Here is a 54,260-nt window from a genome sequence, read left to right as displayed (position 1 = left end):
TCTTCAAGAGCTACCGGTACGGCGAGGTCGTCGCCGTCGACGACCCGTGGGGTTACGGCAACTCGCTCGAGTGGGCCACCACCTGCCCGCCGCCGCGGCACAACTTCATCGAGATTCCGCGGGTGCGCTCCGAGCGTCCCGCGTTCGAGCTGCACTACCCGCGCATGGTCGAGACGATGCGGGCCGAAGCGCACATCGGCCCGGGTGGCCACAAGCAGACGGCAGTCGACGTCGAAGACACCGCCCAGCGTTCGGAGGAGCCGGGCGGACCGGCAGGGGACCGGTGAGGCTCCCCGGTGTCGAGGGCGAGGGACGGCGATCAGATGGTCACGGTCTCGCCGCGGTCCACCCGGGCGCGTGGCGGCCGGGCAGGGACGTCACCGTCACCTGCACGTCGTCCTTCGAGTGGGACAGGACGATCACATCGAGGGTGGTAGCTCGTCGATCCGCAGGGCCGGATCCTTCAGGCGCCGTGACACCAGGCCGTACCCGAGGGAACGGTTGCGTTCCCCACGAAGGTCAGCAAGACAGTCATCACTGATCGGTCGTCATACGTGCCCGCGAGCATCTATCCAGTCGAGAGCCTTGCGTACGGAGTCGCAGGTGGGGATCATCGTGTCGAGTCCGGTGGCCTGAATGGGACGCAGCACCGCCCGGTTGCCGGCAAGCGCCCAGGTCATGTGCCGCTGCCGCGCGGACTCGGCGAACGTCGAGAGCACCGACAGCGCTGAGGTTCCGACGAAGTCGACACCGGTCATGTCGATGACGAGCGCGGCGTCGTCCTGCGCGAGGTCGGCCAGCGCCAACGCGAACGACGGTGCGGCAAGCACGTCGATGTCACCTGAGATACGGCCTATCGTGGCGCCCCCGGGCGCGGCCGCTTCGACCGCGACACCGATTTCGTGGTCGTGCGCAAGGCGCGATCCCCGGTCGCAGTGCGGTGCGGCCACGGCGCTGACGCTGCGTGAAGATTTCATGACCCTCCGATCGCATGCAATCTGTGGGCGTCCGTGCGCGTCGGTTCATTCCGCGGCGCGGACACACCAACCGCAAGCGTCGGTGGCCCGATGCCACGTACAGGGCGCACAACCTCCGTCCATTGCGCGTCCTGCGGCGTCCGGACTGCGTGCGGCTGTGTTCTCAACCACGCGCGATCAACCCTACGTCCCCGCACGGCACGCTTTCAACCGATTGGCGGTTCCGATCGCTGGGTACGCTGCGCGAAGATCCACGCACCTGCGACCGAAATGTGGAGTGCAGATGGCCGAGATCGGCGAATTCGGGAAGCTTCGAGCGGAGCCGGGTTCACCTGTCGAATTACGGGTGACGGCCGAGTTCGATCAGCTTCCGGTGATCAGGGCGGTAGCCGAAACCCTCGCTGCCCTCGCTGATTTCGGTGCCGACGAGGTAGCGGACATCAAGCTCGCAGTCGATGAGATCGCCTCCGAGCTGATCGGCGCCGTGATCTCCGACGTGGATCTGACGTGTTCGTTCGTGACCTCGGATGCCGCGCTGGCCGTCACGGTGGCGGCCAGAATTCCGGCGGGCAACGTGCCGGACCGCGGGGCCTTCGGGTGGCGCGTCGTGGAGACGGTCACCGACGGCGTGACGGTCACCGAGGGTGAGCTCGATTCGGCGGCACCGGAACGGCAAGTGGCCGTCGAATTCGTCAAACATCGGGGACCGCAATGAGTGCCGGGGGGTTCTGTCCTCGTGTGGACGGTGCGCGGGCGGGTACTCGGCGAGGGTACGCGCGGCTCGTGCTCGCGAAATGTCGACTCAGGACAGGGAGGATCGTCGCCATGACCGCTCAACCCCCGGATCCGGACCCGGCCGAGACCCCCGATCTCGAACCCGGGGGTGGTGTCAGCCCCGGTTCGACCCCACCTGATGCGGCGCAGACCTCGGGGACGTCGTTCTCCGAGCCCCGAACCGGTAGACATTTTCCGCCTACGGGCATCGCGACGATGGTGGCAGTCGGTGCGATCGCCGCTGTGTTCCTGGCAATTGCCGTTCTGCTGATTCTCGACCTCGCCGGCGTGTTCGACTGAGCAGGAACGAGACCCGCGTCAGGTCGGGTCGTCGTCCTCACCCTCGGCCTGATCCGGTTGATGTGTGCCGGACAGCAGATTCTCCGGGTCCGAATCCGGGTCTTCCGCCGGGTCGTAGGGCTTCTCGGACTCACTGCCCGTGCCTGGCGTTCCCGCGTCTTTCGTCATGGCAACTACCCAGTCCTTTCCTTGTCACTCGCGCAGGCGTCGTCACTCGCGCACGGCGTCGCGATGTCCATGGTCATGGCCGCTGACCGATTCCGGTCGCGAATTCCCGGAGCCGACCACCTACCGTGTCCCCGTGCAGGGGTGGCGTGGGCAACCCGGCACCATCGCGCAACCCGCCCAGAAATTCCTCGAGGGTTTCCCGGGGCGTGTAGCGCGGCTGCCACCCCAACTCCGTCCGAGCTCGGGTCGTGTCCATGATCGGCAGCTGCAGAACGGTGTCGAGGAGTCCGGGTGAGGCGGGTACCGCGTGCGTGTGCCACGCCGCCCACAGGGCACCGCGGACCGCGGGCCGCGGAATGGGAATCTGACGGGCCCCGAAAAGTTCGGCGAGGTAGGCGCCGTCCACGGGCGGGTCCGCCGCAAGGTTGAAGGCACCGCGCACCGGCCTGAGTACCGCCTGGACGTATGCCGCAGCCACATCGGTGGTGTGCAGAATCTGCGCACGCAGATCCTCGACGAGGGGAACGGCCGGGATGAGCCCGCTCCGGACCAGCCGGCCGGCCAGCAGGGGCCCGACGAACAACCGACGCTGCGCGGTGGCCGACTCCCGCTTGAAGATGAAGCCTGGACGCATCCGCACCACCCGCATGTCCGGGTTGCTCAGCTCGTACGCGTCCAGCCACCGCTCCAGATACGCCTTCTCACGCGGGTAGGCGGCGCCGGGCCAACCGTGGGTGGGCCAGTCCTCGGTGACGCCGGTGTCGGACGGCCCCGGCGAATACGTCGCCACCGAAGAGGCGTACACGAGGGCCGGTACCCGTTCCTCGGCCACGGCCTCGAACACGCGGATGGCACCGAGGACGTTGTTTTCGAAGGTGACCTCCGGCTTGTGGGTGGGCTGGAACAACCAGGCGAGGTGGATGACGGCGTCGGCGCCCCGCACGATCGGCCGGAAGTCGTCGACGCTGGCATCGGCGAATATCCACCGTGTCTTCGAGCAGGTCCAATCGGTGTGCCTGCGCGCTACGCCGACGATCTCTCCGACCGACGGCTCCTCGCTCAACGCCTCGACGATGCTCGTTCCGACATTGCCGGTGGCACCGACGACGACGACCTTCAGCCGCTGCTGCTCGCTCATGGCAGCCGAATACCCACCGAACGCACTCGTAATCGACAGGGGTCACCGGGTCCCGTCGAACGGCGATCGGCGGCGCAGCACAGGACTGTCTCCGGCATCGCCGCCGATGACGCCGCGTACCGCCGCGTCGAGCGTGTCCTGCGCCGAATACCGGGGTTCCCACTGAAGTTCGCGGCGGGCCCTGGCCGAATCGAGCAGGGGAACCGAATAGGCCAGATCGATCCACCCGCGGTGGACAGGTTGCAGGTGGGCTCGCCACGTCACGTCGACGAGAAGCGTCAGCAGCGAGCGCGGCACGTGCACGGGGCGGGCGTGGAGCGCAGCACCGAAGTTGTCCGTGCCCAGCGGGGGATCGACCGACAGATTGAACGCCCCGGTGGCCCGCTCGAACACCATTCGGGCCAGCGCGTCGGCAACATCGTCGGCGTGGACGGCCGGGATCGCCAGCGCGCGGTCCAACGGGAGCAGCGGAAGATACTTCAGAACGCCCGCCGGAATGCCCCGCGGCAGGGTGTAACGGCCGAGTTCGCTGCCCGCTGCCCGCTGGCCGATGAATCCCGGCCGTACGCGGGTGACGGCCACCGAGGAATTCTTTTCGAAGTCGTCGAGTCCCGCCTCGGCGGCGGCCTTGTCGACGCTGTACACCGAGCCCGGCACACCGCCGCGGGGTGCGGACTCGTCGACCGTCCGTCCGGGGGCCGGTGAGTACACCGCCCCGGACGACATATGGATCAGATGCGCTACACCGGCGGCCTCGGCTGCGGCCGCCACCGCCAGGGTGCCGTCCACGCCGACGCGTCGGAGATAGTTACGGTCGTGGGTGGGCTGGAACGCCCACACGAGGTGGATCACCGCGTCGGCGCCCTCGAAGATGGGCCGCAACAGGTCGATCGCATCGGGGTGCGCCACGTCGATCGCGTGCCACTGCAGCCCGTCGTACGGCGGGACCTGCGCGGGAGGTCGTCGTGCGAGCCCCACCAGCTCGAGGTCCTGGTCGAGGTGCTCGGATCCGCCTCGGAGCCGGTGAAGCAGGGAGGTGCCGACGTTACCGGTCGCCCCTGTGATGATCAGCCGCATCGCTGTGCCTCACCGTCCCCGAGTCCGTTCGACACGAGCTGAAAGCCGGAATCTCTCAACACGGCGGGGTCCAGGAGGTTTCGCGTGTCGACGATCGCCTTACGCTGGGCGAGTGTGCCGACGAGGTCCCAGTCGAGGGTTCGGAAGTCACTCCATTCGGTCAGAAGCACCAGCACCGCCGCGTCTTTCGCTACCAAGTAGGGGTCGTCGACCACCTGCACACCCGGGATCGTCGGGGAGGCCGGCGACACTCCGGGATCGTAGGCGGTGAGCACGGCTCCTTCTTCGGACAGTGCGGCCGCGACGGTGAGCGCCGGGGAGTCGCGGACGTCGCAGGTGTCGGCTTTGAACGCCAGGCCCAGCAGCCCGATGCGTACCCCTTCGAGGGAGCCGCCTGCTTCGATCCCGGCGGCCTGCCGCGCTTTGGCGACCACCCGGTGCGCCTGCGCGGCATTCGTCTCGAGCGCCGCACGCAGCAAGGGAAACGACACGCCCCCGCGTTCCGCGGTCGCCAGCAAGGCGTGGGTGTCCTTGGGAAGGCACGATCCTCCCCAGCCGGGCCCGGGGTTCAGGAAGCTGGCCCCGATACGGTGGTCGGCGCCCATGGCCCGTCCGACGTCGCGGATGTCGGCGGCGAAGTGATCACACAGGTCGGCGAGGGTGTTCGCGTAGGACAACTTGAGTGCGAGGAACGCGTTACTCGCATACTTGGCGAGTTCGGCACTGGCCGGATCCATCCGCAGAACCGGCGCCTCGACGCCGGCGTAGAGGTCGACGACGCGTTGCCCGGCGTCCGCGTCCGAGGCGCCGACGACGATGCGGTCGGGGTTCAGGAAGTCGTGTACCGCATGGCTTTCCCGCAGAAATTCCGGGTTGCTCACCACGGTGATCCCATGGGGTTCGAGGCGTTCGCCGATGCGGATGGTGGTTCCCACCGGCACAGTCGATTTGGTCACCACAATACTGCCGGGTGCGAGCAGTGCCGCCAGTTCGGTAACCACGGCGTCGACGGAAGAGAGATCTGCGGCGCCGTCCTCACCCATGGGGGTGGGCACGCACACGAATACGGTGTCACACAACGCGAGTGCGGTCCGGTCGGTGGTGATGTGCAGGCGTTCCGATGCCACACCCTGCGTGACGAGCCGTTCGAGTTCCGGCTCGAGGAAGGGCAGCTCACCACTGCGCAGGGCCTCGACGCGTTGCGCGTCGATGTCCACCAGGGTGACTCGGTGTCCCAGATGGTAAAAGCCTGCGCCGCTGGTCAATCCCACGTAGCCGGCGCCCACGACGCCGACGTGCCGGTCAGACATCCAGCCCTCCTTCCATCACGTGCTTGTCTGCACATACCTCGCCCACGGCGCCCAGCACGTCCTCGACGGTGATCGCCGCGAGCCCGGGGTCGAGACTGTTCCCGTGCGGGTCACCGCGCCGTCCGGACCACAGGCACGCGTGCTGCGGGCGGCGAGGCGGTCCCCAGTGTGCGGGTGAGACCGGACCGAACAGGATCACCGACGGAGTGCGAAACGCGGTGGCCAGGTGCGCGATCCCGGTGTCGCCGCACAGGACCAGTCGCGCATCGGCGACCACTGCCGCGGTCCCGCGCAGCGACGTCTCGCCCGCCAGGACGGCGCCCGGCGGCAGTCCGGCGGAATCGGCAACCGCTTCCGCGAGGGGCCGCTCACCTGCACTGCCCGTGACGACGACGCGATGCCCCTGGTCGGCGAGGACGCGGGCCACCGCTCCGAAACGGTCCACCGGCCAGCGGCGGGCAGGGGACGCCGCCCCGGGATGTATGACGACCGCGCCGGGGGCGGCGGACGCCTCCGGTGGCGGGGTGAGATCGAGATCTGCTGCATTACAGGGGATTCCGAACCAGTCGAGGAGGGAACACCACCGCTGCGCCTCGTGCTGGTCCGCCACCCATTCCGGCCCCGGGAGGTCCGGGTAGTCGGCGTGCCGATAGGTCAGGGTGCGGCGCGGATTCTGGCGCAGCAGATCCGCGATGCTCTCCGGGCCGCGCCCGTGGAGATTGACCGCCAGGTCGAGCTCTCCGCCGCGGAAGTCGAGGGCGCCGAGACCGGCGGTCGGAACGAGTTCGTCGACTGCGCCGATCAACTCCACGAGTGGCGCCAATTCCGCGGGGGCTGCGAGCGCAAGCCGCCGGTCCGGACAGGACCGGCGGAGCCCGCGCAGAGCGGGCACCGCGGTCAGGAGGTCGCCGATGCCGAGCGCGCGCAGGACGAGGACGGTCGGCGTCAGGGCCATGAGCTCTCGGTCGACGAGCACACGACCATCTCTCGAACCTCACATCCGGGGGGCTGGCTCAGGGCGAACAGCACCGTGTTCGCGACGTGCGCCGGATCGTTCAGCTTGGCATCCGCCGGCGGCTTGTACTGCTCGTCGCGTCCGTCGAAGAAGGGAGTGGTCATTCCGCCGGGAATCAGCAGCGTGACGCCTACCTCGCCCGCGGTCTCGGCGGCGAGAGCCCGGGTGAATCCCACGACACCGAATTTGGCCGCGCAGTAGGCGGTGGCATCGCTGACCGCTTTGATCCCCAACGTGGATGCACAGGTCACCACCGTTCCGCGGGATTCCTTCAGGTGCGGCAGCGCCGCACGAACCACCGCCACCGTGCCCAGGAGATTGACGTGCACCACGCGCTCCCAGTCCTTGGTGGGGACGGTGTCGAGCCGGCCGCAACTGTCGATACCAGCGGCCGTGAACACGCCGTCCAGCCGCCCGCCCGCCCTCTCGACGAGGTCGTGCACGGCCTGTTCCGCCGCACCGGAGTCGGCGAGGTCGGCGATGATGTACTCGACCTCACCCTCCGGCGCCACCCGGTCGATCACGAGCGGCCTACCGCCGCGCTCCCGCACGGCGCGGACCGTCGCCGCGCCGAGACCGGACGCACCACCGGTGACGAGTACGGTACCGATCCGATCGTTGCTGGCTGTTGTCATCAGGGCTCCCTTCGAAAGTTGAGGGCCGTCACCGCGGCCCGGGGTAGTTGCGGCCGTCACGGGATTCGGCTCGAGTTGCCGCCCGGGCGGTCGCGAGCATCCGGGTCGTCGAGTAGCCGTCGACGACCCGCACGAACACCACGTCACCGCCGTGCCGCCGCACCACCTCCGCTTCCGGAATTTCCTTGTCTGCGTAGTCGTCGCCCTTCACCCACACATCCGGGCGTAGGCGTTCCAGAATTTCGGCGGGCGAGGACTCGTCGAAAATCACCACGGAGTCGACCGAACCGAGTTCGGACAACACCCGCGCGCGGTCCTCGGCGCGTACGAGGGGACGGTCGGCGCCTTTCATGCGGCGCACCGAGTCGTCCGAATTGAGGCAGACGATCAACGCGTCACCGAGCATGCGTGCCTGCTGAAGAAGGCTCACGTGCCCGCGGTGCAGCAGGTCGAAACAGCCGCCGGTCGCCACCAGCCGTCCACCGTTCCGGCGCACGCGGTCGGCGAACGCGTACGGGTCGGTGTGAGCGTCGCCGCCGCCGAGGGCTGGCGCCTGCGTGGAGGAACACACCGAGACCGCGGAGGCCCCGCCGAGGCCGACGAAGCGGGCGGCCGATTCGACCGCCGCGGTCACCGCCTGCTCGACCGAAGACCCGTCCAGAAGTGCGGTGGCCGCCGCACTGGCGAAGCGATCTCCGGCGCCGCACGTGTCGGGCCTGCTCGCCGCCGCGAGACGGGCCGATTCGGGGACGGCGATCATTCCGCTCGTGCCGGGTGACCGGGTGGCGAGGGCTGCCCCGGCGGCTCCGACCGTGACCGCCACTGCGTCGCTGTCCCACCGCACGGTCAGCCCAGCGGCTCGGTCGAGCGGTCCACGCGCCTCGGGTTCGGCTCGGGTGGCCTCCGCGTCGTTGGGTGTGATCAGCCGGGCGCCCGGCACCGGTTCCGGGCCGCGGGGATGGGGATCCCACACCACCGGAACGTGCGCGGCGCGTTCGGCGACGAGCGCCCGGATCTCGGGGTGGTTCGCCATTCCACGTCCGTAATCCGACACGAGGATGGCACCCGCACCGGTGATCGCCGCCCGCACCTGCGCTCCCAACGGCTGGGTTGTCGCGATCCCGCCGCCGGAATCGAGGCGGACCAGGGACTGACCTCCCGCGCGGACCCGGGTCTTGCAGACCGTGGTGCCGACGAGGGGCACCGCGACGACCTCGACGCCGGAGCCGAGCAGATTCGTGAGCCGGTCGGCGTCGGCATCGGTACCGAGAGCGGTGACGAGCACGACCTGCCCGGTGGATCTGGCTGCGAGGAGTGCGGCGAGGCCGGCGCCGCCGGGCCGTTCCCACCGCCGCTCCACGTCGACGACGGGCACCGGCGCTTCCGGGCACAACCTGTCCGCGCTACCTTCGATGTCGACGTCGAGCAGGGTGTCGCCGATCACCACGAGCGGTGTCACGAGGTGACTCCCAGTTCGGCGTCGAGGGCGGCGCACAGCACATGCACCAGCGCAAGATGCATCTCCTGCACCGTCGCCACCGAGGGCGCTTCCACCGCGATGGCGTCATCGCACAGTGCGGCAAGGGGATTCGGTGCCGGACCCGTCAGAGCCCAGGTGGTCACGCCGATGTCGTGGGCGGCCTTGGCGGCGGCCACCACGTTGGGGCTGGTTCCGCTGGTGGACAGAAGCACGAGGACGTCGCCGCGGCGTCCGTGCGCCCGGACCTGCCGGGCGAACAGCTCTTCGACGCCGTAGTCGTTGAGAATGGCGGTGGCGGCCGAGGTTTCGGCGTGCAGGGCGATGGCCGACAACGGTCGGCGTTCGTCGCGGAAACGGCCGACCAGTTCACCCGTCAGATGCTGCGCCTCAGCGGCGCTGCCTCCGTTCCCGCACGCCAGTAGCCGCCCATCGGCCGCGAAGATCTCGGCGAGGCGGCGGCCCCAGCGGGCGATCGTCGGTGCGCACGGTCGGTTACGTGCCAGCGCATCACTGAGTTCCGCGAAATGCTCGACCGTGAACGTCCGGTCGTCTTCCGCTCTGTGGTCGTCGATCACGGCGTACCTCCTCCGTCGGTGCGGACATCCGGGTGCGCGGTCAACTGCTCGATGGCCGCGAGAACCTCCTCGGTGGTGACAGCGTCGAGACAGGGATGACCGGGCACGGGGCACTCGCGGGCCCGCGTCCCGGCGCAGGGTGCGTTCGCGCGCCCCAGAAGCCGGTGCGGAACCCCGTAGGGTGCCCACCTGTCGGCGGGCACCACCGGTGCGAAGAGGGACACCACCGGCGTGCCCACGGCCGCGGCGAGGTGCGCCGGCCCCGTATTCGGGGCCACCAGCACCCGTGCGCCGGCGAGGATCGCGGCCATCTCGAACATGTCGGTCGCGCCGCCCAGGTCGGTGGCCCAGTCCCCGGCGACGTCGCGGGTGAGATCCCGTTCCCCCGGAGTCCCGGTGACCAGTACGCGAAGACCCGCCGCCACCAGCCCGCGGACCAGGTCGCGGCTCCGATCCACCGACATCCGGCGGGCGGGGACCGCCGCCCCGGGGTGGACGACGATGTACGGGATGTCCCCGGTGACGGTGGATACGTCGGGCAGGGGTCGCCGAACCTCGAGCCGGCCGCGGTCACCGGCCGGCAGCGCGTACCCCGCGGCGGTGGCCAGCGACAGCGCGCGCTCGGCCTCGGGCGGGTCACCGCCGACATGGTGGCGCAGGTCGAGCAGTGCCCCGGGGTAGTCCTCACTGATTGCCCCGATCCAGGGCACCGCGGCCATCCGGAGTACGAGGGCGAGGGGGAGCGGTGACTGGTGGAACGAGGTGAGGATCAGCGCGCGGTCGAGTTCGAGTGTCTCGACCTGTTTGATCAGTTGGTGCACCGATTCGGCGGTGACGGGGGAGTGCTCGAAGTCGACCCACGGCGCCTGCCACTCGATGATGTCGTCGACGCCGGGCAGCAGTTCCGCCGCCGCACGGCCGCGGGGGCCGACCAGCATGGTGACGCGGGCGCTCGACTGCGCCACGGCCCGAACCGCCGGACCGGCGAGCAGGACGTCGCCTGCGCTGTCCAACCGGGCCACCAACGCGTTCCCCGTCAACGCCGATCTCCCATCGCCAGAGCGACCGCGGCCACGAGAGTCGGTGCCACTGCCGCTTTGCGGTGCGCGGCCGCCACCTCCTCGGGCAGTGTCCGCGTCGTCGGGACGAGGACTGCACGCGCTCCGGCGGTCAGGGCGGCGTCGACGTCCGCTCCGGTGTCGCCGATCAGCACGCAGCGGCGTACATCCACCCCCAGTTCCTCCGCTGCCTGCCGGACCATCGCGGGATGGGGTTTGCGGCACTCGCAGCCGTCGGCGGCGTCGTGCGGGCACACCTGCCAGGTGTCGAACGGCCCGAGAACCTCCTCGACCCGCGAATTGACCGCGGCCAGCCGCTCCGGGGAGATCAGGCCTTTCGCGACGCCCGACTGGTTGCTGATCACCCCGATCGGAACGCCGTGTGCGCGCAACCGCCCGAGAAGTTCGACCGCACCGGGAACGGGCCGCACGAGGTCGGGGTCCGAAAGATAGGGCACGTCGACGATGATCGTGTCGTCTCGATCGAACAGGACGGCGGCCGGACGTTCCCGCTCGGCCCGGCGCACCTGAAACTCCCCGCGTAGCCGCCACCCGCACGCGACGGGGGGAATCAGGACGCTGGTGAGAGCCATCCGGAACACCTCGCGGGGAGTACGCGGTCCGGGAAGGATCCGGCGCACCGCGAAGTCGACGGTGCTGCCGGCCCAGAGTGCACCGGCGACCACCGCCGTCCGCCGCTTGCCGGCCAGGCCCAGCGCCAGGGCCAGGCCGCCGGCCGCGGTCGCGAGGACGTGTCCCCGCATGCGTCCGGGACCCTCGCCGATCTCGTGTCGCCAGTGCGGGCCGAACTTGCGGCGCATCAGGGCGTTGTCCGTATTGCCGGCCTGCGCACGCACACTCGTCAATATGGTCCCGCGTCCTGGCGGATGCGTGGTGACGCGGGCGCCGTCGACGATGCGGTACCCGGCGCGAATCACGCGCAGCGCCAGGTCGGCGTCTTCCCGGAAGGCGCGGGGAAACCGCTCGTCGAAGCCTCCGACGGCCTGGAGTGCGGACCGGCGATACGCCATGTCGGCGGTGATCCAGCGGGCACCGGCCAGGGCTGCGGTCCTGCGTTCGTCGTCATCGGGCGGGCGGGACGTCGGGAGCGGCACCACGATGCGTGCCTGCGACGCTCCGACCGGGTCGTCCGCCGCGGCGGCCTCGGCCTCCTTCAGGTCGGCGGCGAGGTCGTCGAACCAGGTGGGCGCCACCATCACGTCGTCGTCGAGGAACGCGATCCAGGGGGTCGACGCCGCCCGCCAGCCGAGGTTGCGGGCGGCCGCCGGACCCCGGCCTCCCGAGGTGAGGAGCCGCACGGGCGGATCGCCGGTACGCACCCGGAGTGGGGCGTGGTCGCCGGGACGGTCGTCGACCACCACGATCTCGTGCGGCCGCGGACCCGTGGCGGAGGCGAGCGCCCCGAGGAGACGTTCGAGACTCGGCCTGCCCACCGTCGGGATCACGACCGAGTAGGCGACTGCACTGTCCCCAGGTCCAGTGTCTCCAGGTGCGCTGTCTCCGACTGCGCTGGGTTCGGGCCGATCGTCCTCGCTCATGACCGGGTTCACCGTTCGGTCACCGATGGCCGCGTCACCACGAAAGGCCCGATCGCCAGGAGGTCGACGGGGGCCGAACCGAAACATTCGAGCGCGTCGCGGGGGCTGTCGACCATCGGCCGGCCTGCGGTGTTGAGGCTGGTGTTCACGACGACGGGAAGGCCCGTGAGCTTCTCGAACTCGGTCAGCATGCGCGCGACCAGTGGCTCGGCCCCCTTGTCCACGGTCTGGATGCGCGCGGTGCCGTCCACGTGGGTGACCGCCGGGATCCGGTCCCGCCACGCGGGGTGCACGTCGTGCACGAACAGCATGTAGGGGCTCGGTATCGGTCCGCGGCTGAAGATGTCGGCGGCGCGATCCGCCGCGACCATCGGCGCCACCGGGCGGAACTGTTCCCGGCCCTTGACGTCGTTGAGTCGTTCGAGGTTCTCGGCGCGGCCGGGGTGGGCCAGGAGAGAACGGTGCCCGAGGGCGCGGGGACCGAATTCGGCGCGTCCCTGAAACCAGGCGACGATCTTGTCGTCGGCCAGCGCCTCGGCCACCACGGCTGCGACATCGTCCGGTTCCGTGAACGGGACCTTCGCCGCGACGAGGGCTCCCCGGATCTCCTCGTCGGAGAATCCGCGGCCGAGGGCGGTGCCCGTCCACCGGGGCGGCGGTTCACTAGCCTCGGCGGCGATGCCGAGCGCGGCGCCGAGTGCGGTCCCGGAATCGCCTGCGGCGGGCTGTATCCACACCTGTTCGAACGGACTGTCGGTGTGGATGCGGGTGTTGGCAACACAATTGAGGGCGATACCGCCGGCCAGGGTCAGTTCGGTGGCATTGGTGCGCCGGTGCAGCCACGAACACAACTCCAGCAGGACCTCTTCGAGCCGGGTCTGGATGGAGCACGCGAGATCAGCGTGCTCGGGGGCGAATTCGCCGTCCGGTGCGCGGCGGGGAGCAAGCGTGTCCCAGGCGATCGGCAGGGTCCGGAATCCGCCGTCGTCGGTGGTGAAGACCCGTTCGCGAAGGTACTCGAGATGGCGGGGTTTGCCGTACGACGCGAGCGCCATCACTTTGTACTCGTCGCTCGAGCGCGCGAACCCGAGGTGCTCCGTCAGGTCCTCGTACATCAATCCGAGTGAGTGCGGAAGCAATTGCGTGGCAAGGATGTCCAACTTCCGGTCGCGGTACTCACCGGCAAGCATCGAGGTACTCTCACCGCGGCCGTCGAGGGTGAGGACGGCCCCGTCGCCGAAGGGGGCGACGAGCCCGGCGGACGCCGCGTGCGCGACATGGTGCCGCACGAACTGCACCTTGTCGGAGTCGAGACCGGGCAATGCGGTGGCGAGAAAGCGTGGCGCGCGACGCGCATACGTGGTGCGCAGCTCTTCCCACCCGGGATCGAGGCCGTCGAGGCTGTGATCGACGAGTTCGGGGTCGTACGAGTAACCCACGGCGTCGAGGTCCTGCGGACGCAGGCCACCGACCTCGAGACACCACCTGGCTGCCTGCTCGGGTAATTCCCAGGTGGAGAAGGGTACCGGCCGCTTCCCGTGCTTCCGTCGGGAGAATCGTTCCTCCTCAGCGGCGGCCACGATCTGCCCGTCGACGACGAGCGCGGCCGCGGGATCGTGGAAGACGGCATTGATGCCCAGAATCCGCATAGCGCCTCTCTCGTTGTGCTCGATTCGGATGGCCAACGTGGCACGGAACGGTGTCGCTCGATCTGGGTGGCGGTTACCCTCGGAACGGGACCATAAACACCTATAGGTGATTTACCCGTTCACGCCGCGGCGGAGCGCTCCGTGACCCATCGGACCGTGCGACGCAGCCCCTCGTCGGCGCCGACGCGCGGTGCCCAGCCGAGCGCGCTCCGGGCGCGGGTGATATCCGGACATCGCTGCTGGGGATCGTCCTGAGCAGCAGGTATGTACACGATCGGCGATCTGCTGCCGGTGAGATCGAGGATGCGTTCCGCCACGGACAGGACCGTCATCTCGTCCGCATTCCCGATGTTGACCGGACCCCGCTCCTTCGATTCGGCAAGCGCGCACAGGCCGGCGACGGTGTCGGTGACGAAACAGATCGACCGCGTCTGCCGTCCCGTCCCCGCCACGGTGATCGGTTCGCCGCGCAAGGCTTGACCGAGGAACGTGGGGATCATGCGCCCGTCGGCGTCGCGCATCCTCGGCCCGTAGGTGTTGAAGATTCGCGCGATGGCGATATCGCAGAGCCCCGCACGGCCGTACGCCGCGCACAGCGCCTCCGCGTACCGCTTGGCCTCGTCGTACACACTGCGCGGACCCACCGGGTTGACATTTCCCCAATAGCTCTCGCGCTGAGGATGTTCCAGCGGATCGCCATACACCTCACTCGTCGAGGCGAGGAGGAACCGGGCCTCCTGCGCCACCGCCAGATCGAGTCCGTTCTTCGTACCGTGCGACCCGGCCAGCAGGGTTTGCACCGGCAGTCGTTGATAGTCGACCGGTGACGCCGGCGACGCGAGGTGAAAGACGACGTCGACCGAACCGACATCGGGAAACGGTTCGCTCACGTCGTGGTCGACGTACTCGAACAGGGGGGAGTCGCGCAGTGCCTGCACGTTGGCCGGAGTGCCGGTCGACCCGTTGTCCATGCAGCACACCGCTGTACCCGACCGGACCAGTTCCTCACACAGGTGAGAACCGACGAAGCCGGCGCCACCGGTGACCAATGCGCGTTCGAATCGTGTCATGAGCGTGTGGCCCCGGGTTCCGGTTACCGCGCGACGACGGAACCGGCGCTCTGCTCGGACGGGTTGATGCGCTGATAGGCCCGCACCGTGTCCGAGGCGATCCGATCCCAGGAGTACCGGGAGCGGGCCCGGTCGTGACCGGAGGCACCGAAGGCGCCGCGCGCCGCGTCGTCGGCCAGTAGGCGTCGTAGCGCCGCTGCCAGCGCATCGGGATCCCGTGGGGGCACCAGCCGACCCGTTCCGCCGTCGACCACCGTGTCCAGCATGCCGCCCACCGCGGCGGCCACCACGGGAACGCCGCACGCCATGGCCTCGACGGGAACGATGCCGAACGGCTCGTACCACGGCGTGCACACCACGGCGTCCGCCGAGCGCAGCAGGGCGGGCATCCGTTCCCGGCTGATCTGGCCGGGCATCAGGACGCGATCCCGCACCCCGAGCTCGTCGGCGAGGTGGAGCAGCCGGGCGGCCTCGGGGTCCTCGGCGAGGCAGCCGTGCGCGGGACCGCCTGCGATCACCAGCTCCACGTCGGGCAGCTGCGGGAGGGCGGAGATGGCGATGTCGAACCCTTTCCTGGGCACCAGCCGCCCCACGGTGACGAGCCGGTGACGCGCCCGCGTCGGTTCCACCGGGCCGGTGGGGGTGAACAAGTCGAGGTCCACTCCGCACGGCACAACGGAAACACTCGAACGCCGAAGACCCATCCGCACCAGTTCGAACACCTCGTCCGAGCAGGTGGCCACGATGCGGTCGGCGGCTTTCGCGAGATCGAGCTCGAGCCGAATCCTGGCGTGCGGGCTGGTGTCGGCATCACCCTGATAGCGACGTTTCACCACGCCCAGCGCATGAAACGTCTGCACCGTGGGCACGCCGAGGGGGCGGGCAGCGGACTGGGTGGCCAGACCGGACATCCAGAAGTGGGCGTGGGCGACATCCGGTCGGTCCGCGGCCCAGGCGCCGCGCAGGTAGACCCCGAAATCGTCCATCCACGGCAGCAGGTCGTCCTTCGGGAGAACCCGGGGCGGACCCGCCGGCACATGAACCACCCGATAACCGGCGGGAGTCGGGACCTCGTCGGGCAGCGTGGTCGAATCGCGACGGGTGTACACGGTCACTTCGTGTCCCATCCTGACCAGGCCGGCCGACAGTTCGGAGACATGCACGTTCTGTCCGCCGGCGTCGACGCCACCGAGAGCGGCAAGGGGACTGGCGTGTTCGGACACCATCGCGATTTTCATCATCCTCCGTCCCGGCTCGCGCCGTTTATGTTGTGCGGGTGTTCTATTCGGAAGTCTCGGCCAAGAGTTCGTCCCACCGATCGAGGAAGGTGCCCAACCCGAAGTTCTGGAGGGCGAAGTTGCGCGCCGCCTTCCCGTGCAACTCGGCCCGGTCCGGTTCGTGCACGAAATCGGCGACGGCGCGTGCGAGTACGGAGACATCGGCGGCGATGACTCCGGCCTCCGGCGGAACCGAAGTCGGCACCTCCGTCGATGCCACCGCCACCACAGGCATTCCGAGGTGCATCGCCTCGACGAGCGACAGCCCGAGCGAAGTCCAGCGCGCCGTGTGCACGAACACGCGCCGCCGGGCGACCTCACGGTGCAGTTCGGCGGTGAGCAGATCACCACATCCACGCACGCGACCTTCCGATCCGGGCGGTGTCCAGGTGTCCGTTCCGATTCCGAACACGTCTACCGGCGCCGCGGCCGCGAGGGTCGGCAGCAGATCGCTGCCGGTCACCCGCCACCGTCGCTGCGGTTCGTTGATCATCGTCGCGGCCCTGGGTAGTTCACCCGTGTAGAGGTGTCCCGGGTCGACGATTCCGTGGGAGATCACGTGCGTGCGCGCAGAACCGTTGTCCCACATCAGATTATTGAAATGGGTAACGTGAACGATCGGTATGTCGGACTGGCCGGCGAGTGGATGCGGGGTGGTGGCGGCCCCGGCGGCGGGGGTGTTGTGTTCGAGATACAGTGCGGGAACGTCGCGTCCGGGCTGCCGCCCGAGCCATTCCTGCGCGAGTTCGAGTTCGTGTGGGCGCTGCAGGACCACGACGTCCACATTCGATCGGCGCAGCTCCTCGGGAGAGACCTCGCGGGCCGATTCCGGCCAGGGGCGACCGCAGCGGCCACGTCCCCAGTCCCCACCCTCCGGCAGGGTCGGGATCAGGTACCGGTGGCGGCCCTGAACGAACGCAGTGGTCCACGCACCGTGTACGTGCCACAGCACGATGTCGAGTTCGCGCTTCGGCATGCGTACAGAGTGTCCCGAAGAAGGAGAAGTAAACCGACCACCCCGGGAATGGGCGCCGCGAGGGGAGGTCCCGGCGCACGACTGCAGGCCCCGTGGCTCCTCGGCCCGGGGCCTGCAGTCGTACTGCTCGTCCTATTTACCCTGCTCGTCCTATTTACCCTGTTCGGCGCGCTGCCGGGCTTCTTCGGCCGCCGCCTCGCCGCGTGCCTTCTCGGCTGCTGCTTCCTTCTCCGCGACTTCGCGCTGAGCCTCGGCCTTGTCCTGCTGCGCCTGTCCTTCGCGAGTCATGCCGTCGTTGCCGGTCACAGCTCCCGCTGCTTCCTTCGCTTTGCCCTTGACGTCTTCGACGACACCCTTGACACCCTCGGCCGGACCTGACTTGTCGTCTGCCACTGAGATGCACCTCCTGGTCGGTGGACGCGCGCACGGACAATCCCGCACACACGCTCCGACTACCCGAGCGCCGTAGCGGCCAAACGACACCGATCCCTTCGGCGTGTGCTGCGTATTCGGCTCCCACTGAGGGGGACACCGCGCGTCCGGGGCCCGTTCCGCTTCCTATTCTCGGGCCGAGAGTAGAACCGCCCACCTCCTGTTAGGGGATTCACCGTGACAGATCCGGACATGCGCAAAAACTCGGTGGCGGTCGTCACGGGTGCGGGGAGTGGGATCGGAGCAGGACTCGCCAGGGCGGCAAGGCGGCGCGGTATGAGGCTGGTACTCGCCGACCTCGACGCCGCGGCCGTGCACGACCTTGCCGCAGAACTGGGCGGCGACACCATCGCCGTTGCCACCGACGTCGCGGATCCGGCGGACGTGGACGCGCTCGCCGATGCCGCCTTCGACACTTTCGGCCGAGTCGATCTGCTGTTCAACAATGCGGGCATCATGCGGACCGGGTTCATCTGGCAACTCGGTGAATCCGACTGGGACACCGTGCTGGGCGTCAACGTGAGAGGTGTCGTCAACGGAATCCGAGCGTTCGTCCCCAGAATGATCGACCAGGACGGCACCAATCGTGTGGTGAACACCGCCTCGGTCGGCGGATTCGCACCCGGACCGATGATGTCGCCGTACAGCGCGTCGAAGTTCGCTGTGGTTGCCCTGACCGAATGCCTGCAGATGGAACTGGCGATGGTCGAAGCCCCGGTGTCCGCGAGCGTCCTCGCACCCGGACCGGTGAACACCTCCGTGTTCGAGCATCCCTTCGGCCGGGTGTCGCACCCTGCAGTCGAGCGGATGGTCACGCAGATGCGGGACCTGCTCACCACGCACGGCCTCGACGCGGACACCTTTGCCGATCGGGTTTTCGACGGCATCGATCGCGGCGACTTCTGGCTCGCACCGCAGGGCGACCACCTCGACGAGATGGTCAGAGAACACACCGCCGCTATCCTCGAACGGCGAGAACCCGTCATACGGAGTTCCTTTCGCTGACCGCGCCCCCGTCTCCCGCCGGCCGGGACGGTCACCGCCGCAATTCCGCCACCTTGTCCAGCCATCCCAGCTTGTGCGGGTTGCGGATGGCGTAGATCCGGGTGATCCGGCCGTCCTCGACCACGACACTCACCACGGTGGAAGCGCCACCGATGTCGATCCGGGTGCCGAGCATCTCGTACGCGACGGTGAAGAGCAGGCTGCGGTGGGTGACGAACGGGTCGTCGGTCATGTCGTCGAACGGACTGCGAGCGGCTTCAGATCACACGCCGCCGCGAGCCCCTGTGATTCGATGCCGAATGCGACGTTGGTGCGGGTCATGAAATTCGCCAGCGCGATGAACGCGGTGAGCTCCACGAGCGCGGGTGCGCCGAGCTGCTCGAGCAGGCGCGCCGACATGTCATCGGTCACCGTCGGCGGCGTCTGGCTCATTGCTTCGGCGTACTCCAGAACTTCCCGCTCGAGCGGGGTGAACACGTCCGACTCGCGCCACCGCGGCACTTCCCGCGCCTTGGTCAGGTCGAGCCCGTCGTTGTGGGCCTGGAAGTATCCGTAGTCCAGGCAGAAGCTGCAGCCGATCAGGCTGGCCACCGCCATGTGGGCGAACGACTTCAGGTTCCTGTCACACCGATTCCACTTCTGTGCCTGACGACCGACGCTGAAGCTGAAGTTCAGCACCTTCTTGTTGTGCCACGCCACCTCGACCGGCTCGGCCACGTCGCCGAGCATCTTGCGGGACATTCGTTTGACCACCGCGCCGTAGACGCCGGTCAGCTCGGCCTTGGGGATTCTGGTATTTCCGGCCATGACTCCTCCTCCGACTTGTGTGCTGTCGGCATGAAGACACCGGCCACCCGTCGAATGTGACACCCGAGCCGAAAATACTTGCCGATCGGGGGAGGGGGAATTCTCCGGTCAGCCGAGAGGGGATGCAGCCGGATCAATGACCTTCCTGGTCGGTGAGCGATTCTCCGTCGAGGGCCTTGACTCGCTTGCGCTCGAGGAGCACGAGTGTGGCGCCGCCGATGAGGCACACCACACAGATGATGGCGCCGATCACGGCCCAGCCCTCGAAACCGTAACCTGCTCCGACCAGTGTCGCCCCGAGCGCAGCGATTCCGGCGGCGATCAGGAAATACCCCGGCCAGTTGCGACTGTCGGTGATCGCTTCCCCCGCGTGCCCGCGGATGGTCCGCGCGTCGTCCTGGGGACGCTCGTTCTCGGAGGGGCCCTTCCCGGCCCCGGTGTCCGGCTGATACGTCACTGCCGACCTCCTGTGCTCATGCGACTGCGTCTATACGGACGATCCGGTGACGCACCCGGCTCATTCGTCGGGGTCATCGGATCCCGCCGATTCCTCGGCCAACTCGGGCGCGTTCTCCCGGGTAGCCATGCCACCGTCCTTGCCCTGATCTGCAGGACCGGGCCGGCCACCCTTGGGAGTGTCCCGGTCGTCGTTCGTGTCCTTCTGCATCTGAAATACGCTCCTCGGGTGGAGATCTCAGTGGGCGTTCCGTCGCCGCCGCCGCACCACCAGCAGCACGAGGAGGAGGGAAGCGACGACGCCGACCGCCGCCGCGCGTTGCGGTTGCTGCTTCAGCGTCTCGATGTCGTGGCGCGCGTGCGCCTTGGCCCGCGAGCCGATATCGATCTTCTTGTGCAAAGCATCGACGGTGGCCGCCAGGTCCGCCCGCTGCTGCTCGACCGGGGGGCTCGGCGTGGTGACCTCGCCGTTCGGCTGCTGCGCCTCGGTCATCGGAAGCCCTCCTTGACGGTGTCGACATCCGCCCGGACGCTGCGGGTGGTCTGCTCCGGAACGGGAGGCAACGCGTTCTTGGCGCGACGACCGCCGATGGCTGCGGTGATCGAACCCGCGATGATCAGCACGGCGGCCACGATCAGGGCTGCGAGCCACGGTTCGAAGGCTGTGGAGAGCCCGAGCACTGCTGTGGCAACGAGCGTCGCCAAGCCGAACAGCAGCAGCAGAAGGCCCGCTCCCGACACTCCGACGCCGATACCGATACGCGTGCCTTTCTCCTTGACCTCCGTCAGGGCGTGACTCACTTCGGTGCGAACGAGTTGCGACACCTGCTCGGTGAGCCGCTCGACGAGCTGCACGGTCGACAGATCGTCGACGTTGTCCGAACGGCCCGCCGGGGTGGAACCGGGCGGCCCGGTCCGATGCGCATCACTGCGATGAATGTCCGTCATGTCACTGCTCCTTTCGTACTCGAACGCCTACCCGGCTGCCGACAGCACGAAACGCCGAGGCCAGCGCGCGTCAGCGGTCTCACGTGTCCGAGGAGTCCTCGCCGCGGGCGCCTCGCCCCGATCGTCGCTGCATGTCGTCGATCAGTTTCGATGCGGTGACCTTGGTCAGGTCGTCGGGAACGGTCTCACCCAACTCCTGGGCGAGAGTGTGCAGGTAGGACCGTTGTGGCCCGGTCATCGGTTCGTCTCCGGTGATCCAATCGTCCGGATCCTTCTCGGGGGTCGGCGACGGATCCGGTCCGGAGGATTGAGAGTCGGCCATGCCATTCCTGTCTGCTCGTTCGTTTCGGGATTCGTGACCCGAGGATGTGGCATCCGAACGATTGCCCGCCGGCCCACATTCCGAAACGGCCGTATCTGCCGGAGGGGTGAATTAGGTACGCGGTCGACGTGGGCTGAGGGAGCCCGGGCGCCGCGCTCACTTGCGGTGTCGTCCCTGCAGTATGCGGGCGAACAACCACAGTCCGAGAAACAGGGCCACGGCCACGGCGGCGGCGGCGACTCCGACGACGGGTGAGACGACGAAGCTGAAGATGAGCAACACCACACCGATGAGCGCCATCGCCAGCGTGGTGATCCCGCAGATCGCCAGCCGGTGCGCCACGGCAACCAGGTCGTACAGGGCGTGCAGGCGGAACAGCATCCGATGAATACCTACCGGGGCGACCAGCAGCATGGTCGACGTCACCGAGAGGGCGACGGTGACGAGGTAGATGAGAACCTCGGCGTCCGTGAGCTGCTCGAACCTCTCCTGGAAGGGCAGCGTGAGAAGAAACCCGGTGAGCAGTTGGACCCCGGTCTGTACGACGCGTAGCTCCTGGAGCAGACCGTTCCAGTTCCGGTCCAGTCGTTGCGTCTCGGTCTCATGGCGGGCGCGGAAATTCCAGTCCGCGTCATCGTGCTCCAATCGGCCACTGTCCATCCGTCATCACTACTCTCTCGGCGTACCGAATTCGTTCATTCCGTGTGAATTCCGTACACCGCGTAAGCGGAGTGAATCACGGGTTGCGCAACATTGCGCACGCGAACGCCGCCAGGGGTGGTGCCGCGTTCGCGTCCCGCGTGAGCATGGCCGTGCACGGCGAGGTCGACACCGAACTCGTCGATCGGTTCGCCGAGGAGATACGACCCGAGGAAGGGATAGATCTCGGGGGGCTCACCGTGCAAGGTGTCGGAGATCGGCGAGTAGTGGGTGAGGGCAACCCGGATGTCGGTCTCGAGGGTCGACAGGGCACGGCGCAGCTCCGCCGCGACCTCCACGGTATGACCGGCGAAGTCCTTCATTTGCCGCTCCCCGAAGGCGCTCGCGCATTTGCCCGCGAACCCGCCACCGAACCCCTTGATTCCCGCTACGCCGAGGGTCTGACCATCCACCGCAACGGTGGCAGTGGTTCCTTCGAGAACGGTGATGTCCCGGCTTTCGAGGAGTGCGGTGATCTCATCGGCGGCATCGCAGTGGTGATCGTGGTTTCCGAGGACCGCGATCACCGGAACGCCGAGATCCCGGAATTCGTCGGCGACCACCGAAGCTTCTTCGACGGTGCCGTGGCGGGTCAGGTCACCCGCGAGCAACAGCACATCGGCGTGTTCGTGGAGTTTGTCGAGTGCGGGACGAAGCAGACCGCGCGCGTCCTCGGCGAGGTGCACGTCACCGACAGCTGCAATGCGCATCAGTCGAGTTCCTCTCGGCCTGCCGGTTCACGATTGTCCACGACCTGGACATCGTTGCGCACCGACATGGTGGGAAGATGCTCGCGCACAACGACTTCCAGATCGTCCCTGCGGTGGGCGCAGCTCACTTCTCCGCTCAGGTAGACCTGGTTCGCGCGCACCGAAATTCGCACGCCGAGTTCGGACGTGCGTGGGTCCTCCGCGAGCGCGCGCCGTAGATGCGCGACAAGGTACTGGGGCGGCTGCTCTTCCGGATTCATGCGCTCTCCTCGGTTGCCGGCGGCGAGTGATGGCCACTGCCCGTGCCGTCGGAGATGTGAAGGTCGCCGAGTAGGGCTAGAAATGCCCGCGCGTAGGGTGATTCGCCGGCGCTGAGCTCTACCTCCTGCCAATCGACCTGCTCGCGCAGATCTCGGGCGATACGCAGCAGCGGGACGAAGTCGCATCGGTGCGCGTCCAGCACGAGGAGTTTGTCGACCATGAGGTCGGTAGCACTGATCACCAGCGCCGCGGTGGGGCCGACCCGCATCCACGTCGCGCGTTCGAAGAGCTCGTCGGTGACGGGCTGGTAGTTGGGCCGGAAAACCAGATCGACCAGCACTTCACCGTCGTAGACCTTGACGAGCCAGTCCTCGGGCGGAACCACCCGGGTCATCCCGGCGGCTTCGAGCGCGCGCAGTGCGGACTCCGCGTCCTCTTCTTTCAGGAAGATGTCGACATCGTGATCGGACGGCGGTCCACCGCGCGCGTAGACGGCGCAGCCGCCGGCGACCGCGAACCGGATACCCGTGTCGTTCAGCGTGCTCACCACCCTGGTGAGCGTCTGGAGAAGTTCCGTCTCGTCCATGTCGAATCCGGTCGCTTTCTGCCCGGGCAGCCTCCGATGCGGGAGATCGGCGTGCGTGCTGTTCACACCTCCTGTCCGCTACGGGTGCCCCGACTTGCGCCGCGCGAAACGTGGCGGTGTGGGCGTCCCGCAACGGGTACGACGGGACTTTCGACATCCGGCGGGAACGGGTGGAGGCGGTTGCCTCGCGGCTGCTCGACCGCGGTGTCCTCCGGATCCGCTGCGAGGAGTACGCCGAGACCAACGGGTCCCACTCGGTGACCAAAAGGGCCTGCCCATCCTCTCGGATGGGCAGGCCCTCTACTTCGGTTGCGGTCAGCGGCGGGCGGCGGTGCGTCCGGTGACCAGCTTGACGAGGAACAGGAGAATCACGGCCCCGAGGAGGCAGGTGAAGAAGCTGAACCAGAGACCGCCCCCTTCGACGTCCACATTGAGCAGTTTGAGGAGGAAACCACCGAGCAGTCCGCCGATGATGCCGACGACGATGTTGAGGAGGATGCCCATCTGAGCATCGGTCTTCATGATCTTGCTGCCGATCCAGCCGGCGAGTCCGCCGATGATGATCCAGCCGATAATTCCCAGTCCTAGCACGGAAGTGTCCTTTCGGAAGCGAGCGATCCCGGTACGGCCGGGATCACTCGGTCAGGTGACGCTCGAATAGGTGACGCTCGAATAGGTGATGCGTGTTCGGGTCGGACAGAAATGCCGACGATCAACGAGCCTGCGCCGCGGCCTGCTTCTCCGAGTGTGCGCCTTCGTTGGCGAGTGACCCACCCGAATTTTCGAGATGAGCGCGAACGAACCACTGGAACTTCTCGAGTTCGGCGGTCTGCCCGATCAACAGGTCCTCGGTGATGGGGTCGATATCGCCGAATTCTTCGATGGCCTTGCGATTGTCCTCGATAACGCCGGTGTAGACGAGATCGAGCGCGGCTAGGTGCGCCTGGGCGGTGTCGCGGCCGACCGAGTAGTCGTCCCACGTACGGTCCCGCCCGATGGCCGCGGGTGTGCCGTCCGGTGACTTGCCCAGGGCGGCAATACGCTCGGCGGCCGCATCCGCGTATCCGCGGACCAATTCGACCTGCGGGTCGATCATCTCGTGGACGCCGATGAAGTTCGGCCCCACCACGTTCCAATGGATGTGCTTGAGCGTCAGGTGCAGATCGTTGTAGGCGCTGAGCCGTTTCTGCAGGGTGTCGGCGACTTGCGAACCCTGCTCCGCGGACAGGCCTGGCACGGTGAATTTCGACATTCTCGATCCTCTCGTTCGCTACTGCCGTGTACCGGCAACGGTGTCGGTTGCGCGGGGGCCGTCGTTCAGGACGACGAGTCGGCGGTCTCGGTGGCGGTGTGCTCGAACATCCACTCGAGCCGGTTCTTCAACTCTTCCGTCGACAACGTCCAACTGCCGGCCCGGGTCGATCCCGCGGGTGTGGTCACCGCGTACCCCCCGGCCGCAGCCGCGAACCAAGTATGTGAACCCGCCCACCGCAACTACTGTGCTCCATCACGCCCGTCGTCCTTCCCGATTTCTGGAACTTCTTGTCGAAAGAACCGGGGTTCTTCCGTGTTCCCTTCAGATTCGAACGATACGACCGTACAACAAAATCTATATCTGTCAAAACAGATCTTGTGTGGGCGCGCATGCGAATGTCTTCTTATTGCGACGACAGGTGGTGGCCGGCCGAAAGATTTCGATTCGGCATCCTCCGCGCGCAAATGGCGCCCGTCCCGCGTTTCGAGACCCTATCTTCGGGGGAATCGACAGCGACACGGTCGTGTCCGGTGTTCGGAGGAGGCGCAATGCTCAACGTAACTCTGCTGGTGGGGCTGCTCGGATCGAGTCTGTGGGTGGCGGCCGCGCTCCACGGCATGGCCGACCGGAGGTCGGTGCGATGAGCACCGGAGATACGCTGGCACGCTCGACGGATCGGGGCCTGCGCACCGGGACCGTGCGATGGTTCAACGCGGATCAGGGGTTCGGATTCATCGCCCCCGACGACGGATCCGAGGATGTGTTCGTGCACATCTCCGAAATCGCCGGAGACGGCCACCGCTGCCTCACCGAGGGGCAAACCGTGAGGTTCGAGGTGTGCCGGACGGCGACGGGCGACCAGGCGCGCAACGTGCGGATCCGCTGAGGGGCCGGTTCGCGACAACGGGGTGCGGTGCGGGTTCGGGTTCACACCACCCGGGCGGGGTAACCGGCGAGGTGACGACACAGCCGAACTCGACCCTTCGGAGGTAACAGTGAGCGAACGTGCCCCGCACACCATCGACTACCCCGGCCACACCGCCGAGATGGCCGACCAGCCGCAGGACGAGATGCGCGCCTACCGCGGCAGAGATCTGCTTGCGGGCAAGAAGGCCCTGATCACCGGGGGCGACTCGGGCATCGGCCGGGCAGTCGCCGTCGCCTTCGCAAAAGAGGGCGCCGACGTGGCCATCGCCTATCTCGAGGAGAGCGACGACGCCGGCCACACCGCAGAACTGGTCGCGGCCGAGGGCCGGAAGTGCCGCGTCTTCCCCGGTGACCTGGCCGACCCTCACCATTGCCGTGACATCGTCGAACGCACGGTGTCCGAGTTGGGCGGACTCGACGTCGTCGTGAACAACGTGGCATACCAGGAGCCCGTCGATGACTTCCTCGACCTGTCCGACGACCAATGGCGCCGCACGTTTTCCGTCAATATCGACAGCTTTTTCCACGTGACCAAGGCCGCTGTCCCACACCTGGCCCCCGGCTCGGCCATCATCAACACCGGTTCGGTGAACGGGCTGCGTGGCAACAAGTCGCTGATCGACTACTCCGCCACCAAGGGTGCGGTGAACGCACTGACGTACTCGTTGGCGCAGGCACTGCTCGAGCGGGGAATCCGCGTCAACTGTGTCGCCCCGGGCCCGGTCTGGACACCGCTGATTCCTGCCACCATGGACGAGGAGAAGGTGGCGGACTTCGGCAAACAGGCCCCCTACGGGCGAGCCGCGCAACCGGACGAGATCGCCCCCTCGTACGTGTTCTTCGCTGCGGGTCTGCTGTCGTCGTACTACAGCGGGGAGGTTCTCGCACCGCTCGGCGGCGAGACCATGCCCGGTTGAACCACCCTGGCCGGCGAGTCACCGGTGTGCCCTCGCGGCACAGGCGTTGTACCCGTCGCCGGAGCGGCGCACACTGAGATCGATGCCGGCTTGCGCGGCCGCAGGCAATGGAGGAGACGATCGTGGAGTTGCATACCGTGGCGATCGACAAGCCCGACGACATGAATGTGATCGTCGGGCAGGCCCATTTCATCAAGACGGTCGAAGATCTGCACGAAGCACTGGCTGGAGTAAGTCCGCACCTGCGGTTCGGGGTGGCGTTCTGCGAGGCGTCGGGTCCCCGCCTCGTGCGCTGTTCGGGCAACGACGACCGTCTCGTCGAGTTGGCCACGCGCAACGCGATCGCGGTCGGTGCGGGCCACTCCTTCTTCGTGTTCGTGGAGGAGGGTTATCCGGTCAATGTGCTGAACACGCTGAAGCAGGTGCCCGAGGTGTGCGGCATCTTCTGCGCTACGGCCAATCGGGTCGAGATCATCGTGGCCGAGACGGAACTCGGAAGGGGCATCGCCGGAGTGATCGACGGGTTCACACCTGCCGGCGTCGAGACGAGTGCCGATGTCGCCGACCGTCAGGCTCTGCTCAGGACCATCGGGTACAAGCTCTGAGCGTCGACTAGCCTTGGACTGGCTGTTCATCACACAGGTGGCGGGATCGTCGTGAGCGGCTCGTTACCGGCCGGACAATCGGCGGGTTCAGATAGTTAACGCGTCGTTTCTACTGTCGCTCGAAATGCCGAAGCATCCGGTTCGGCACCGTCCCACAAGGAGAGCCACGTTGTCCTACGTCAAGCCATCCGACTTGGTCACGGCGATGATCGATGCCGGTGCGTCCAAGGTGTTGATGTCCACACGCGACACCGTGATTCGCGCCTATATGGGAGGCGCGATACTCGCCCTCGGTGCGGTCTTCGCCGTCACGGTCGGCGTGCAGACCGGCCAACCGCTCATCGGTGCGCTGCTCTTCCCTGCCGGTTTCTGCATGCTGTACCTCCTCGGCTACGACCTCCTCACCGGTGTCTTCGTGCTCGCCCCGATGGCCTGGCTCGACAAGCGGCCCGGGATAACCGGTGTCGGGGTGCTCCGGAACTGGGGACTGGTGTTCCTCGGCAACTTCCTCGGCGCGTTCACCGTCGCCGTGATGATGGCGATCGTCTTCACCTATGGATTCGCAACCGAGCCCAACCAGATCGGTGAGGCCATCGGCCATCTCGGCGAATCGCGCACACTGGGTTACGCCGAGTACGGTGCCTCGGGCATGCTGACCCTGTTCATACGCGGCGTCCTGTGCAACTGGATGGTGTCGACGGGGGTTGCCGGGGCAATGATCGCCACCGACATCCCCGGCAAGGTCATCGCAATGTGGATGCCCATCATGCTGTTCTTCGCAATGGCATTCGAACATTCCGTCGTCAATATGTTCCTGTTTCCCTCGGGTCTGCTGCTCGGCGGCGACTTCACCCTCCTCGACTACCTGATCTGGAACGAAATCCCCACCGTGCTCGGCAACCTGGTCGGCGGATTGATCTTCACCGGCCTTGCCCTGTACCTGGCGCATCGGCGCACCGCACCCACACCCGTTGTCGCCCGCGACGCAGAGCTCGAGACACTCTGATCGCTGTGGGGCGCGGGTCTACGGCAATTTCTCGATGGTCACCCAACTGGGGTCTATGCCCGCTCGGAAACCCTTCCACGATGGGCGGTGGAGCCGCCGGTTCAGGGTGAACTCGCGGTACTCGACGGTGCCGACGAGGATCGGTTCGACCCAGCGGGCATGGCGGGCAAGCTCATCGGGGACCTGGTTGAACGGACTGGTGGGGCGTTCGAATGGTCGGAGCAGCGCAAGCGTCCGCCGCCGGTCGGCTTCACTGAAGCCGGAGCCGACCTCCCCGACGAACACCAAGCCGACCCCATCTCGGTGGGCACCGACGATCAGCGACCGCAGCCCACCGCGGCCGGTCGCCTCCCACCCGCCGACGATCACCTCTGCGCTGTCGAGGAGCGGGGTCTTCACCCAGTCCGGTGAGCGCCGTCCAGGGAGATACGGGGAGGTCACCCTTTTCCCGACGAGCCCGTCGAAACCGTGCTCGTCGGCCACCTCGAGCATTGCCTCGCCCTCAACGTCGACCCAGTACGGGGCCACATGCACGACCTCGCTTTCGAGACCGGCGTCGGCCAGGAGCTGGCGGCGCTCGAGGTAGGGCCAGCGCAGGATCGGCGCTCCCCGGTGCGCCATCAAATCGAAGACGCAATATGCCGGCCCAGTCGCGGCAGCGACGATCTCGCCGTCGATTACTACGCCACGGCCTGCGTCTATGTCGGAGAGTCCGACGGCGATCTGCGAGTACTCGGCGGTGATGTCGGCACAGTTGCGGCTGAACAGATTCACGGAGTCTGCGGTGACCGTGGCGACGGCGCGGATGCCGTCGTACTTCATCTCCACCGCCCAGTCGTCCCCGCCCGGGGGAGGGCCGAGCGTCGCCAACATCGGTTTTACCGGGCGCAGAGGCAGTGCGGGCCGATGGATTGCCACCCTCCCGATTCTGCCCCCGTACTCAGCCGACCGCAGTGCCCCCGGCGCGCGAAAGCGGGGCGAAGAGATGGATGGGCACACCGCCGCATACCGAGCGGTGTGCCTTCTCGACCATCCGACAAGTCACGCCATCTCGGGGACGTGCAGGTGGGCGATGGCGAGCTCGAACTCGCACGTGTCGAGCACCTCGGCGTTCGCCTCACGGGCTGTTTCGTCGCGGATGCTGTCGACGCGTTCCCTGTTGCGTTCCATCGCTTCGGCGCTGTCGAATGTCAGCGACGACACCCCGCGACCTGCGGCGTGATCGAGCATCAGGCTGGCGCTGCAGAAGCCGTCGAGTTCCTCCATCTTGGGTAGTGCGGCCATTTTCCACATGTCGACGCCGCGGTCCATGTGGGCCGGCTCGGTCTTGATCCACGTGACGCGGCAACAGGCCCCGCGCTCCGAATGGTGGTCGCGATGCATGACCGCGATGTCCCACCGCGACACCTCGGTGGTGCCGTGGAAAATTTCGGCGGCGGTGTCACGCAGATTCTGCACCGGTCCCTCGCTGGCGCGTAGAGATTCCTCGTCCCGCCACGAGCTGGTCGCGATGCAACGGCCCGAATCACGATCGACGAGAAGGGACATACCGAGACAGCCCTCGATGTCCGCCAGTGCGGGCATCACGGTGTCCCGAAAGTGTTTGATCCCGGCGTCGATGTATGACGGGTGCGAATGAATTGTGGTTGAGCGTGCGAACACGATCGGCACCTTTCTCCTCAGGGCGGCGCCGACACGGCGTCGCCGGTCATTCCCCGTGTTTCACACTGCTCTTCCAATCGGCTGGAGGCAATGGGCGGCTCCGCGGCCCGTGCGTCATTACTGGTTGTCCCAGCTACCAGGAAGGCGCACGGGCGCGGAGCGCCTCTGCCTCATTGGCCGGGGTCGGGGCGCGCCTGCAGCACCGGCGCGGCGGCCGCGAGCAGCGCGTTGCGGTCGCGGTTCAACGGGGGATAGATCCGTTGGGTGTTGATGGTGACCTTGGTGGCTTTGGCCTGCGCACCGTACGCCACCACCTGGCGATCCCATCCCTCGGTGTACACCGCGCCCGCCGGTCCCAGGTCGAGAACCGTCGCGTACCAAGGTATTCGGAGCGGCATCATCGGCTCTCCGAGTAGATCACCGATCACGTTGTAGCCCGCGTAGCGGCCCATCGGACGCCCGTGCTGGCACGACATCACCGACAGGTGGTCGTCGTCCACCCACGCCGCGGCGACGTCACCGGCAGCGAATACTCCGGGTGAGCCGAGAACTCGCAGATAGTCGTCGACCGGCAGGCGACCCAGCCGGTCGCGGTCTCCGGCAAGCTGGGCGGTCAGCGGATTTGCCCGCATGCCAGCGCACCAGACGACGGTACCCGCGGCCAGCACCTCTCCGGACGAGAGCGTCACGCCGCGCTCGTCGACGGCGGCGACGCCGACCCCGGTCATCGTTTCGACCCCGTTCTCGGACAGCGCCGCTTCGATCACCGGTCGCGCCGACGCCCCCATGTCGGAACCGACGTAGGGGTTGTGGTCGATAAGCACCACCCGCGGGTCGAGGTTGCGTCCGGCACACATTGTCGTGAGCATCCCGGGCAGTTCCGACGCCGTTTCGATGCCCGTGAGACCGGCGCCGACCACCACCACGGTCGCCGCACTCACGTCCGCTCCGCCGTCGGACAGCGCCGCCAGATGGCGCTGCAGCTTCAGTGCGCCGTCGTAGGTGTCCACGTCGAAGCCGAATTCCCGCAAACCGGGAATATCGGGCTTCGCCACCCGACTGCCCAGTGCGATGACCAAGCGGTCATATTCCTGCGTGGCGCCCTGCCCTCCACTATCCGCGACGGTGACAGTGCGAGCCGCGGTGTCGATCGCCGTCACCTCGGCGGTGATGTGCCCGACGTCAACCGGGTCGAGCAGGTCGCTCAGCGGAATGCGGCACGCGCTCAGGTCTGCCTCGTAGTTGCGGACCCGGATGTCGTGAAATGGCAGCTTGCTGATCAACGTGACATCGACGGTGCCGGTCACGTCGAGTTCCTCGAGTCGCCGCGCCGCCCCCAGCGCGGCCCATAAACCGGCGAATCCCGAACCGAGGACGAGGACGCGGCCTGAATCAGTCACCCCGATATCGTGTCAGGTCCTGGCCGGGGCGACCGTTGAATCGCATCACGCGTGATCATGGGTCCTGTCGGCCGTCGGCCACGCCGTAGGCCCCGTGCAGCATGAGGGGCGATCAGTGGGCCCGTTCCTCGGCGGCGTCGGCGATGTCGTCGAGATCGCGCCGGATCGCCTTCGTGGTGGCCTTCAGGGCGAAGGAGCCGAAAATTCTCATCATGAATCGCGAGAACGCGCCGAGGTCGTTCGCTTCTGCGGAGAAGTGAAAGGTCAGGGTGGTGCTGTCACCGGCAGGGGACAGGGTGAACACGGTCGTATAGTTTGCCCCGTGGGAGGCAGCCTTCACCACGGTGCGCTTCTCCGGGTCGATCTCCGCTACCCACATCTCTTCGGTCGACGACTTGCCGAACAACACCCGGGTTTCCCGCCACCGGGTGCCGACTTCGTACTTCGTCGAGTCGAGCCGTTCGAGCTTCTCCACCCCGCTCAGCACCGACTCCGCGTTGTCCAGGTCGGTGAGGACCGCCCAGACCGCGCTTACGGGCGCATCGATCGTTCGACTCAACTGGATTTCCGAAACTGACATGAGTGTTCCGTTTCTTCGAGCAATCGCCGAATGTTTCCCGGGCAACGGTAGGCGATCATTCGCCCTTCGGCGGCGACCGGCTACATGCTGGGCCCGAGGTGCCAGGCGAGGGTGCGGTAGCCGAGTTCGTGGAGGTGGTGATGTTCGGGCCACAGGGTGCGGGTCCAGGCCGGGTCGGTGTGGGCTGCGGTGATCGCGGCGGTAGTGGAAGCGTGCAGGTCGAACTCGAGGTCGTGGCAGAGTTCGGCGACTGCAACCGGGTCACGGGTGTCGGCGATCCGCCCGATCGTGTGGGCAACTTGTTCGTCCGCGTCGCGCAGAATCCGCCGGTGCGAACGCGGAAGCACGATCCACAGCACGACAAGCGCGACCGCCACGCCGAGAAGGGTTTCGAGGAGCCGATCCCGGGTGACGACACCGAGGTCCATCTGCGTCCCCAGACTCCCGACGATCAGGGCGAGCGGGGTGATGAACACCATCGCCACGCCGTAGTTGCGGACCAGGAAAGCTTCCGTCCCCGCCATCAGGAGAGCCACGACGAGTACCAGCGCGGCGGCCGTCAGGTCGAGTGTCGCGAGCACCGCCAACAGACCGAGACCGAGCACGGTGCCGAAGAAGCGGTGAAGGCCGCGGTACGTTCCCAGCACGCGATCCGGTCCCTGGTGAAGGATCATCGCCGCGGTGATCACCGCCCAATCGGGCCGTCCGACATCGAGACTCAGCGCCAGGAGACCGGCGGCGGGGCACGCCACCAGCAGCCGAGCGACGATGGTCCAGGACCGGCCCCGCGGATGAGCCGCCCGCCCGAGCCGGTAACGAATCGACGGCCTGGGCAGCGGCACCTGCGGTCGCAGATCGTCGGTGTCCGAGGCGTGGTCCACGTTGCGACCGTCCACCATGGCCGCACACCGCAAGTGAGCGGCATGCAGGGTGCGGGTCAGCGGGTGATCGCGACCGACGAGTGCGGCGTCGTGCAGACACTGCCACGCGGCGTGCAGCGCCCGCACCGCGTCCCGGCGTGAAGTCGGTGAGGAACTGTCGGAGTGCGCGGCAGCAACTGCGGCGACCGCTCCCGCGACCGCGGCCCGCTCGGGGGTGCGTCGACGCACCACGACACCGGACATCGAGACGAGCAACGCCGATGCCGCTCCCGAAGCCGTCCAGGCCAGCACCTCCGTCGTCGACACACCGAGAGCGGGCAGCGACGACGCGATCTCCACGGTCAGCAGGGGAAGGAAGGCGCCGGGGGCTCCGAGTCGCAGGCCGTCGACGACGAACGCGCAGACGGCGACGACGAGGGTCATCGTGAGGACCAGCACCGTTGCCCACAGCGCGGAATTCCCCAGTGCGGAGTTCCCCACGGCCGCCGCCGCGTGGACCGATGCGCCGACTGCGGCGCCCACACCCGCCAGGAACACCAGTGCAGCGGCGGCGATCGACACCACCCGCCACCGCACTCGGTACGCCCGGCCCTCGCCGTAGACGACGGCGAACGCGCCCAGCGTGGCCGTCGCTGCGACCGCAGAGTGTCCGAGCGCAATCCCGGCGAGGGCGGGCAACGCCGCCGCCACCCCTGCGCGCACCACACCCGGCCACCGCCGGCCCTGGCCGGCAACCCCGAGGAGTAACGACCGTGCCGGGGCCGGCGCAGGAATCTGCACATCGTGTTCCCGCGACGCGGTTCCCTGGTTCTGCGCTCCTACCGACACGACGACACAGAATACGAGCGACCGAGTGCGTCGAGGTAGTCGATGAGTTGTTTCTCACCCGCGGTAGGTCCGATGCCCATGGCCAACCACCGGGTGGGAGGACGGATGGTCGACACGCCGACCGGACGATGCGACCCTCCGACTACAACCGGGGGTCCACGGGCTCGGACTCGAGCGCCAGCACCGCGAACACCGGCTCGTGCACCCGCCATAGCGGGTCGCCTTCCGCCAGCCGGGTCAGCGCCTCGAGCCCGAGCGCGTGCTCACGCAGGGCCATCGATCGTTTGCGGCCCAGAGACCGGTCGCGGAGCACGTCGAGATTGTCGGTGTAGTCGGGACCGTAGATGATCCGCAGGTACTCCTGCCCCCGCACCTTGATGCCCGGCTGAATCCTTCTGCGTGCCAGTTCCGCGGGTGCCTGGCCGACCGGCTTGACCACCATGCCTTCTCCGCCGGCATCGGTCAGTCGTGACCACCAGGCGGTTGCGGCGTCCCGGGACGCATCCGAGGTGAGATCGACGAACACGTGTCGGGTGGCGGCGACGAGAGGATCGTCCAGCATCGCCAACTTGGCGAGGTGCCAGGAGTGTGGTTCGGTGACCGCAGCCGCCCGGCCCTCGTAGGCGAGGATCTGGAACGGGGCCAGCCGCACGCCGTCCAGTCCGGTCACCGGCCAGCAGTATCGGGCATATGCCTTCCGGAACCGATCGGAGTTGACCGCACGGGTTCGGGTGCGGGCCAGCAGCTCGCCGACGTCCAGACCGCGGGCGGCGGCGCGCTCGAGCGCGGCGATCGCGTCCGGCAGCGATGCACCAGCAGCGGCCCCGACCGATGCGTACTGGCTGCGGATCAGCTCTCCCGCCTTCGCCGACCAGGGCAGCAGTTCGCAATCGAGTACCAGCCACGATGACTCCAGGTCGTCCATCAGCGGCCCGCATGCGGCGCGTAGCCGGTCGACCAGTTCACTCATCGTGGTCGCATCGTCGAAGAACGGGCGCCCCGTGCGGGTGTAGACGATGCCCGAGCTGCCGTCGGTGACGCCGAACCGCTTCGCCGCGGTCGCGGCATCGCGGGCCAGCACGGCGATCGCCCGGGAACCCATGTGCTTCTCCTCGCACACGAGCTCGGTGACGCCGTCGGATGCGAACTCGGCGAGGGCCTGCGCCGGATGCTCCAGGTAGCCGTCGAGGTTCGAGGTGGCCGGTGGGGCCATGGTCGGCGGCAGGTACACCAGCCAGCGCGGGTCGACGGCGAATCTGCTCATGATCTCGAGGGCAGCGGCGGTGTTCTCCTCGCGCACCTTGATGCGCCCCTTGGTGTACCGGACGTCGATGTGCCGCGTTCCGCGCACGTCGTCGATGGACAGCTGGCCCGGATCGCGCTGTGCCGGGGGACCCGACCTGGTCGAGCCGGTGGTGAGGGGGCGCACCGGTTCGAACCACACCCGCTCCGCCGGTACGGAAACCATTTCTCTGCTCGGGTAGCGCAGGGCGGTCAGCTTGCCGCCGAAGACGACGCCGGTGTCGAGGCAGAGGGTGTTGTTGCTCCACTCGGCCTCCGGCACCGGGGTGTGGCCGTAGACGACGACGGCGCGGCCGCGATAGTCCTGGGCCCACGGGTAGCGCACCGGCAGTCCGTACTCGTCGGTCTCGCCGGTGGTGTCCCCGTACAAGGCGAACGAGCGCACCCGGGCAGACGCGCGGCCGTGGTATGCCTCCTTCAACCCGGCGTGCGCAACCACCAGATTGCCACCGTCGAGTTCGTAGTGACTGATCAGACCGTCGATGAAGGCGTGGGCGTTCCTGCGGAAGTCGTCGGGTTCCGCGGCGAGCTGATCGAGCGACTGCTGCAGCCCGTGCGAGGTGGCGACCTTCCGGCCGTGCAGCGCCCGGGCAAGCTTCTGTTCGTGGTTGCCCGACACGCACAGGGCGGTTCCGGCCGTCACCATGCCCATCACCAGACGCAGCACTCCCGGGGTGTCGGGTCCGCGGTCGACCAGGTCGCCGACGAACACCGCGGTTCGGCCCTCGGGGTGCGACGCGCCGCCGCCGTCGGGATCGAGCATCCAGCCGAGCTTGCGCAGCAGGGTCTGAAGTTCGCTCCGGCAGCCGTGTACATCACCGATGATGTCGAACGGTCCGGTCAGCTCACGCTTGTCGGTCCATGCCTTCTCCAATGCCACTGTCGCCGCAGCGATGTCGTCCACTCCGGTCAGCACGTGCACACGCCGGAAACCTTCGCGGCCCATCTTCGGCAACGATCGCCGAAGATCCTTGTGCTGCCTTCGGATCACGTGCGCCCCGAAGTCGCGGTCCGATCGGGCCTGGTTGCGGGTGATTGCGACGTCGTCGGGGACGTCGAGCACGATCGCGTCCACCAGGACGTCGTGAGACTTCGCCAGATCGATCAGCGCCTTGCGCGCTTCACGCTGCACGTTCGTGGCGTCGACGACGGTGAGCAGGCCCCGACGCAGCCGGGTTGCGGCAATGTAGAGCAGCACGTCGAAGGCATCGGACGTTGCCGCCTGGTCGTTCTGGTCGTCGGCGACCAGGCCGCGGCAGAAGTCGGACGACAGCACCTGGGTGGGCGCGAAATGGTGGGCAGCGAACGTAGATTTTCCGCTGCCCGAGACTCCCACGAGCACGACCAGCGACAGTGCCGGCACCGAGATATCAGACATCGGCGCCGCCCACCCGGGTGAAGACCGCCATCTGAGTGGGGGAACCGACGTCGGGGTCGTCGTCACCCACCGGGCGGAAGTCGACGGTGTAACCGAATTCTTCGCCGACATGGGCTGCCCACGAACCGAATTCGGCGCGGGACCACTCGAAGCGATGGTCGGGGTGGCGCATACCCCGAAGGTCGGTGTAACGCACGTTGTACTCGGAGTTCGGCGTCGTCACGATCACGTGCCCGGGCCGTGCCGTGCCGAACACCACCTGTTCGAGTGCGGGCAGCCGTGGCGGGTCGATGTGCTCGACAACCTCCATCAGCACTGCCGCGTCGTAGCCGGCGAACCTTCTGTCGGTGTAGGTGAGCGCCGCCTGGAACAGCTGCAGACGTGTGCGGCGCCGCTCCGGCATCCGATCCAACCGCAAGCGGCGTCCCGCTATCGTCAACGCTCTCGTCGACACGTCCACACCGGCGATCTCGGTATAGCCGGGATCGTCCAGCAGCGCGGAATCCAGTTGACCGGACCCGCATCCGAGGTCGATGACCGTGCGAGCGTCCAGCTCGTCGAGCACTCGAAGGACCGCCTCACGCCGAAGCAGGTTCAGCGGCGGCGGGACCGAGGTGTCCGGCGCGGTCACCGTGTCGTTGTCGGGCTCTTCGTCGACCGGCGGTTCCAGACGCGCCTCCACATCGTCCCCGAGTTCGGCGAGTCGCTCGAAGGCGGCGCGAGTGAGTGCGGACTGGTGCCGCAGATAGCGGCGGGTGATCAGCGTCCTTTCGGGGTGCTCGGTGAGCCAGGATCCGCCCGCCCGGATAAGTTTGTCGACCTCGTCGGAGGCGACCCAATAGTGTTTGGCGTCATCGAGCACGGGAAGCAGCACGTAGAGGTGATTGAGTGCGTCGGCGAGCCGGATGTCACCCCGCATGGTGAGCCGCACGTAATGGGAGTTGCCCCATTCGGGGAAGGCGTCGTCCAGCGGCACGGCGCGGGCCACGACCGTCCAACCCAGCGGGGCGAAAAGTCGCTCGGCCAGCTCCGGTCCACCGCGACAGGGCAATGCGGGCAACGAAATCTCGAGCGGTATCCGGGCGGCAGCGAGCTCGGGTTTCATTGTGCACCGGCCGGCGCGGGCGGTGCGGAATACCTCCGCCAACGCCACCGACAACAGCGAGGAGACAGCGTAGGGCCGATCGTTGACGTACTGGCCGAGCGCATAGTCGGGTGCAGACCTGCCTGACATGCGGGCGAGCCGTACCGAGTCGACATCCAGCAACAGCGCTGCCGTGCAGCGATCCACGTTCGCCTCTGGATAGAACACGCGGGCGACACCGCAGGATTGGGGGAACTCCTGGACCCGATCAGGGTGCTTGTGCAGCAGGTAGCCGAGATCGGTGGCCGGTCGTGCTGTCGTGGAGATCGTCAGAATCACCAGGCACAGTCTGCCGCAGACGAGGTGTTCGCCGCAGCAACATATTCGGCAGGCTTTGATCGCGTACTTCGCGGCGGACTAACACGGTGGCCCGTGATTGACGGCCAGAAACCCTCAGGCCGAGGAAGATTTGTGCCTAGAATCAGGAAGCAGCGAGTCCCGCTCGACCCTGCGCACGAAGGGATCGACCTCATGAGTTCGTCGACTCGCAGCCGGCTGCGTCGAAGCGCGGTTGCCGCGCTCAGCATCGTTCTTGTTTGCGGCGCCGTTTCCTGTGGCTCGGAAGATCGCGGCGGACAGCAGACAACAGAGCACGGTGCGGATGCACTGCACGCGGACGATCCCGACGCCGACAGAATCGTCGACGTAGTTCGCAACAAGCTGGCGGAACTCGATCTCAGCGGTGCCGTCTTCGGTGTGTGGCGCGGTGACGAGGAAATTGTCAGCGGAGCAGTGGGGGAGTCGCCGCTCGGCGTTCCCGCAACGCGTGACATGCAATTGCGAGTCGGCCAGCCGATGGAACCAATGCTGTCGACCGTTCTGTTACAGCTGGGCGAAGCCGGAACGCTGAGCCTGGACGAGCCGATCGCCAAGTGGGTACCCGACTTTCCGCGCGCCGACAAGATCACCCCGCGGATGCTCGCCAACAGCACGACGGGCATTTCGGACTACGTCACCAACCCCGAATTCCTGAAGACCTTCTACGCAAATCCGATCAAAGGCTTCACGTCTCAGGAGATCTTCGCCCTCGCCAATTCCCGCCCACCGCTGTTCGAACCGGGGACCAGTTTTGCCTACGCGCACAGCGATCTGTGCCTGCTGGGAGTGGTACTCGAGCAGGCGACGGGAAAGCCGCTCGGTGATCTGCTGAAGGAACGCATCTTTCAGCCACTCGGGATGAATCAGAGCAGCGTGATGTCGACACCCGAGATCAGTGAACCGATTCTGCACGGCTATACCAACGAACGTGGCGTCTTCGAGGACTCCACGTTCTGGAATCCCACGGCGTTCCTCAACAGCGGCAACATGAACTCGACGGTGGCCGAAGTCGCGCGGTGGGTACGGGCGCTCGGCAACGGCGAGCTCCTCTCCGACACGGCGTTCACGGAGATGATGGCGGACAAGACCGCCGGGCTGGGCCCGCTGACTGCGGACAGGTACTTCGCATTCGGAACCGTTCACCTGGGCAGTTGGCTGCTCATGAACCCGGCTTTCGGGGGCTACAACGGCATCGCCCTCTACGACACGGAGTCGAAGACCACGATCGTCGTCTACGCCACGCTCGGACCGACGGCCAACGCAAACGCCAACAACACCGTGCCGATCGGCAACGACATCGGCGCACTCCTCCTCCCGGACAACCCGCCCAAGGTGCCCTGACCGACCCGGCACCTCCAGCTGGTCACTGCCTTGGTGATGTTGAAGCTCAGGACCCTGTGCGGAAGGGTGACCCCATGGCGGATGACTCCAGCGAGATCGAACTCAGCCGCTCGGAACTTCGCGAGGTCGCCGGCTTTGCAGTGGCGTGCGCGCGACCTGCATTGGCGGTTTTCGAACGTGAACGCCCGCACGATCAGCGCCCACGAGCCGCGATCGACGGTGCAGGGGCGTTCGCGGAGGGAGCCGAGCGGACCACAACTCTCCGCCACAGAGCGTGGGCAGCACATCGGGCTGCTCAGGAGGCCCGCGATGCAGGACAGCCCGCAGCGAGCGACGCTGCCCGCGCGGCCGGCCACGCGGCCGGTGCGGCGTTCCTCCATCCACTCGCCAAAGCCACGCAGATAAAGCACATCCTCGGCTCCGCCGCTCATGCCGCACGAGCGTTCGAACTCTCCGCCGGCGACGATCCCGTCGTCGGAGCCGAATACCTCGCGGGGGCGCAGAGACTTGCGGATCACGTGGTGGTAGAGGTCCTGCGCCGCTACCCGGTGGCCCCGGGTGGGGGAGGACGGGTCGGGGAACTGATCCGTCAGTTGGACGCGTCGCTCCGGTATTCCCCCACGATGGCGGACCTCACGGACACACCGGAGTAGACGGCGGACTCGGGCCGGGACCCCCACGCCAGCTCGCGTCCACTTCGCATCATCTGTAACAAACTCTGTTCCGTCTCCGAAAGTGGAAGGGGGCGGACGACGTCTTCATTCTCGCGGTAACAAAGGAAATGGAGTGCTCATGAGTAACAAGCTGGGACGCCGCGTAGGCGCGGCCGCACTCACTGCGCTCGGGGTGGGAACTGCAGTGGTGGCCGGGGGAGGCGCGGTCGCGAGTGCTCAGCCCGCGCCACCGACATCGACAACGATGACGTGTTCGAGCGCGAATCCTCTTATGTGGGCACCGCCATTCACGTGGACCGTCAACGCCGCCTCCGGGGAGTCGCTTCGACCGGGTGGAACCGCGCTGGAGCCGTCGATTCTGCTCAGCGGCGGCAACGAATTGCCCGCGCCGCCCGGTGGTCTGATCCCCAGCATCGGAGTCAACTGGTACGGCACGAGGGTGTCGGTCGACTGGCACAACACGACGACAGGTGCGACCGGTCACAGCGTCAGCGATGAGGCGGCCTGGCAGCAGAAGCCTGGAATACCGATCAACCGCACCTGGGCGGGAACCGGAACGGTGTCGTTCACCGTCACCGTCCAGACCGGCGCCGGATGGTGGTTCGTCAATCCTCAGAACGCCGTCTGTCGGGGAACCATCTCGGTCGTGCCCGGTAGGTGACCCGGACCCATCCCGTCTGCCCGCCCGATCACGGTCGGGACCGCTGTTCACGAATGTGTCTGGAGCACCATGTTTCTTCCCGAGTTCCGTCGGTCGATCACGATCAGTGGACTGGTGCTGGCCGGGATGTTCGCCACCAGCAGCCCTGCTGCGGCGGATCAGACGCAAGACCGATGGGTGTACATCCCGGACACGGTGACCGCCGCGGACGGAGTCGCCTGCGGCGGCCGAATCGGGGGAGTCACCGTCGCGACGGACAGGCTGCCCGGGCTGGTCTACGTTCGGCTCAACGCGACATTCGTCGGTATGTCGACGACGCCTGGTGTGCTGTGCTCGGTATCCGCAACGTTGCACTGGCGAAACGTGGATACCGGGGCAGCAGGAACGTGGTCCGCCGAGGTGAGTGGAGGCGTGATCGATTTCCCGGCTGAACCGTGGGCACACCTCGAGACCGGATCCGGTCGCGTCGAGGTCACGCTGACCACCGATCGTCCGCATATTCCCAGCGGCACCGACATCAACGTGTACTGAGCGGGTTCCGGAGACCCTTGCCCGCGGGGACGTCGGCACAGCGTGCGCGAGTGTCGTGGTCGGGGTTCTCACGGCGATAAATGCGATGCTCACGCGCGTTGGTTGTTGTTACCGTCGGAACATGCACATTCGCTACCACGTCACCTCGGTCCTGAACCGTGCATCCATTTCGCGACACGGCCTGGACTGGAGCCGAATGGGTGCTGCCCCCGGTATAGCGGGAAGCCGTCGTCCGGAGCAGAAGGGCTGCTTTCTCGCGGCCGACGACTTCGAACGCGACTGGTTCGTGCGGATGAACAACACGGGCGGAGCGGTGGACGTGTGGGAGGTCCGAAGCATCGACGCTGACGACCTGATCCAATCTCCGGAGGGCTACTACTACTTTCCCGGCATCATCGCAGCCTCCGATCTGCGGTTGGTGCAACGAGATCTGCCGCCGGTTCACCACCATTCCTGACTCTTCACTGGGGGCGAATGGGATTGCAGCCCAGACTGACATAGGTGACGATCCCCTCTTGGAGTCCGCAGGTCGTGAAGGCGCCCGTCGCACCTCCGGCATCCCACCACGGGGCGCCGGCCCCGCCGATGCACGATCCGGTCGACGGTATCCCGGTCGGTGTCCACAGGCCCTCGCGGCGATAGCGCTGGATCCACGGAATGTGCGAAACACCGCCGGGTCCGGGAATCGCCCGTGGCGTCAGCCCGAAGCACTCGACGGTTCGGTGTGGGCGGGTGCTGCGCCCCCCGCGACCACCGCGGCGGCGAGAGCGGACGATGCGGCCGCTCCGTCGAGATACCGTGCCAGTGCTGTCCGTTACGGTGTCCCGGTGCCCATGATCGACCCCCGTCAGAGCCTTGCGCGTCGACCCCGGCGAGTCCTCGTCGCAGGAACCTCCGGCGCCGGCAAGACGACACTTGCCGCGCGCATCGCGACGCTGCTCGGTATCGAACATGTCGAGATCGACGCGCTGTATCACGGATCGAACTGGATACCGCGCGATCAATTCCTCACCGATGTGGAGGAATTCAGCTCGCAGCCCCAGTGGGTCACGGAATGGCAGTACGGCAATGTACGCGACCTACTCGCCGATCGTGCGGATCTGCTCGTCTGGCTCGACTTGCCCCGCGCCACCGTGATGCGCCAGGTCACCGCCCGCACCATTCGGCGACGACTACGCCGCGAGGTGCTCTGGAACGGCAACATCGAGCCGCCCCTGCGCCGGTTCCTTCTCGACCGAGATCACATCGTGCGCTGGGCCTGGACCACGCACCACAAGAGCGAACTCAGAATCTCCGCACTTGCGCAGCGACGATCCGACCTCACCATCGTCCGGATCCGCAGCCGCGCCGATGTCGAACACTGGTTCGCAGGACCGCTTGTCGGGACTCTGGCGAGCGACTCGGACGGGAAGTGACCGCTGTAGCCGGCGCCTAGAAGCTTGTGCTGTTCGAAACTTGTTTCATTGGACGATGTTTCGTGCTAGGCGCGCCAGGCCTGCGTCGGGTGGCTGAACATCGACTGCCGGCCGACAGTCGATACACCTGCCGGGCGGTGTCGCCGAAGAACAGCGCTTGCTCTGTCGCCGGCACGTCGTCGAGGGCCGCCTGGACGGTGGATACCATTGTTCGGCTGTCCCACAGCAGGTGGTCGATCGGATAATGAGAGGCGAACATGCATCGCCGGGCACCGAAGATGCTGAGCGCCGTCCGTACCCATTTTCCGATCGCATCGAGGGATGTTCCGAATATGAGGGCGATTCCCTGCAACTTCAGGACGACGTTCGGAAACTGGCTCACCGCCGTGAGGCGTTCTTCCCACCGGGAAAAGCCTTCGGCGGTGAGCTCGATCGGCCAACCGGCCGCCTCTAATACGAAGGTGGTGCTGGGAAAGGCCGCTATGAGTTGGTGGGTCGCGGGTAGCTGCTCGTCGTAAACCAGAAGATCCCAGACCGTAGGTGAGCGATTTCGTCCTGGCGGGGTCCGGCAGGGTGCACCCCATCGACGATGATCGTGAGCATGGAAAACACGAGCGCGCAACGAGTCGATACCGTCCGGGCGTCCTACTCGGCCCGATCCCGGGAATACGTGGATCTCTTCGGCTCCATGGCCTCGACGCACCCGTCCGATCGGGCTCTGGTGAGTGCCTGGGCCACCACTCTCACCGGTCCCGTGCTCGACGCTGGATGTGGTCCCGGACAGTGGACGGACTTCCTGGCCGAGTGCGGACTGGATGTGAGGGGGATCGACCTGGTGCCCGAGTTCGTAGAACGAGCTCGCACGCAGTATTCACACCTCGTGTTCGACGTCGGCGGCTTCGAGGCGCTGGACGCCGCAACAGGATCACTGGGTGGTGTGTTGTCCTGGTACTCGCTCATCCACCACGATCCGCACGAGATCCGGACTCCGCTCGCGGAGTTCGCGCGCGTCCTTCAGCCGGGTGGGGGGTTGTTGGTGGGCTTCGTCGAAGGAGCGACCGTGGAGACCTTCGACCATGCCGTCACCACGGCCCACCGATGGCCGGTTGCCGAACTCAGCCAGGTGTTGCTCGAGGCCGGCTTCGAGGTGCTGGAGGCACATACACGCACGGGGAGTGGCCACAGGCCGCATGGGGCAATCACCGCGCGCAGGCAGAGCGCCCGGTGACGGACGTCCCCGGCCCGCCCGCGGTCACATCACATCCTCAGCCCATCGGCGGCGTGTCCCTCGCAATGGACAGGGACCTCCGTATTGTCGAGTGTGGCGGTCGACGCGGATCGCTGTCGGTGCATGATGAGGAGTCGACGATGTTGCTGCGCATTCCCGGGGTGTATCCGCCGCAGGAAGATACCTGGCTTCTCGCCGACGTTCTCGACCGTCACGGGCTCGCGCCGGGGAGAAGCGTTCTCGACTTGTGTACCGGCACGGGCGTACTGGCGTTGCGCGCGGCGCAGGCCGGTGCCCACTCCGTGACGGCGGTCGACGTCTCGCGCCGGGCTCTGGTCACCGCGTGGACCAACGCGCGGCTGCGCGGCCACCACATTCGGGTGCTGCGTAGCGACCTCGTTGCAGGGGTGCGCGGCGAACGGTTCGACCTCGTGGTGTCCAACCCGCCGTATGTGCCGGCGGCCGACGACGAGCTGCCCGACACCGGGATCGCCCGGGCCTGGGATGCGGGCAAGGACGGGCGAGCACTTCTCGACCGGATCTGCGTCGAGGCACCCGAAGTTCTCGGCGACCGCGGAACACTGCTGCTCGCACAATCCGCGTTGAGCGGGGTGGAAAAGACCCAGACGATGCTCGAGGAGCAGGGCCTGTCAGTCGACGTGGTGGCCCGCACCGAGATCCCGTTCGGCCCGGTCCTCGCCGCGCGGCGGGCCCTGTTCGAATCCAGGGGCCTCATCGCGCCCGGGCAGCGCACCGAAGAACTGGTGGTCATCCGGGCCGTGCGGTAGCCGCGCACGACGTCGGCGCCGGCCGTTCAGTCTCCCGGAGGGTACGGCTCGGTTTTCAAGGCACGCGCCAGGTGTGCCGCATTGCGCGCCAAGGTCGCGGTGGTCGACGCCACCGCCTCCGGCACCTCGTCGAGGTCGTTGTAGTCACCGGGTGTCATCGCCTCACCGTTCCAGTACGTACAGCCCTGTGCGGGAATGGTGAAACCACAGTCGTTGAGGGCCTGGAACAGGTCGGCGACAATTGCGTGGGCCCCGTCCTCGTTGCCGACGACGGCCGCGATCGCGACTTTGTCGAACAGGATGGGACGCTGCTGCTCATCGGTCTCGGACAGTTCCGCGTCCAGCCGCTCGAGCGCCCGTTTGGCCACGCTCGACATCTGGCCGAGCCACGTCGGTGTCGACACGAGAAGGATGTCGGATTCGAGGATGCGTGTGCGGACATCCGGCCACTGATCGCCGTTTCCCATGTCGGTGCCGACTCCGGGGCGGATGTCGAGATCGACCAGTCGCACGGTGTCCCCGGTCACCCCGTGCTTGCCCAGCTCGGCGAGGACCTGCTCGGCCATCAGTTCACTACTCGAGGGTGCCGGAGACGGTTTCAGCGAACAGGTGAGGGCGAGTGCGGTAAGAGGAGTCATGAGAGCGAAGTACCCGGGCCCCCGGCGGGGTACGCACCTCCCCTGGTCGCCGGAATTCCTACCGGTCGGTTCCGCTGCCCGCGTGCTCGCTGCGGCTGTCGGTCGGTTGAGTAGTGCACTCCCTGGGTACGCTGCCGGAAGTCGAAGATACCGACGACAGACGTGGAGTGCAGATGGCCGAGGTCGACGAGGTTACGCAGATGAAAACGAGATCGGGTGTGCCCGTGGTGCTTCGTGTAGCGGCGGAGTTCGAACAGTTGCCCGTGGTGCGTGCGGTTGCAGAGACCCTCGCCGTCCTCGGTGACTTCACCCTCGACGACGTGGCCGATGTCAAACTCGCGGTCGACGAGGTGTGCTCGGAACTGATCGCGGCAGCGCAGCCGAGTTCGGAGTTGACCTGCTCCTTCGCGGTAGCGGAGAACGCTTTGCACGTCACCATCGGTGGGTTCCTCACCCGGGCGGGTGTGCCCAACCGAGAGAGCTTCGGCTGGCACGTACTGGAAACGTTGATGGATACGGTGTCGGTGACCGAGGGGACCCGTGACGACGCTATCGGTGTGCGAGGCGTCACCGTCGACCTCGTCAAACACCGGGGCACCCTCTAGTGTCGCCCGTGTCGGAACGCAGCGAGCGGCGCCGTCCCGGCAGAGATGACTACAAGGACGTGGCGCCGACCCTTGCGCGCCTCGGGGCGCTCGAGAGTACGTCCGCCGAGGCATCGGTGCTGCGCGACGACGTCATCACCCGGTGCCTGCCGCTGGCCGAGCACATTGCCCGCCGGTTCGGTGGTCGCGGTGAGGCGCACGAGGATCTGTTGCAGGTCGCGCGCCTCGGATTGGTGAAAGCAGTCGACCGTTTCGATCCGGACCGCGGCTACGACTTCGTCTCCTACGCCGTGCCCACGATCATGGGGGAGGTGCGGCGCTACTTCCGCGATGTCGGATGGTCGATGCGTGTGCCCCGGCGAATGCAGGAGATGCATGCACTGATCACCAAAGCGGTCGACGAACTGTCCCAGGATCTGGGTCGTTCCCCGTCCGCCAGCGAAATCGCGGCGGAACTGGACCTCGACGTCCGCGAGGTGTCGGAGGGGCTGCTCGCGAAGAACGCGTATCAAACCTTGTCGATGGATGCGACCATGGGCGACGATCCCGATGACCTTCCGCTCGCCGAGACACTCGGCGAGGAGGACCCCGAGTTGGCGAATGTGGAAAGTCATGCGGCGGTGCGGCCGGCCCTCGAGAAGCTACCTCCACTCGAGCGCCGAGTGCTGATGTTGCGGTTCTTCGGCTCGATGACACAGACCGAAATCGCGCAGCGGGTCGGCGTCTCCCAGATGCAGGTGTCCCGGATCCTGGCCCGGACTCTCGCCGGGCTGCGGGAGCAGCTGGGAGACGGCTGAGCAGCGGCCGTTCACCCGCCGAGGGACGCCACCGTCGATTCGAGCTCGGCGGCATGGAATTCGAGATCACTGTCGCCGTACTCCCGATCCTTCGGAAGCCGATCGCGCAGGTCGTCCTGCGTGACGATGACGAACGGCTGCGCCTTGTCCTCGAGGTCCGCGGAGCCGACCACCCGAGGAGTCCCGTCGACGAGAATCAGAGTCGCGTCGGGCAGTGACGAGTCGAGCAGTTCGCGTAAGAGTTTCACCGTCACGTGGGTGTTCATCAGTCGCCTTCCTCGGTTGGACAATCGATCCCGTCTCCTGCGTACCCAGAGGCTTGGGGTACGAATCTCCCGTTTCCCGGGAAGTGGTTGCGGGAACGCTGCAACGTATGGGTAAGAACATCTTCATTCTCGGCCTTACCGACATGCAACGCGAAGAACTCGGCACCGTCCGCGACGCGAAGAATTACCAATTCCACGGCTTGCTCGACTACCACACACTTGTCGCCCCGGACGAGTACGTGTTCGAGGATCTCCTCACCGGGTGCCGCGAGAAACTCGACGCGTTTCCCGGAACAGTCGACGCGATCATCGCCCACTGGGACTTTCCCACCAGCGTTCTGGCACCCATCCTGGCCGCCGAGCGAGGCATTCCCGCGCCGCCCCTGCGCAGTGTGCTCGCCTGCGAGCACAAGTACTGGAGCCGGCTCGCCCAGCAAGAATCCGTACCCGACACGGTGCCCCGGTTCGCCTCATTCGACCCGTTCGACGACCACGCCCTCGATTCCATCGGGCTCGAGTTCCCGTTCTGGGTGAAGCCGGTGAAGTCGCATTCCTCCCAACTCGGGTTCGAGATCGGTGATGCGGCCGCCTTCCATGAGGCAATCGCAGAGATACGCGAGAGGATCGGCCTGGTGGGGCATGCGTTCGATGAAGCGCTCCGGCGCGTCGACCTCCCCGAGGCGGTACGGGGGGCGTCGGGCACGACGTGTCTCGCCGAGCAGGTGATCACCGGAATCCAGGCCGCCCCCGAGGGCACGATGTTCAACGGCGAGTTCTCGGTGCACGGGGTCTTCGACATGCACAAGGACGCCACGGGACACAGTTTCGACCGACTGGACTATCCGGCGAGCACGGTGCCGCCCGAGGTGCAGCAACGAATGATCGACATCACCGAGCGGTACCTGCGGCACGTCGGATTCGACAACGGCTGCTTCAACTCCGAATTCATGTGGGACGAGAAGGAGGACAAGCTCTGGCTGATCGAGGTGAACACCCGCATCTCGCAGTCGCACAGTGACCTGTTCGCCAAGGTGGACGGCATGTCGAACCACGAGGTGGCGATCGACATCGCGCTCGGCACACCACCGCGCATGCAGCGGCGGCACGGCTCATTCGGCGTGGCCGCGAAATGCATCATCCCGCATTATGAGGACGGCATCGTGACAAGGGTGCCGAGCAACGAGGACATTGCCCGCGTGCAGAAGGCGGTGCCCGAGACGAAAGTCCTCATCGATGTCCGGCCCGGTGACCGCCTCGCCGACCTGCCGAACCAGGACGCCTACCGCTATGTGCTCGGGACCATGTACATCGGCGCCGAAGACATCGCCCAGTTGGAAAAGCACGTCGACCGCGCGCTGGCGGAACTGCCATTCGAGTTCGAGCCGGTCCCGAACCAGCACTGAGAGGACGGTCCTTTTCATGCAGACGGTCACCGCGTTCCCCCGCGAGGTCCGCACCATCGAGAACACCTTCATCACCATGCCGGACGGAGCCCGGCTCGCCGCCCGGATATGGTTGCCGGTCGATGCGGACACTGATCCGGTCCCGGCGGTGCTCGAATACCTGCCGTACCGCAAACGTGATTCCACCCGCGGGCGCGACGCCCTGAACCACCCCTATATCGCCGGCCACGGTTACGCCTGCGTGCGCGTCGACATGCGCGGCAGCGGCGACTCCGACGGCGTCCTGCAGGACGAGTACCTTCCCGCCGAGCACGACGACGCTTGCGAAGTGATCGCGTGGCTGGCCCGGCAGCCGTGGTGCGACGGGAACGTGGGGATGATGGGCATCTCCTGGGGCGGTTTCAACAGCCTGCAGGTCGCCTCGCAGCGCCCGCCCGCCCTCAAGGCGATCATCAGCGCCTCGGCCACCGAGGACCTCTACGTCGACAACATGCATTACATGGGCGGGTGCCTGCTCTCCGACAACCTGTCCGAGGCCACCGTGATGTTCGCCTTCAACAGCCTGCCACCGGATCCGGCGATCGTCGGAGACAGCTGGCGGGAGATGTGGTTGGAACGGCTCCGGGGCAGTGGGTTGTGGATCGAGAACTGGCTCGAGCATCAGCATCGGGACGACTACTGGAAACGTGCCTCCGTCAACGAGGACTACAGCGCTGTGCGCTGCCCGGTTCTGGCGGTCGGGGGATGGGCGGACGGATACACCAACGCGATCTTCCGCCTGATGGAACATCTCGACGTCCCGCGCAAGGGCCTGATCGGGCCGTGGGGCCACAAATACCCGCACCTCGGTGTGCCCGGTCCGGCGATCGACTTCCTCGCCGAGGTCGTCCGCTGGTGGGATCACTGGCTCAAGGGAATCGACAACGGTGTCATGGACGAACCGATGGTGCGGGCATGGATGCAGAACAGCGTGGAACCGAATCCTTCCTACGCGCAGCGGCCGGGCCGGTGGGTCGCCGAACCGTCCTGGCCGTCGCCCCACGTCGAGCAGCGCCGGTACACCTTCGGCCGGCACATCCTCACCGAAACCGGTGCGGCCGCCCAGGAGGGCGACGAACCCCGCCCGCTCTTCCTCCAATCGCCGATGAGCGTGGGCATGTTCGCCGGTAAGTGGGCGTCCTACGCGGCCACCCCCGATCTGCCGTCGGATCAGCGTGAAGAGGACGGCGGCGCACTGGTTTTCGAAACCGAATCGCTCGACGAGCCGCTGGAGATTCTCGGGCTACCGGAGGTCGAGCTGGAGGTGTCGTCCGATACCCCGGTCGCCATGCTCGCCGCTCGCCTGTCCGATGTGGCCCCGAACGGGGAGGCCACCCGCGTCACCTACGGTGTGCTCAACCTCACGCACCGGGACGGCAGCGAATATCCGGCCCCCCTCGCGCCGGGACGGAAGTACCGGATTCGGTTGCCGCTCAACGGCGCAGCCCAGGTGTTCCCGGCCGGGCATCGCGTGCGGCTGTCACTGTCCACCTCGTATTTTCCGTTGGCATGGCCCCCACCCGAACCGGTGACCTTGACGGTTTCCACCGGCGGAACCCTGATCCTGCCCGTCCGCCCGCCCCGCGACGAGGACGACGCCCGGTTGCGCGACCTCGGGGAACCCCGGGCCGCCGAAAAGCTGGCGGTGACCCGGCTTCGCCGGGGGGAGCACCACTGGCGCACCATTCGCGACCTCGAGAGCGGCACCTCCACGCTCGAGATCGTCGACGACCAGGGCTCGTTCCGTATCGACGAGATCGGGACCGTCGTCAGCAGGGCGACGCGGGAGTGGTTCAGTTTCCGCGGCAACGATGTGAATTCGGCGCGCGGCGAAACGCAGACCGTGCGCCGATACGAGCGGGACGACTGGCGGACCGAGGTCCGCACCCGCACGGTCCTGACGTCGACGGCCACGGACTTCGTGATCACCGCGGACCTGGACGCGTTCGAACTCGATGCCGTACACGGGGATCGACGGGTGTATTCGCAGAACTGGCACCGACGTATACCGCGTCAGCTGGTGTGACGGCGGGGCCGGTTTCTCAGACCGGATGCCGGGCACACGAGAACTGTCGTACACGTGGATTGGAGAAGACTGTGCACGCCGAACGCTTCCACCCCCTGATCTCCGCGGAGGGACCCTTCGCCTCGGTCTACTTCGAGGACTCGCACGACACCGAGGACGCCGCCAAACAGCTCGAGCTGAGATGGCGCGGCGTGCGCGAGCAACTTCGCGGTGACGGGGCGCCCGACGCGGTGCTCGACACACTCGAGGAGGCCGTGCTCACCGCCTCCCCGGCGGTGGGTCGCAGCGGCCGCGGACTGGTCGCCGACGCCACCCGGGTCTACCTCGACGAACACCTGCTCCGGCCGCCTGCCGCGACGGTGGCCCGGTATTCCGATCTGCCGTACCTCGTGCCGATCGTCGAACACGGAGCCACCGGATCGCCCTACCTCGTCGTCGCCGTCGATCATGAGGGTGCCGATCTGTCGGTGTACGACACGCAGGGGCGAGCCCTGTTGTCGGAGACGGTGTCCGGCGCCGACGAGCCGGCGCAGGCGGCCGCCGGGGCCGACACCCGCCGTTCCGGGGATCCGCAGCCGCCGGAAGAGGAAGCCGCGCGGCGGACCCTCTCCACCGTGGCCGATCGGTTGACCGTTCTCGCCGACAAACATCACGCGGAGCCGATCTTCGTGATCGGGGAGGTGCAATCGCGCACCCAGCTGCTGGCCACCCTGCCCGAACGCTCCCGAGCCGCCGCGGTGGCCCTGGAATCGGGGTCGCGCGCCGTCGGCGCGGGCACGGTGGACGTGCACCGTGCCATCGACCAGGAACTGGCGCGCCGCCGACTGGCGGTGATCGGCGACGCCGCCGACCGGGTGCGGGCCGGGAGCGGCCGAGCGTCGGGCCTTGCCGTCGAGGGACTCGATGCGGTGACGGCGGCGCTGCGCGCCGGACAGGTCGACGCGCTCGTCATCGGCGATCTCGAGAACCGCACCGTGCTGGTCGGGGACACCCCGACCTGGGTGGCCACCAACGCCGACCAGCTGTCCGAAATGGGCTCGACCGTGGAAGTCACGCGGCGGGCGGACGAAGCGCTGCCCTTCGCCGCCATCGCTACCGGTGCAACCCTGATCCGGACCGACGAGCGGCTGACGCCCGCGGACGGCTGCGCGGCCCTGCTCCGCTACACGTGAGGGTGTTCCGCCGCCTTCGAATAAGGACGTCGGACGCCGATCGCGGCACCGTCCTGATCCAGGCGGTCAAGGCAGCCACGGCCGCCGTCCTGGCATGGGTGCTGGCAACCATGGTGTTCGCGCTGCCTCAGCCGTTCCTGGCGCCGTACGCGGCGGTGTTCATGATCGAGGCGACGGTGTCCCGCTCGCTGCGGGTGGCGGCCGAACAGCTCGCCGCCGTGTCCCTCGGGGTGGTGCTGGCCGCGGCCGTGGGAGCACTCGTCGACTCGATCACCGTCGGGGTCGGGATCGCGGTTCTGGTGGGCCTGCTCCTCGGGCGCTGGCGCCGACTGGGTTCGAGCGGCATCTGGGTGGCTGTGACGGCACTGCTCATGGTGACGTACGGCGCCGCCGAGGACCCGGATGTGCTCGGCTTCCGCATCGTGGAGATCGCCCTCGGTGCGGCTACCGGGGTCGCGGTGAACGCCCTGTTCCTGCCGCCGCTGTATGTGAAGCGGTCGCAGCGCGCGGTGACCGGGGTGGGGGTGACCGCCGCGAATCTGCTGGCCGAGGTGCCGGACGAGCTGCGGGGCGGGGCCCGCGGCCGGGCAGCTTCGTGGAACGAGTGGTCGGCGCAGGTCCGCTCGCAACTCGACGAGGCGCTCGAGGCGGTGGCCTGGACCGAGGAGAGCGCCCGCGGCAACCTCCGGTCGGCCGCCTCCCCGGCGCTCGCCGCCAAGGAGCGGTGGGGCAGCGCCGTGGTCGCCCTGTCCGAGGCGTGGCCCCAATGTGCCGAGATTCTGCGCGCGGCAGAACTGACCATCGACCCTCATCCGCCGTTCGACCCCCTGCCGCCGCCGATCGGTACGGCGGCGGCCGAGTTCGTGCAGGCCCTCGCCGAGGTGATCCGGACGTCATTCGGTGTCGACGCCGAATATCGCGACCGGGCAGCCGCCGTGCGCACCGCTCGGCGACGCTTGCGACGTTTCGAGGAAGTCGTCGCCCGTCACGACAGTCAGACCACGGGTTCCTCGATGAGCGCCGGAAGCCTCCTGCGGCCGTGCGCACCGGCGTTGAACTCGCTCGCCGGCGGGGACGACCAGCGGGTTCGCTGACCGGTGTGGTCGGCGTCCCGGCTGCAGGTATCGGTGGGCAGGAGGACATCCGCGGTCGAGTAAAGTCATCTCGACGGTAGAGACAGCTGCTGCGTTCGTTCAGTGGGTGTCCGTTCGGTTACACCCGGAATTTGAGGTGTATCCGAGAATGGTCGAGACTGCTGGTGAGTTCCCCGGGTCGATGCCTTTTGCCCTCGACGGTGCCACGGTAGCGGCCCAATTAGGCTCCCTGGCAGTTGCTCTCGACGAGTTCAACAGGAACTGCGGATCCGAGGTGGAGATGGACATTCTCCTCCGGCGGGTCTGCGAGCAGGTGGTCGACGCGATCCCCGACGCCGACCTGGCGGGGATTTCTCTCGTGCGGGACGGCGAGGTGGTGACCGTCGCTTCGACCGACGACGCGGTGCGCGCCGTCGACCCCAGGCACCTGTTACAGCACCGACCGTCCGCTCCGGCGGACGGTGCCCCCACCGCGGCGGCGAGGAAGGTTCTGCGGTTGCGGCTCGTCGACGCGGCCGTGCAGGCACCCACCCTGGCCGAGGAGCTCGCGCAGGCCGGGATGCGCAGTGTCCTCTCGGCAGCCCTCACGGTCGACGAGAGCGTCGCCGGCACCCTCGACCTCTACGGGCGCGAAGACCACGGTTTCAGCGACTTCGACGCCGTCGTCCTGCTCGTGTACACCACGGCGATCGAGGGGCTCCTCAGGAGCGCGAACAGAGTGACACGGGCCAGGAACGAGATATCGGGCCTGACCAAGGCGATGGAAACCCGCGCCGTCATCGAGCAGGCCAAAGGCATCGTGATGGCCCTGCAAGGTGTGTCCGCCGACCAGGCCTTCGAGATCCTCGTCGTGCAGTCCCAGCAGGAGCATCTCAAGCTGGCCGAGGTGGCGCGTCGCATCGTCGAATCGGTGACCACTCCCGCCGAGTGAGATCACCGGGGTACCCACCGCAACTGCGCCGCGTCGTAGTCGATCAAGCCGAGGGCCTCGAACGCCTCGAGCCATCCCCGCATCGGCCACCATCCCCACCTGCGGTGAAACAGGTGAGCGTTGACGAGGATGTCGCCCAGGTGCTCGACGGGCGGATCGGACACCGGATGGTGCTGGTGGAACGCGTCTGCGCCGCCGACCCACCGCAGACCGATCCCGGCCTCGGCCGCGGAACACGCGAAATCGGTGTCCTCACCTCCGTATCCACGGTATTCGGTGCAGAATCCGCCGATGCGGTGCCAGGTCTCGCGGCTCACGGCGAACGACAGAGACCAGAAGAGGGTGAAGTCGGTCCCGGTCAGGACGGTCCCGTCCTCGGGTGCGGGACGGGCGGGATGCGGATTCCGCAGCTCGGCGAGGCGGTCCAGGTCGTAGCCACCCGGCCCGGGCGGCGGGAGGTAGGTGACCGGCCCGCACAGCAGCGCGGAGTGGTTTCGCGGATGGTCGGCGGCCACCCGGTACCGCCGCAGCAGCGCCGGGCCGGCGAGACAGTCGACGTCGAGAAACACGATCAGGTCGGCGCCGGCCGCCAGGGCAGCATCGGCGCCGAGATTGCGGGCAGCCGCCAGGGGGAGGGGTCCGCCGTCGTGGTCGCACCACACACTGCGGGCGCCGCCGGCCTCGGATACCACCTCGGTGGTTTTGCGGTCGCCGATCGCGACCACGACGTGATCACCCACCCGCTCCGTCATCTGCCCGACGGAACGCAGATGTTGCCGGAGGTGGTGTTCGCGCCGGGCGGCGATCGTCACGACCGCCGTCTTCATCGCAGTCCGCCCGCCCGCTTGGCCACACTGTCGATGACCGCGGCGGCGCGGGCCGCCGCACCGGACGTCTGCCAGCGGACCCATCGCTCGCCGCCCAGTGCGAGCGCACGGTCGACGAGCTGCGGCCACTGCGACGTCTCCGGCCATCGGGGTATCGACACGGCGAGTCCCGCGTTCCCGAGTGCGCGTGTCGTCTCCACCTGCTCGTCGAACGGTCGTGGCTGACCGATGATGATCGCCGGACGACGCGCCGCGGCGATGTCGGCCACCGCGTTCTGCCCGGCATGGGAGACGATCACGTCGCAGCCGCACAGGTGCGGCCACGGGTCCTCGGCCCACGGCGCCCCCGGAATGCCG

The 54,260-nt window shown here is 67.3% G+C and carries 64 protein-coding genes and 1 pseudogene (2 of these 65 running past the window's edge); 23 read left to right on the top strand and 42 right to left on the bottom strand.

Annotated elements, in window-relative coordinates; genetic code table 11:
- Positions 1 to 287: the end of an aa3-type cytochrome oxidase subunit I gene (gene ctaD / locus JQT59_RS22965; protein WP_213572123.1), read on the top strand. Its footprint begins 1,477 nt before the window's first position; 287 of the gene's 1,764 nt are visible here — the last part of the coding sequence; its start codon lies off the left edge, out of view; its stop codon occupies positions 285 to 287.
- A 261-nt stretch (positions 288 to 548) separates the two neighbouring features.
- Here the strand turns inward: ctaD and JQT59_RS22960 are convergent, their stop codons facing one another.
- Positions 549 to 977, bottom strand: coding sequence for an STAS domain-containing protein (locus tag JQT59_RS22960; protein WP_213572122.1), 429 nt, complete (start codon positions 975 to 977; stop codon positions 549 to 551).
- 283 nt (positions 978 to 1,260) lie between these two features.
- Here JQT59_RS22960 and JQT59_RS22955 point away from each other — a divergent pair, with 283 nt between their 5' ends.
- Together JQT59_RS22955 and JQT59_RS22950 are read left to right on the top strand one after the other, a co-directional pair.
- Positions 1,261 to 1,692 (top strand): ATP-binding protein, encoded by a 432-nt coding sequence (locus tag JQT59_RS22955; protein ID WP_213572121.1) that lies wholly within the window; start codon positions 1,261 to 1,263, stop codon positions 1,690 to 1,692.
- A gap of 110 nt (positions 1,693 to 1,802) precedes the next feature.
- Complete coding sequence (locus JQT59_RS22950; RefSeq protein ID WP_159922334.1) at positions 1,803 to 2,051, top strand: DUF6480 family protein; 249 nt, start codon at positions 1,803 to 1,805, stop codon at positions 2,049 to 2,051.
- An 18-nt stretch (positions 2,052 to 2,069) separates the two neighbouring features.
- On the opposite strand, the gene JQT59_RS22945 is transcribed toward JQT59_RS22950, so the two are convergent.
- From JQT59_RS22945 to mbp1, 15 genes are all read right to left on the bottom strand, one after another.
- On the bottom strand, positions 2,070 to 2,219 hold the full coding sequence (locus JQT59_RS22945; protein ID WP_213572120.1) for a hypothetical protein: 150 nt from the start codon (positions 2,217 to 2,219) through the stop codon (positions 2,070 to 2,072).
- 73 nt (positions 2,220 to 2,292) lie between these two features.
- Positions 2,293 to 3,357 (bottom strand): NAD-dependent epimerase/dehydratase family protein, encoded by a 1,065-nt coding sequence (locus JQT59_RS22940; RefSeq protein ID WP_213572119.1) that lies wholly within the window; start codon positions 3,355 to 3,357, stop codon positions 2,293 to 2,295.
- 42 nt (positions 3,358 to 3,399) lie between these two features.
- Entirely contained in the window at positions 3,400 to 4,434 is a 1,035-nt protein-coding gene (locus tag JQT59_RS22935; RefSeq protein WP_213572118.1) for an NAD-dependent epimerase/dehydratase family protein, read from the bottom strand.
- Positions 4,425 to 5,744: a UDP-glucose dehydrogenase family protein gene (locus JQT59_RS22930; RefSeq protein ID WP_213572117.1), complete on the bottom strand. Its 1,320-nt coding sequence runs from the start codon at positions 5,742 to 5,744 to the stop codon at positions 4,425 to 4,427. Before JQT59_RS22930 ends, JQT59_RS22935 begins: the two co-directional genes overlap by 10 nt.
- Positions 5,737 to 6,699, bottom strand: a complete 963-nt coding sequence (locus JQT59_RS22925; RefSeq protein ID WP_213572116.1) for a glycosyltransferase family 9 protein — start codon at positions 6,697 to 6,699, stop codon at positions 5,737 to 5,739. Before JQT59_RS22925 ends, JQT59_RS22930 begins: the two co-directional genes overlap by 8 nt.
- On the bottom strand, positions 6,690 to 7,394 hold the full coding sequence (locus JQT59_RS22920; RefSeq protein WP_213572115.1) for an SDR family oxidoreductase: 705 nt from the start codon (positions 7,392 to 7,394) through the stop codon (positions 6,690 to 6,692). Before JQT59_RS22920 ends, JQT59_RS22925 begins: the two co-directional genes overlap by 10 nt.
- Before the next feature lie 28 nt (positions 7,395 to 7,422).
- Positions 7,423 to 8,853 (bottom strand): PfkB family carbohydrate kinase, encoded by a 1,431-nt coding sequence (locus JQT59_RS22915; protein ID WP_249353760.1) that lies wholly within the window; start codon positions 8,851 to 8,853, stop codon positions 7,423 to 7,425.
- Positions 8,850 to 9,377 carry a D-sedoheptulose-7-phosphate isomerase gene (locus JQT59_RS22910; RefSeq protein ID WP_397517650.1) on the bottom strand — a complete coding sequence of 176 codons (528 nt, stop codon included), beginning with the start codon at positions 9,375 to 9,377 and terminating at the stop codon, positions 8,850 to 8,852. Before JQT59_RS22910 ends, JQT59_RS22915 begins: the two co-directional genes overlap by 4 nt.
- Before the next feature lie 68 nt (positions 9,378 to 9,445).
- A complete protein-coding gene (locus JQT59_RS22905) occupies positions 9,446 to 10,489 on the bottom strand; it encodes a glycosyltransferase family 9 protein (RefSeq protein WP_249353757.1) in 1,044 nt (347 codons plus the stop codon).
- Positions 10,486 to 12,066: an HAD-IIIA family hydrolase gene (locus tag JQT59_RS22900; RefSeq protein ID WP_213572114.1), complete on the bottom strand. Its 1,581-nt coding sequence runs from the start codon at positions 12,064 to 12,066 to the stop codon at positions 10,486 to 10,488. The genes JQT59_RS22905 and JQT59_RS22900 overlap by 4 nt, the downstream gene beginning before the upstream one ends.
- A gap of 8 nt (positions 12,067 to 12,074) precedes the next feature.
- Entirely contained in the window at positions 12,075 to 13,715 is a 1,641-nt protein-coding gene (locus tag JQT59_RS22895; protein ID WP_213572113.1) for a carbamoyltransferase family protein, read from the bottom strand.
- A gap of 119 nt (positions 13,716 to 13,834) precedes the next feature.
- The gene (locus JQT59_RS22890) at positions 13,835 to 14,785 is read right to left on the bottom strand and encodes a UDP-glucuronic acid decarboxylase family protein (RefSeq protein ID WP_213572112.1); all 951 of its coding nucleotides are present in this window, start codon (positions 14,783 to 14,785) and stop codon (positions 13,835 to 13,837) included.
- A gap of 23 nt (positions 14,786 to 14,808) precedes the next feature.
- On the bottom strand, positions 14,809 to 16,023 hold the full coding sequence (locus JQT59_RS22885) for a glycosyltransferase (protein WP_213578003.1): 1,215 nt from the start codon (positions 16,021 to 16,023) through the stop codon (positions 14,809 to 14,811).
- 43 nt (positions 16,024 to 16,066) lie between these two features.
- The gene (locus tag JQT59_RS22880) at positions 16,067 to 17,038 is read right to left on the bottom strand and encodes a glycosyltransferase (protein WP_213572111.1); all 972 of its coding nucleotides are present in this window, start codon (positions 17,036 to 17,038) and stop codon (positions 16,067 to 16,069) included.
- Between the two features lie 150 nt (positions 17,039 to 17,188).
- On the bottom strand, positions 17,189 to 17,431 hold the full coding sequence (mbp1, locus tag JQT59_RS22875) for a microaggregate-binding protein 1 (protein WP_109329899.1): 243 nt from the start codon (positions 17,429 to 17,431) through the stop codon (positions 17,189 to 17,191).
- A 216-nt stretch (positions 17,432 to 17,647) separates the two neighbouring features.
- Between mbp1 and JQT59_RS22870 the strand changes: the two genes are divergently transcribed.
- Complete coding sequence (locus JQT59_RS22870; protein WP_213572110.1) at positions 17,648 to 18,475, top strand: SDR family NAD(P)-dependent oxidoreductase; 828 nt, start codon at positions 17,648 to 17,650, stop codon at positions 18,473 to 18,475.
- A 31-nt stretch (positions 18,476 to 18,506) separates the two neighbouring features.
- Here the strand turns inward: JQT59_RS22870 and JQT59_RS22865 are convergent, their stop codons facing one another.
- From JQT59_RS22865 to JQT59_RS37750, 14 genes are all read right to left on the bottom strand, one after another.
- Complete coding sequence (locus JQT59_RS22865) at positions 18,507 to 18,707, bottom strand: hypothetical protein (RefSeq protein ID WP_249353756.1); 201 nt, start codon at positions 18,705 to 18,707, stop codon at positions 18,507 to 18,509.
- Positions 18,704 to 19,282, bottom strand: a complete 579-nt coding sequence (locus JQT59_RS22860; RefSeq protein WP_213572109.1) for a carboxymuconolactone decarboxylase family protein — start codon at positions 19,280 to 19,282, stop codon at positions 18,704 to 18,706. Before JQT59_RS22860 ends, JQT59_RS22865 begins: the two co-directional genes overlap by 4 nt.
- 133 nt (positions 19,283 to 19,415) lie before the next feature.
- A complete protein-coding gene (locus JQT59_RS22855; RefSeq protein ID WP_213572108.1) occupies positions 19,416 to 19,739 on the bottom strand; it encodes a hypothetical protein in 324 nt (107 codons plus the stop codon).
- A 60-nt stretch (positions 19,740 to 19,799) separates the two neighbouring features.
- On the bottom strand, positions 19,800 to 19,949 hold the full coding sequence (locus JQT59_RS22850) for a hypothetical protein (protein ID WP_201453577.1): 150 nt from the start codon (positions 19,947 to 19,949) through the stop codon (positions 19,800 to 19,802).
- 27 nt (positions 19,950 to 19,976) lie between these two features.
- A complete protein-coding gene (locus tag JQT59_RS22845) occupies positions 19,977 to 20,231 on the bottom strand; it encodes a hypothetical protein (RefSeq protein ID WP_213572107.1) in 255 nt (84 codons plus the stop codon).
- Positions 20,228 to 20,686, bottom strand: a complete 459-nt coding sequence (locus JQT59_RS22840) for a phage holin family protein (RefSeq protein ID WP_213572106.1) — start codon at positions 20,684 to 20,686, stop codon at positions 20,228 to 20,230. The genes JQT59_RS22845 and JQT59_RS22840 overlap by 4 nt, the downstream gene beginning before the upstream one ends.
- Before the next feature lie 79 nt (positions 20,687 to 20,765).
- Positions 20,766 to 21,008 (bottom strand): DUF3072 domain-containing protein, encoded by a 243-nt coding sequence (locus JQT59_RS22835; RefSeq protein WP_213572105.1) that lies wholly within the window; start codon positions 21,006 to 21,008, stop codon positions 20,766 to 20,768.
- Between the two features lie 156 nt (positions 21,009 to 21,164).
- Positions 21,165 to 21,668: a DUF6328 family protein gene (locus tag JQT59_RS22830; RefSeq protein WP_213572104.1), complete on the bottom strand. Its 504-nt coding sequence runs from the start codon at positions 21,666 to 21,668 to the stop codon at positions 21,165 to 21,167.
- A gap of 35 nt (positions 21,669 to 21,703) precedes the next feature.
- Positions 21,704 to 22,420, bottom strand: coding sequence for a metallophosphoesterase family protein (locus tag JQT59_RS22825; RefSeq protein ID WP_201453618.1), 717 nt, complete (start codon positions 22,418 to 22,420; stop codon positions 21,704 to 21,706).
- Positions 22,417 to 22,677 (bottom strand): BON domain-containing protein, encoded by a 261-nt coding sequence (locus JQT59_RS22820; RefSeq protein ID WP_201453578.1) that lies wholly within the window; start codon positions 22,675 to 22,677, stop codon positions 22,417 to 22,419. Before JQT59_RS22820 ends, JQT59_RS22825 begins: the two co-directional genes overlap by 4 nt.
- Positions 22,674 to 23,330, bottom strand: a complete 657-nt coding sequence (locus JQT59_RS22815) for a nucleotidyltransferase (RefSeq protein ID WP_249353753.1) — start codon at positions 23,328 to 23,330, stop codon at positions 22,674 to 22,676. Before JQT59_RS22815 ends, JQT59_RS22820 begins: the two co-directional genes overlap by 4 nt.
- Positions 23,331 to 23,579: 249 nt before the next feature.
- The gene (locus JQT59_RS22810; RefSeq protein WP_109329916.1) at positions 23,580 to 23,855 is read right to left on the bottom strand and encodes a GlsB/YeaQ/YmgE family stress response membrane protein; all 276 of its coding nucleotides are present in this window, start codon (positions 23,853 to 23,855) and stop codon (positions 23,580 to 23,582) included.
- Between the two features lie 121 nt (positions 23,856 to 23,976).
- On the bottom strand, positions 23,977 to 24,516 hold the full coding sequence (locus tag JQT59_RS22805; protein WP_159922372.1) for a Dps family protein: 540 nt from the start codon (positions 24,514 to 24,516) through the stop codon (positions 23,977 to 23,979).
- 65 nt (positions 24,517 to 24,581) lie between these two features.
- Positions 24,582 to 24,704 (bottom strand): hypothetical protein, encoded by a 123-nt coding sequence (locus JQT59_RS37750; RefSeq protein ID WP_257792479.1) that lies wholly within the window; start codon positions 24,702 to 24,704, stop codon positions 24,582 to 24,584.
- 455 nt (positions 24,705 to 25,159) lie between these two features.
- Here JQT59_RS37750 and JQT59_RS22800 point away from each other — a divergent pair, with 455 nt between their 5' ends.
- The 4 genes from JQT59_RS22800 to JQT59_RS22785 all read left to right on the top strand — a co-directional run bounded on the left by JQT59_RS22800 (position 25,160) and on the right by JQT59_RS22785 (position 27,974).
- The gene (locus JQT59_RS22800; protein WP_397517632.1) at positions 25,160 to 25,405 is read left to right on the top strand and encodes a cold-shock protein; all 246 of its coding nucleotides are present in this window, start codon (positions 25,160 to 25,162) and stop codon (positions 25,403 to 25,405) included.
- A gap of 160 nt (positions 25,406 to 25,565) precedes the next feature.
- Positions 25,566 to 26,363 carry an SDR family oxidoreductase gene (locus JQT59_RS22795; protein WP_213577998.1) on the top strand — a complete coding sequence of 266 codons (798 nt, stop codon included), beginning with the start codon at positions 25,566 to 25,568 and terminating at the stop codon, positions 26,361 to 26,363.
- A gap of 122 nt (positions 26,364 to 26,485) precedes the next feature.
- Complete coding sequence (locus tag JQT59_RS22790) at positions 26,486 to 26,968, top strand: adenosine-specific kinase (protein WP_213572103.1); 483 nt, start codon at positions 26,486 to 26,488, stop codon at positions 26,966 to 26,968.
- Positions 26,969 to 27,137: 169 nt separating this feature from the next.
- A complete protein-coding gene (locus JQT59_RS22785; RefSeq protein WP_213572102.1) occupies positions 27,138 to 27,974 on the top strand; it encodes a formate/nitrite transporter family protein in 837 nt (278 codons plus the stop codon).
- An 18-nt stretch (positions 27,975 to 27,992) separates the two neighbouring features.
- On the opposite strand, the gene JQT59_RS22780 is transcribed toward JQT59_RS22785, so the two are convergent.
- From JQT59_RS22780 to JQT59_RS22750, 7 genes are all read right to left on the bottom strand, one after another.
- Positions 27,993 to 28,892: an ATP-dependent DNA ligase gene (locus JQT59_RS22780; RefSeq protein ID WP_249353751.1), complete on the bottom strand. Its 900-nt coding sequence runs from the start codon at positions 28,890 to 28,892 to the stop codon at positions 27,993 to 27,995.
- 123 nt (positions 28,893 to 29,015) lie between these two features.
- Positions 29,016 to 29,645 carry an antibiotic biosynthesis monooxygenase gene (locus JQT59_RS22775; RefSeq protein WP_159922382.1) on the bottom strand — a complete coding sequence of 210 codons (630 nt, stop codon included), beginning with the start codon at positions 29,643 to 29,645 and terminating at the stop codon, positions 29,016 to 29,018.
- Between the two features lie 161 nt (positions 29,646 to 29,806).
- Positions 29,807 to 31,036, bottom strand: coding sequence for an NAD(P)/FAD-dependent oxidoreductase (locus tag JQT59_RS22770; RefSeq protein ID WP_213572101.1), 1,230 nt, complete (start codon positions 31,034 to 31,036; stop codon positions 29,807 to 29,809).
- Positions 31,037 to 31,148: 112 nt separating this feature from the next.
- Entirely contained in the window at positions 31,149 to 31,616 is a 468-nt protein-coding gene (locus JQT59_RS22765; protein WP_213572100.1) for an SRPBCC family protein, read from the bottom strand.
- Positions 31,617 to 31,696: 80 nt separating this feature from the next.
- Entirely contained in the window at positions 31,697 to 33,202 is a 1,506-nt protein-coding gene (locus JQT59_RS22760) for an FUSC family protein (protein WP_249354657.1), read from the bottom strand.
- A gap of 265 nt (positions 33,203 to 33,467) precedes the next feature.
- Positions 33,468 to 36,005 (bottom strand): polynucleotide kinase-phosphatase, encoded by a 2,538-nt coding sequence (locus JQT59_RS22755; RefSeq protein WP_213572099.1) that lies wholly within the window; start codon positions 36,003 to 36,005, stop codon positions 33,468 to 33,470.
- Positions 35,998 to 37,428 carry a 3' terminal RNA ribose 2'-O-methyltransferase Hen1 gene (locus JQT59_RS22750; protein ID WP_213572098.1) on the bottom strand — a complete coding sequence of 477 codons (1,431 nt, stop codon included), beginning with the start codon at positions 37,426 to 37,428 and terminating at the stop codon, positions 35,998 to 36,000. The genes JQT59_RS22755 and JQT59_RS22750 overlap by 8 nt, the downstream gene beginning before the upstream one ends.
- Positions 37,429 to 37,620: 192 nt before the next feature.
- Here JQT59_RS22750 and JQT59_RS22745 point away from each other — a divergent pair, with 192 nt between their 5' ends.
- The 6 genes from JQT59_RS22745 (at position 37,621) to JQT59_RS22720 (ending at position 42,089) form a co-directional block, all read left to right on the top strand.
- Positions 37,621 to 38,808 carry a serine hydrolase domain-containing protein gene (locus tag JQT59_RS22745; RefSeq protein WP_213572097.1) on the top strand — a complete coding sequence of 396 codons (1,188 nt, stop codon included), beginning with the start codon at positions 37,621 to 37,623 and terminating at the stop codon, positions 38,806 to 38,808.
- 74 nt (positions 38,809 to 38,882) lie between these two features.
- Positions 38,883 to 39,461: a putative immunity protein gene (locus JQT59_RS22740; RefSeq protein ID WP_213572096.1), complete on the top strand. Its 579-nt coding sequence runs from the start codon at positions 38,883 to 38,885 to the stop codon at positions 39,459 to 39,461.
- Between the two features lie 139 nt (positions 39,462 to 39,600).
- Positions 39,601 to 40,143, top strand: coding sequence for a hypothetical protein (locus tag JQT59_RS22735; protein WP_159922394.1), 543 nt, complete (start codon positions 39,601 to 39,603; stop codon positions 40,141 to 40,143).
- Between the two features lie 69 nt (positions 40,144 to 40,212).
- The gene (locus JQT59_RS22730) at positions 40,213 to 40,674 is read left to right on the top strand and encodes a hypothetical protein (protein WP_213572095.1); all 462 of its coding nucleotides are present in this window, start codon (positions 40,213 to 40,215) and stop codon (positions 40,672 to 40,674) included.
- A 121-nt stretch (positions 40,675 to 40,795) separates the two neighbouring features.
- Positions 40,796 to 41,131 carry a hypothetical protein gene (locus JQT59_RS22725; RefSeq protein ID WP_249353749.1) on the top strand — a complete coding sequence of 112 codons (336 nt, stop codon included), beginning with the start codon at positions 40,796 to 40,798 and terminating at the stop codon, positions 41,129 to 41,131.
- 376 nt (positions 41,132 to 41,507) lie between these two features.
- Positions 41,508 to 42,089, top strand: a complete 582-nt coding sequence (locus JQT59_RS22720) for a P-loop NTPase family protein (RefSeq protein WP_213577990.1) — start codon at positions 41,508 to 41,510, stop codon at positions 42,087 to 42,089.
- Between the two features lie 106 nt (positions 42,090 to 42,195).
- Here JQT59_RS22720 and JQT59_RS22715 read toward each other — a convergent pair.
- Positions 42,196 to 42,624 (bottom strand): annotated as a pseudogene (locus JQT59_RS22715) (amidohydrolase family protein); the annotation flags it as partial.
- A 66-nt stretch (positions 42,625 to 42,690) separates the two neighbouring features.
- Here JQT59_RS22715 and JQT59_RS22710 point away from each other — a divergent pair.
- Positions 42,691 to 43,317, top strand: a complete 627-nt coding sequence (locus JQT59_RS22710; protein ID WP_213572094.1) for a class I SAM-dependent methyltransferase — start codon at positions 42,691 to 42,693, stop codon at positions 43,315 to 43,317.
- Positions 43,318 to 43,457: 140 nt separating this feature from the next.
- A complete protein-coding gene (locus JQT59_RS22705) occupies positions 43,458 to 44,105 on the top strand; it encodes a HemK2/MTQ2 family protein methyltransferase (RefSeq protein ID WP_213572093.1) in 648 nt (215 codons plus the stop codon).
- A gap of 26 nt (positions 44,106 to 44,131) precedes the next feature.
- Here JQT59_RS22705 and JQT59_RS22700 read toward each other — a convergent pair whose 3' ends face one another.
- Positions 44,132 to 44,743: a flavodoxin family protein gene (locus JQT59_RS22700; protein WP_213572092.1), complete on the bottom strand. Its 612-nt coding sequence runs from the start codon at positions 44,741 to 44,743 to the stop codon at positions 44,132 to 44,134.
- Between the two features lie 173 nt (positions 44,744 to 44,916).
- Between JQT59_RS22700 and JQT59_RS22695 the strand changes: the two genes are divergently transcribed.
- Both JQT59_RS22695 and JQT59_RS22690 read left to right on the top strand, forming a co-directional pair.
- A complete protein-coding gene (locus JQT59_RS22695; protein ID WP_213572091.1) occupies positions 44,917 to 45,348 on the top strand; it encodes an ATP-binding protein in 432 nt (143 codons plus the stop codon).
- Positions 45,348 to 46,145: a SigB/SigF/SigG family RNA polymerase sigma factor gene (locus JQT59_RS22690; RefSeq protein ID WP_159922410.1), complete on the top strand. Its 798-nt coding sequence runs from the start codon at positions 45,348 to 45,350 to the stop codon at positions 46,143 to 46,145. The genes JQT59_RS22695 and JQT59_RS22690 overlap by 1 nt, the downstream gene beginning before the upstream one ends.
- Before the next feature lie 11 nt (positions 46,146 to 46,156).
- Here the strand turns inward: JQT59_RS22690 and JQT59_RS22685 are convergent, their stop codons facing one another.
- Positions 46,157 to 46,411: a hypothetical protein gene (locus tag JQT59_RS22685; RefSeq protein ID WP_213572090.1), complete on the bottom strand. Its 255-nt coding sequence runs from the start codon at positions 46,409 to 46,411 to the stop codon at positions 46,157 to 46,159.
- A 107-nt stretch (positions 46,412 to 46,518) separates the two neighbouring features.
- Between JQT59_RS22685 and JQT59_RS22680 the strand changes: the two genes are divergently transcribed.
- From JQT59_RS22680 to JQT59_RS22660, 5 genes are all read left to right on the top strand, one after another.
- Positions 46,519 to 47,814 carry an ATP-binding protein gene (locus JQT59_RS22680; RefSeq protein ID WP_213572089.1) on the top strand — a complete coding sequence of 432 codons (1,296 nt, stop codon included), beginning with the start codon at positions 46,519 to 46,521 and terminating at the stop codon, positions 47,812 to 47,814.
- A 16-nt stretch (positions 47,815 to 47,830) separates the two neighbouring features.
- Positions 47,831 to 49,879, top strand: coding sequence for a CocE/NonD family hydrolase (locus tag JQT59_RS22675; RefSeq protein ID WP_213572088.1), 2,049 nt, complete (start codon positions 47,831 to 47,833; stop codon positions 49,877 to 49,879).
- 71 nt (positions 49,880 to 49,950) lie between these two features.
- Entirely contained in the window at positions 49,951 to 51,051 is a 1,101-nt protein-coding gene (locus tag JQT59_RS22670) for an Rv2629 family ribosome hibernation factor (RefSeq protein ID WP_213572087.1), read from the top strand.
- Positions 51,048 to 52,145: an FUSC family protein gene (locus JQT59_RS22665; RefSeq protein WP_213572086.1), complete on the top strand. Its 1,098-nt coding sequence runs from the start codon at positions 51,048 to 51,050 to the stop codon at positions 52,143 to 52,145. The genes JQT59_RS22670 and JQT59_RS22665 overlap by 4 nt, the downstream gene beginning before the upstream one ends.
- Positions 52,146 to 52,293: 148 nt before the next feature.
- Positions 52,294 to 53,076, top strand: coding sequence for a GAF and ANTAR domain-containing protein (locus JQT59_RS22660; RefSeq protein WP_213572085.1), 783 nt, complete (start codon positions 52,294 to 52,296; stop codon positions 53,074 to 53,076).
- A 2-nt stretch (positions 53,077 to 53,078) separates the two neighbouring features.
- Here JQT59_RS22660 and JQT59_RS22655 read toward each other — a convergent pair whose 3' ends face one another.
- A complete protein-coding gene (locus JQT59_RS22655) occupies positions 53,079 to 53,903 on the bottom strand; it encodes a glycosyltransferase family 2 protein (RefSeq protein ID WP_213572084.1) in 825 nt (274 codons plus the stop codon).
- On the bottom strand, positions 53,900 to 54,260 hold the 3' end of the coding sequence (locus tag JQT59_RS22650) for a glycosyltransferase family 28 protein (protein WP_213572083.1). It continues 644 nt past the right edge of the window; only the last 361 of its 1,005 coding nucleotides appear in the window; its start codon lies beyond the right edge, outside the window; it ends in the stop codon at positions 53,900 to 53,902. Before JQT59_RS22650 ends, JQT59_RS22655 begins: the two co-directional genes overlap by 4 nt.

Origin of the sequence: Rhodococcus sp. USK13, assembly GCF_018343855.1 — a bacterium.
GTDB lineage: Bacteria > Actinomycetota > Actinomycetes > Mycobacteriales > Mycobacteriaceae > Rhodococcus_F > Rhodococcus_F oxybenzonivorans.
The sequence above is the reverse complement of the archived record's forward strand: the minus strand, read 5'-3'. Positions and strand labels throughout refer to the sequence as shown.

Coding starts and splice junctions, on each gene's coding strand:
- JQT59_RS22960 (WP_213572122.1), bottom strand. CDS start 977: ATGAAATCTTCACGCAGCGTCAGCGCCGTGGCCGCACCGCACTGCGAC.
- JQT59_RS22955 (WP_213572121.1), top strand. CDS start 1,261: ATGGCCGAGATCGGCGAATTCGGGAAGCTTCGAGCGGAGCCGGGTTCA.
- JQT59_RS22950 (WP_159922334.1), top strand. CDS start 1,803: ATGACCGCTCAACCCCCGGATCCGGACCCGGCCGAGACCCCCGATCTC.
- JQT59_RS22945 (WP_213572120.1), bottom strand. CDS start 2,219: ATGACGAAAGACGCGGGAACGCCAGGCACGGGCAGTGAGTCCGAGAAG.
- JQT59_RS22940 (WP_213572119.1), bottom strand. CDS start 3,357: ATGAGCGAGCAGCAGCGGCTGAAGGTCGTCGTCGTCGGTGCCACCGGC.
- JQT59_RS22935 (WP_213572118.1), bottom strand. CDS start 4,434: ATGCGGCTGATCATCACAGGGGCGACCGGTAACGTCGGCACCTCCCTG.
- JQT59_RS22930 (WP_213572117.1), bottom strand. CDS start 5,744: ATGTCTGACCGGCACGTCGGCGTCGTGGGCGCCGGCTACGTGGGATTG.
- JQT59_RS22925 (WP_213572116.1), bottom strand. CDS start 6,699: ATGGCCCTGACGCCGACCGTCCTCGTCCTGCGCGCGCTCGGCATCGGC.
- JQT59_RS22920 (WP_213572115.1), bottom strand. CDS start 7,394: ATGACAACAGCCAGCAACGATCGGATCGGTACCGTACTCGTCACCGGT.
- JQT59_RS22900 (WP_213572114.1), bottom strand. CDS start 12,066: ATGAGCGAGGACGATCGGCCCGAACCCAGCGCAGTCGGAGACAGCGCA.
- JQT59_RS22895 (WP_213572113.1), bottom strand. CDS start 13,715: ATGCGGATTCTGGGCATCAATGCCGTCTTCCACGATCCCGCGGCCGCG.
- JQT59_RS22890 (WP_213572112.1), bottom strand. CDS start 14,785: ATGACACGATTCGAACGCGCATTGGTCACCGGTGGCGCCGGCTTCGTC.
- JQT59_RS22885 (WP_213578003.1), bottom strand. CDS start 16,023: ATGAAAATCGCGATGGTGTCCGAACACGCCAGTCCCCTTGCCGCTCTC.
- JQT59_RS22880 (WP_213572111.1), bottom strand. CDS start 17,038: ATGCCGAAGCGCGAACTCGACATCGTGCTGTGGCACGTACACGGTGCG.
- JQT59_RS22865 (WP_249353756.1), bottom strand. CDS start 18,707: ATGACCGACGACCCGTTCGTCACCCACCGCAGCCTGCTCTTCACCGTC.
- JQT59_RS22860 (WP_213572109.1), bottom strand. CDS start 19,282: ATGGCCGGAAATACCAGAATCCCCAAGGCCGAGCTGACCGGCGTCTAC.
- JQT59_RS22850 (WP_201453577.1), bottom strand. CDS start 19,949: ATGCAGAAGGACACGAACGACGACCGGGACACTCCCAAGGGTGGCCGG.
- JQT59_RS22845 (WP_213572107.1), bottom strand. CDS start 20,231: ATGACCGAGGCGCAGCAGCCGAACGGCGAGGTCACCACGCCGAGCCCC.
- JQT59_RS22840 (WP_213572106.1), bottom strand. CDS start 20,686: ATGACGGACATTCATCGCAGTGATGCGCATCGGACCGGGCCGCCCGGT.
- JQT59_RS22835 (WP_213572105.1), bottom strand. CDS start 21,008: ATGGCCGACTCTCAATCCTCCGGACCGGATCCGTCGCCGACCCCCGAG.
- JQT59_RS22830 (WP_213572104.1), bottom strand. CDS start 21,668: ATGGACAGTGGCCGATTGGAGCACGATGACGCGGACTGGAATTTCCGC.
- JQT59_RS22820 (WP_201453578.1), bottom strand. CDS start 22,677: ATGAATCCGGAAGAGCAGCCGCCCCAGTACCTTGTCGCGCATCTACGG.
- JQT59_RS22805 (WP_159922372.1), bottom strand. CDS start 24,516: ATGTCGAAATTCACCGTGCCAGGCCTGTCCGCGGAGCAGGGTTCGCAA.
- JQT59_RS22800 (WP_397517632.1), top strand. CDS start 25,160: ATGAGCACCGGAGATACGCTGGCACGCTCGACGGATCGGGGCCTGCGC.
- JQT59_RS22795 (WP_213577998.1), top strand. CDS start 25,566: ATGGCCGACCAGCCGCAGGACGAGATGCGCGCCTACCGCGGCAGAGAT.
- JQT59_RS22765 (WP_213572100.1), bottom strand. CDS start 31,616: ATGTCAGTTTCGGAAATCCAGTTGAGTCGAACGATCGATGCGCCCGTA.
- JQT59_RS22755 (WP_213572099.1), bottom strand. CDS start 36,005: ATGTCTGATATCTCGGTGCCGGCACTGTCGCTGGTCGTGCTCGTGGGA.
- JQT59_RS22745 (WP_213572097.1), top strand. CDS start 37,621: ATGAGTTCGTCGACTCGCAGCCGGCTGCGTCGAAGCGCGGTTGCCGCG.
- JQT59_RS22740 (WP_213572096.1), top strand. CDS start 38,883: ATGGCGGATGACTCCAGCGAGATCGAACTCAGCCGCTCGGAACTTCGC.
- JQT59_RS22735 (WP_159922394.1), top strand. CDS start 39,601: ATGAGTAACAAGCTGGGACGCCGCGTAGGCGCGGCCGCACTCACTGCG.
- JQT59_RS22730 (WP_213572095.1), top strand. CDS start 40,213: ATGTTTCTTCCCGAGTTCCGTCGGTCGATCACGATCAGTGGACTGGTG.
- JQT59_RS22725 (WP_249353749.1), top strand. CDS start 40,796: ATGCACATTCGCTACCACGTCACCTCGGTCCTGAACCGTGCATCCATT.
- JQT59_RS22720 (WP_213577990.1), top strand. CDS start 41,508: ATGATCGACCCCCGTCAGAGCCTTGCGCGTCGACCCCGGCGAGTCCTC.
- JQT59_RS22710 (WP_213572094.1), top strand. CDS start 42,691: ATGGAAAACACGAGCGCGCAACGAGTCGATACCGTCCGGGCGTCCTAC.
- JQT59_RS22705 (WP_213572093.1), top strand. CDS start 43,458: ATGTTGCTGCGCATTCCCGGGGTGTATCCGCCGCAGGAAGATACCTGG.
- JQT59_RS22700 (WP_213572092.1), bottom strand. CDS start 44,743: ATGACTCCTCTTACCGCACTCGCCCTCACCTGTTCGCTGAAACCGTCT.
- JQT59_RS22695 (WP_213572091.1), top strand. CDS start 44,917: ATGGCCGAGGTCGACGAGGTTACGCAGATGAAAACGAGATCGGGTGTG.
- JQT59_RS22685 (WP_213572090.1), bottom strand. CDS start 46,411: ATGAACACCCACGTGACGGTGAAACTCTTACGCGAACTGCTCGACTCG.
- JQT59_RS22680 (WP_213572089.1), top strand. CDS start 46,519: ATGGGTAAGAACATCTTCATTCTCGGCCTTACCGACATGCAACGCGAA.
- JQT59_RS22675 (WP_213572088.1), top strand. CDS start 47,831: ATGCAGACGGTCACCGCGTTCCCCCGCGAGGTCCGCACCATCGAGAAC.
- JQT59_RS22660 (WP_213572085.1), top strand. CDS start 52,294: ATGGTCGAGACTGCTGGTGAGTTCCCCGGGTCGATGCCTTTTGCCCTC.
- JQT59_RS22655 (WP_213572084.1), bottom strand. CDS start 53,903: ATGAAGACGGCGGTCGTGACGATCGCCGCCCGGCGCGAACACCACCTC.